Annotated in this window: 45 protein-coding genes, 1 rRNA gene and 1 other annotated feature; of the genes, 7 read left to right on the top strand and 39 right to left on the bottom strand. The window is 45.9% G+C overall.

All coding sequences use genetic code 11. The features are described 5' to 3' along the window. Positions 1-210: 210 nt before the first annotated feature. From spoVG to ACSNJE_RS13815, 6 genes are all read right to left on the bottom strand, one after another. Positions 211-468: a septation regulator SpoVG gene (spoVG, locus tag ACSNJE_RS13790; RefSeq protein ID WP_013119051.1), complete on the bottom strand. Its 258-nt coding sequence runs from the start codon at positions 466-468 to the stop codon at positions 211-213. 277 nt (positions 469-745) lie between these two features. Further along, on the bottom strand, positions 746-1,504 hold the full coding sequence (locus ACSNJE_RS13795) for an NTP transferase domain-containing protein (protein WP_495252885.1): 759 nt from the start codon (positions 1,502-1,504) through the stop codon (positions 746-748). 24 nt (positions 1,505-1,528) lie between these two features. Further along, positions 1,529-2,233, bottom strand: a complete 705-nt coding sequence (locus ACSNJE_RS13800) for a GntR family transcriptional regulator (protein WP_052218363.1) — start codon at positions 2,231-2,233, stop codon at positions 1,529-1,531. Between the two features lie 30 nt (positions 2,234-2,263). Then, the gene (gene ispE, locus ACSNJE_RS13805; protein WP_495252886.1) at positions 2,264-3,184 is read right to left on the bottom strand and encodes a 4-(cytidine 5'-diphospho)-2-C-methyl-D-erythritol kinase; all 921 of its coding nucleotides are present in this window, start codon (positions 3,182-3,184) and stop codon (positions 2,264-2,266) included. 70 nt (positions 3,185-3,254) lie between these two features. After that, the gene (cphA, locus tag ACSNJE_RS13810) at positions 3,255-5,927 is read right to left on the bottom strand and encodes a cyanophycin synthetase (protein ID WP_495252887.1); all 2,673 of its coding nucleotides are present in this window, start codon (positions 5,925-5,927) and stop codon (positions 3,255-3,257) included. A 72-nt stretch (positions 5,928-5,999) separates the two neighbouring features. Further along, on the bottom strand, positions 6,000-6,803 hold the full coding sequence (locus tag ACSNJE_RS13815; RefSeq protein WP_052218329.1) for a cyanophycinase: 804 nt from the start codon (positions 6,801-6,803) through the stop codon (positions 6,000-6,002). A gap of 136 nt (positions 6,804-6,939) precedes the next feature. Between ACSNJE_RS13815 and ACSNJE_RS13820 the strand changes: the two genes are divergently transcribed. Beyond that, entirely contained in the window at positions 6,940-7,320 is a 381-nt protein-coding gene (locus tag ACSNJE_RS13820; RefSeq protein WP_013119045.1) for a L,D-transpeptidase, read from the top strand. Between the two features lie 96 nt (positions 7,321-7,416). On the opposite strand, the gene ACSNJE_RS13825 is transcribed toward ACSNJE_RS13820, so the two are convergent. After that, a complete protein-coding gene (locus tag ACSNJE_RS13825; RefSeq protein ID WP_495252888.1) occupies positions 7,417-9,471 on the bottom strand; it encodes a methyl-accepting chemotaxis protein in 2,055 nt (684 codons plus the stop codon). Positions 9,472-9,906: 435 nt separating this feature from the next. Beyond that, positions 9,907-11,193 carry a cytochrome c3 family protein gene (locus tag ACSNJE_RS13830; protein WP_495252889.1) on the bottom strand — a complete coding sequence of 429 codons (1,287 nt, stop codon included), beginning with the start codon at positions 11,191-11,193 and terminating at the stop codon, positions 9,907-9,909. 265 nt (positions 11,194-11,458) lie between these two features. On the opposite strand from ACSNJE_RS13830, the gene ACSNJE_RS13835 reads away from it, so the two are divergent. Next, positions 11,459-11,971: a hypothetical protein gene (locus tag ACSNJE_RS13835; protein WP_495252890.1), complete on the top strand. Its 513-nt coding sequence runs from the start codon at positions 11,459-11,461 to the stop codon at positions 11,969-11,971. A gap of 66 nt (positions 11,972-12,037) precedes the next feature. On the opposite strand, the gene ACSNJE_RS13840 is transcribed toward ACSNJE_RS13835, so the two are convergent. From ACSNJE_RS13840 to ACSNJE_RS13890, 11 genes are all read right to left on the bottom strand, one after another. Further along, positions 12,038-13,228 carry a cytochrome c3 family protein gene (locus ACSNJE_RS13840; RefSeq protein ID WP_495252891.1) on the bottom strand — a complete coding sequence of 397 codons (1,191 nt, stop codon included), beginning with the start codon at positions 13,226-13,228 and terminating at the stop codon, positions 12,038-12,040. 55 nt (positions 13,229-13,283) lie between these two features. Continuing rightward, a complete protein-coding gene (locus ACSNJE_RS13845) occupies positions 13,284-14,351 on the bottom strand; it encodes a hypothetical protein (RefSeq protein ID WP_495252892.1) in 1,068 nt (355 codons plus the stop codon). 20 nt (positions 14,352-14,371) lie between these two features. Further along, positions 14,372-15,001 carry a tetratricopeptide repeat protein gene (locus ACSNJE_RS13850; RefSeq protein WP_495252900.1) on the bottom strand — a complete coding sequence of 210 codons (630 nt, stop codon included), beginning with the start codon at positions 14,999-15,001 and terminating at the stop codon, positions 14,372-14,374. 275 nt (positions 15,002-15,276) lie between these two features. Then, a complete protein-coding gene (locus tag ACSNJE_RS13855; RefSeq protein ID WP_495252893.1) occupies positions 15,277-16,623 on the bottom strand; it encodes a cytochrome c3 family protein in 1,347 nt (448 codons plus the stop codon). Positions 16,624-16,818: 195 nt separating this feature from the next. Continuing rightward, a complete protein-coding gene (locus ACSNJE_RS13860) occupies positions 16,819-18,777 on the bottom strand; it encodes a methyl-accepting chemotaxis protein (RefSeq protein WP_474773793.1) in 1,959 nt (652 codons plus the stop codon). Between the two features lie 63 nt (positions 18,778-18,840). Then, positions 18,841-19,332 (bottom strand): chemotaxis protein CheX, encoded by a 492-nt coding sequence (locus ACSNJE_RS13865; RefSeq protein WP_052218320.1) that lies wholly within the window; start codon positions 19,330-19,332, stop codon positions 18,841-18,843. 23 nt (positions 19,333-19,355) lie between these two features. Beyond that, positions 19,356-19,829 (bottom strand): chemotaxis protein CheX, encoded by a 474-nt coding sequence (locus tag ACSNJE_RS13870; protein ID WP_013119035.1) that lies wholly within the window; start codon positions 19,827-19,829, stop codon positions 19,356-19,358. A gap of 39 nt (positions 19,830-19,868) precedes the next feature. Next, on the bottom strand, positions 19,869-20,921 hold the full coding sequence (locus ACSNJE_RS13875) for a protein-glutamate methylesterase/protein-glutamine glutaminase (RefSeq protein WP_052218319.1): 1,053 nt from the start codon (positions 20,919-20,921) through the stop codon (positions 19,869-19,871). 32 nt (positions 20,922-20,953) lie between these two features. After that, entirely contained in the window at positions 20,954-21,310 is a 357-nt protein-coding gene (locus ACSNJE_RS13880; protein ID WP_013119033.1) for a response regulator, read from the bottom strand. Positions 21,311-21,350: 40 nt separating this feature from the next. Continuing rightward, entirely contained in the window at positions 21,351-23,441 is a 2,091-nt protein-coding gene (locus tag ACSNJE_RS13885; protein WP_052218318.1) for a chemotaxis protein CheA, read from the bottom strand. A 28-nt stretch (positions 23,442-23,469) separates the two neighbouring features. After that, entirely contained in the window at positions 23,470-23,940 is a 471-nt protein-coding gene (locus ACSNJE_RS13890; protein WP_052218317.1) for a chemotaxis protein CheW, read from the bottom strand. Between the two features lie 214 nt (positions 23,941-24,154). Here ACSNJE_RS13890 and ACSNJE_RS13895 point away from each other — a divergent pair, with 214 nt between their 5' ends. Further along, positions 24,155-24,892 carry a ZIP family metal transporter gene (locus ACSNJE_RS13895; RefSeq protein ID WP_495252894.1) on the top strand — a complete coding sequence of 246 codons (738 nt, stop codon included), beginning with the start codon at positions 24,155-24,157 and terminating at the stop codon, positions 24,890-24,892. Positions 24,893-24,975: 83 nt separating this feature from the next. On the opposite strand, the gene ACSNJE_RS13900 is transcribed toward ACSNJE_RS13895, so the two are convergent. The 5 genes from ACSNJE_RS13900 to yabG form a co-directional block, all read right to left on the bottom strand. Then, a complete protein-coding gene (locus ACSNJE_RS13900) occupies positions 24,976-26,049 on the bottom strand; it encodes a CoA protein activase (protein WP_495252895.1) in 1,074 nt (357 codons plus the stop codon). Between the two features lie 156 nt (positions 26,050-26,205). After that, on the bottom strand, positions 26,206-26,379 hold the full coding sequence (locus ACSNJE_RS13905; RefSeq protein WP_052218314.1) for a ferredoxin family protein: 174 nt from the start codon (positions 26,377-26,379) through the stop codon (positions 26,206-26,208). Between the two features lie 139 nt (positions 26,380-26,518). After that, positions 26,519-27,190, bottom strand: a complete 672-nt coding sequence (locus tag ACSNJE_RS13910; protein ID WP_474773798.1) for a LysM peptidoglycan-binding domain-containing protein — start codon at positions 27,188-27,190, stop codon at positions 26,519-26,521. A 78-nt stretch (positions 27,191-27,268) separates the two neighbouring features. Further along, positions 27,269-28,237, bottom strand: a complete 969-nt coding sequence (locus ACSNJE_RS13915; RefSeq protein ID WP_474773799.1) for an NAD-dependent epimerase/dehydratase family protein — start codon at positions 28,235-28,237, stop codon at positions 27,269-27,271. Between the two features lie 60 nt (positions 28,238-28,297). After that, positions 28,298-29,164 carry a sporulation peptidase YabG gene (gene yabG / locus ACSNJE_RS13920; protein WP_052218311.1) on the bottom strand — a complete coding sequence of 289 codons (867 nt, stop codon included), beginning with the start codon at positions 29,162-29,164 and terminating at the stop codon, positions 28,298-28,300. Between the two features lie 142 nt (positions 29,165-29,306). Here yabG and ACSNJE_RS13925 point away from each other — a divergent pair, with 142 nt between their 5' ends. Next, complete coding sequence (locus ACSNJE_RS13925; RefSeq protein ID WP_474773800.1) at positions 29,307-30,098, top strand: glycosyltransferase family 2 protein; 792 nt, start codon at positions 29,307-29,309, stop codon at positions 30,096-30,098. 54 nt (positions 30,099-30,152) lie between these two features. Here ACSNJE_RS13925 and rsmA read toward each other — a convergent pair whose 3' ends face one another. The 5 genes from rsmA to metG form a co-directional block, all read right to left on the bottom strand. Next, entirely contained in the window at positions 30,153-31,028 is an 876-nt protein-coding gene (gene rsmA, locus ACSNJE_RS13930; RefSeq protein WP_495252896.1) for a 16S rRNA (adenine(1518)-N(6)/adenine(1519)-N(6))-dimethyltransferase RsmA, read from the bottom strand. 137 nt (positions 31,029-31,165) lie between these two features. Next, entirely contained in the window at positions 31,166-32,161 is a 996-nt protein-coding gene (locus ACSNJE_RS13935) for a resuscitation-promoting factor (RefSeq protein WP_495252897.1), read from the bottom strand. Positions 32,162-32,374: 213 nt separating this feature from the next. Continuing rightward, a complete protein-coding gene (locus ACSNJE_RS13940) occupies positions 32,375-33,334 on the bottom strand; it encodes a G5 and 3D domain-containing protein (protein ID WP_474773803.1) in 960 nt (319 codons plus the stop codon). 261 nt (positions 33,335-33,595) lie between these two features. Further along, positions 33,596-34,372, bottom strand: coding sequence for a TatD family hydrolase (locus tag ACSNJE_RS13945; RefSeq protein WP_495252898.1), 777 nt, complete (start codon positions 34,370-34,372; stop codon positions 33,596-33,598). Positions 34,373-34,414: 42 nt separating this feature from the next. Beyond that, entirely contained in the window at positions 34,415-36,361 is a 1,947-nt protein-coding gene (gene metG, locus ACSNJE_RS13950) for a methionine--tRNA ligase (protein ID WP_495252901.1), read from the bottom strand. 49 nt (positions 36,362-36,410) lie between these two features. After that, positions 36,411-36,660, bottom strand: a binding site (T-box leader). 309 nt (positions 36,661-36,969) lie between these two features. Here metG and ACSNJE_RS13955 point away from each other — a divergent pair. Continuing rightward, complete coding sequence (locus ACSNJE_RS13955) at positions 36,970-37,224, top strand: AbrB/MazE/SpoVT family DNA-binding domain-containing protein (protein WP_052218304.1); 255 nt, start codon at positions 36,970-36,972, stop codon at positions 37,222-37,224. An 82-nt stretch (positions 37,225-37,306) separates the two neighbouring features. Here the strand turns inward: ACSNJE_RS13955 and rsmI are convergent, their stop codons facing one another. The 9 genes from rsmI to ACSNJE_RS14000 all read right to left on the bottom strand — a co-directional run bounded on the left by rsmI (position 37,307) and on the right by ACSNJE_RS14000 (position 44,196). Then, a complete protein-coding gene (gene rsmI / locus ACSNJE_RS13960; protein ID WP_474773807.1) occupies positions 37,307-38,197 on the bottom strand; it encodes a 16S rRNA (cytidine(1402)-2'-O)-methyltransferase in 891 nt (296 codons plus the stop codon). Between the two features lie 35 nt (positions 38,198-38,232). Continuing rightward, positions 38,233-38,994, bottom strand: a complete 762-nt coding sequence (locus tag ACSNJE_RS13965) for a tRNA1(Val) (adenine(37)-N6)-methyltransferase (protein ID WP_052218303.1) — start codon at positions 38,992-38,994, stop codon at positions 38,233-38,235. Further along, positions 38,966-39,319 (bottom strand): initiation-control protein YabA, encoded by a 354-nt coding sequence (locus ACSNJE_RS13970; RefSeq protein ID WP_013119014.1) that lies wholly within the window; start codon positions 39,317-39,319, stop codon positions 38,966-38,968. The genes ACSNJE_RS13965 and ACSNJE_RS13970 overlap by 29 nt, the downstream gene beginning before the upstream one ends. Before the next feature lie 42 nt (positions 39,320-39,361). Beyond that, on the bottom strand, positions 39,362-40,276 hold the full coding sequence (locus tag ACSNJE_RS13975; RefSeq protein WP_052218302.1) for a PSP1 domain-containing protein: 915 nt from the start codon (positions 40,274-40,276) through the stop codon (positions 39,362-39,364). A gap of 28 nt (positions 40,277-40,304) precedes the next feature. Continuing rightward, positions 40,305-41,279, bottom strand: a complete 975-nt coding sequence (gene holB, locus ACSNJE_RS13980; RefSeq protein ID WP_495252899.1) for a DNA polymerase III subunit delta' — start codon at positions 41,277-41,279, stop codon at positions 40,305-40,307. Between the two features lie 52 nt (positions 41,280-41,331). Further along, on the bottom strand, positions 41,332-41,784 hold the full coding sequence (locus ACSNJE_RS13985; protein ID WP_052218300.1) for a YaaR family protein: 453 nt from the start codon (positions 41,782-41,784) through the stop codon (positions 41,332-41,334). Continuing rightward, entirely contained in the window at positions 41,781-42,416 is a 636-nt protein-coding gene (tmk, locus tag ACSNJE_RS13990; protein WP_052218299.1) for a dTMP kinase, read from the bottom strand. Before tmk ends, ACSNJE_RS13985 begins: the two co-directional genes overlap by 4 nt. Then, complete coding sequence (locus ACSNJE_RS13995) at positions 42,413-43,879, bottom strand: aminotransferase class I/II-fold pyridoxal phosphate-dependent enzyme (RefSeq protein WP_474773809.1); 1,467 nt, start codon at positions 43,877-43,879, stop codon at positions 42,413-42,415. Before ACSNJE_RS13995 ends, tmk begins: the two co-directional genes overlap by 4 nt. A gap of 131 nt (positions 43,880-44,010) precedes the next feature. Then, positions 44,011-44,196 (bottom strand): sigma factor G inhibitor Gin, encoded by a 186-nt coding sequence (locus ACSNJE_RS14000; protein WP_052218297.1) that lies wholly within the window; start codon positions 44,194-44,196, stop codon positions 44,011-44,013. Positions 44,197-44,369: 173 nt separating this feature from the next. Here ACSNJE_RS14000 and ACSNJE_RS14005 point away from each other — a divergent pair, with 173 nt between their 5' ends. After that, positions 44,370-44,912, top strand: coding sequence for a lytic transglycosylase domain-containing protein (locus tag ACSNJE_RS14005; protein WP_052218296.1), 543 nt, complete (start codon positions 44,370-44,372; stop codon positions 44,910-44,912). A 214-nt stretch (positions 44,913-45,126) separates the two neighbouring features. Then, positions 45,127-46,269 (top strand): C45 family autoproteolytic acyltransferase/hydrolase, encoded by a 1,143-nt coding sequence (locus ACSNJE_RS14010; protein WP_474773810.1) that lies wholly within the window; start codon positions 45,127-45,129, stop codon positions 46,267-46,269. An 89-nt stretch (positions 46,270-46,358) separates the two neighbouring features. On the opposite strand, the gene rrf is transcribed toward ACSNJE_RS14010, so the two are convergent. Further along, a 5S ribosomal RNA gene (gene rrf, locus ACSNJE_RS14015) occupies positions 46,359-46,475 on the bottom strand. Between the last annotated feature and the right edge of the window lie 277 nt (positions 46,476-46,752).

Here is a 46,752-nt window from a genome sequence, read left to right on the forward strand (position 1 = left end):
CTCACCATCATATCTACCTTTTTTGACATAAGTTATCCACAACCCTGCTAAACGGTAATTTCCTTAACAACAAAAAAGGCTCCGCTAATGCGAAGCCTTAGTTGTCCCTTTCAGTGCAGGAATCTATTGCACGTTTTTCGATATACCGGCTATTTACTACGAGGATAAAGTCAAAAGATAATTTTTTCCCTTCCAAACAACAGCGTACGATTAGGCTAGGGCCTCCTCATAGGCTTTCAGTACGGCAGTTTGAATTACTTCCCGGGCGCTGGAGGTAATGGGATGGGCAATATCCCGGAATTCCCCATCCGGCGTCTTCCGGCTTGGCATTGCTACAAAAAGCCCGTTCTGCCCTTCCACAACCTTTACATCGTGAATAACAAATTGATCATCCAAAGTTATTGATACGATGGCTTTCATTTTCCCGTCCAGATTGATCTTTCTAACCCGTACATCTGTAATATTCATTGTGTTCACCACCTTCCTGTTGCTCCACTTTCAATGCTAAAATTCGATATTCTTCATTTTGGAGCAAATTCCTGCTTTTGTCTGCGGAATTTTTTGAACTTTCAATCATATATTATTTGACATTATCTGTCATTATTTGTCGATAAATGTCGCCTGCAAAAGAAAATAACCGGGGCTACTGAGCTACCCCGGCTAGCTGTAAACTTCATTGACTGCCGCAAAATCATCTATATTTGTTAAAAAGCCTGAATAACATACCAAAAACGGGCAAAAGTACCTACGCGGTCTCTTCCAGCTTGGACATTACCAGTTCCAGGTCCGCCGGTTTATCCACATCAACCCCAATTTCCGGGTAATCAGAAATAACTGCGGCGCCGGTGATGCCAAGTAACTCATAAACTTTTTGCTCAATTTCACTAATCGAGAGTTTATGTAAAAAAAACTTTAACAACAGCTTCAACCCCAGCAACCGGCATAACTTAACAGGTTGTTTCCTCAATTTTACCACTTCTACAGCCACTTCAGCCAACCTATCCAGCACATGTGGTTTCAAAAGCATGATATTGCCGCCCGTAAAAACCCCTTCCACAAGACTGACATAAGTTCTCTGGGCCTGGGGATAACGGGCCTTTACTGTCTCCTGGCTGATGATGGGATAATAAAAATCAGCCTCCCTTTCACAACACCTGGTAATAAAATCCTCGATAGCGGCGGTAGTGAGCAGTGGAATATCAGAGCATACCACCAACACAGGCCCCGTCGATTTTAACAGCTCCAAACCCCTTTGCAGGGTTTCAATAACTGTTTCTCCTCCATCAACCAGACTGACCTGTGGTCCTATGATTTCCGCCAAATTGCCCTTAGGGCCGGCAACAACGATTCTGTTTACGTTTTCGGCAGCCAGCAACGCATCGATGACATATTCCACCATATACTTTCTGCCAATTTTAATCAGGGCTTCATCGGCAGCACTACTGCACCCCTGAAGGGCTCCACGGTTAGGGCTACCGGCCAAAACCACAGCATCGATTTTCATGGAATAATCCCCTTTTCAGAAAGATTACTCCGCAGACTTGAATCCTTTACCCTCCCGTTTTTCTCGCAAAACATTAAGCATAATATTTTCTGCGTTCTCTATATGTTCAGCAGCCAATTTCTGAGCCAATTCCACATTCCGCTCTGAAACGGCTTCCACTATTTTCTTGTGCTCTTCCAATGCATATTTCATACGGCCCGGCGAAGCAAGCGAAGTAGTCCGGAAACGCTGAATTTGCTCCCGCAGGTTGCTGATAATTTGCACCAACCGCTCATTCCTCGTCGCCTTGAACAGAACATCATGAAATTCAGTGTCAACCTCAATCAACTTATCAAGGTCATTAGCCTGTACGCACTCGCCTATTTTAACCAGAAGCCGCTCCAGATTTTCCAACTCTTCTTCGGTAATTCTTTCCGCCGCCAATCCGGCCGCCAGGCTTTCTAAAGCAGTTCTAATTTCAAATACATCGGCAATATCTTTCATAGATAAGCCGGCAACATAAGCCCCTTTACGGGGCACCATGACAACAAACCCTTCGAGCTCCAGTTTTCTTATAGCTTCCCTGACCGGCGTCCGGCTGACACCCATCTCTTCTGCCAATTGTATTTCCATCAACCGTTCCCCTGGCTCCAGGGTGCCGTTAATAATAGCTTCCCGCAGCGCCTCAAATACTATTTCCCTGAGGGGTTTGTAATTATCCAGTGATACGGGTATTAATCTCCTCTCCATGTTATCCATCCTTCCCGCTGATATGTACAATTAATATTCTGCCCGGGCTAAAATATTTCCTGCTTCTCCTACGCTTATAGTATTAGTTGTCAATATCCGGTAAGAAGCAGGAAAATTTCGCTGCGCTGTTGCACATAAATCTTTGGCCAGTTCCGGCGAGCGGGTAAAAGCACAAACAGTAGGACCGCTCCCCGACATCAAAACCGCCTCCGCACCCCAATCCACCAGCCTTCTCTTAATATCCTGCAGCACCGGATATAAACGCAAAGTAACCGATTCCAGAACATTTCCCATTCCCCGGTAAATATCCACAATTTCGCCCCGTTCAATACCGTTTAAAACCAGGTCCAGATCCGGACGGCAAAGCCTTTCATGAAACCTGAAGTTTTTGTAAACCAAAGCTGTTGAAACGCCAAAATCCGGTTTAACCAGGACCATCCACATGGTAGGCGGCGACGGCACACGGGTTAATATTTCCCCTATCCCGCGGGCCACCGCTGTTCCCCCGAAAATGCAGTAGGGTACATCAGCCCCGAGACGCAGCCCGATACGCATAAGCTCTTCTGTGGAAAGGTTCAGGTTTAACAGTCTATTCAGTCCCTTTAGAACAGCGGCAGCGTTAGCAGAACCTCCAGCCATCCCGCCTTCCACCGGAATACGTTTGGCAATAAAAATGTCTATGCCATAATTTAAACGGGTCAAATCAAGACCTGCAAAGCGTAACAATTCCTGAGCTGCCCTGTAAGCTATGTTAGCAGCATCCCGGGGTACAGATTCGTGATCAGATAATACGCTAATCTTTTTTTTCGGGGACAGCCGGATCCTTACATCATCATGTAGCTCCACCTGCTGCATTAGTGTTACCAGCTCGTGGTATCCATCTTCCCGTTTACCTGTTATGTCCAGGGTCAGGTTAATTTTTCCATAGGCAGGTACGGTAATTTGTTGCATACTCTATCTAACCTTTCCAACTTGGCATTTTTATAGTATGTTTGCCATTCGGACAAAAAATTCCTTCATTTTAAAAAGCCCTTTGACCTGTAACCCTGCTGCGGGCAGCATCAGCGGCCTTTTCTCTAATCTTTTTGACTTTGGCAAATTCACCAAAGGCGCTTAACAGGTTCACCACAGGTTCCAGTTTTTCGTAGAAAATCACCACCAAATCACCGCGTTCGGCAATTTCTACGGCCTTTAGAACCGCATTTATTTCTTTTAAAATAATGATTACATCCTTACCGGAACAACCGCCGGCCTGGACTCCCTTTTTGAGAAGGCTAGCTACCTCCCCCGGCTTACGTCCTCTTAGATCAGCGTCTTCCTTGATTATAATTTTATCAAAACCACGCCCGGCAATTTGGCCTACTTTAATAATAAAATCGTCCTGCCGGTCTCCCGGGACTCCAATAACCCCGATAAGTCTTTTATGCTTCATCTTCTTTGCAGTCGCCAGCACACTTTGGTACCCGGCGGGATTATGTCCGTAATCGACGAGGACTTTTACGCCGGCCACTTCAAAGAAGTTTAAGCGTCCCGGATTGCCTTTTAATCCAGGTTCGAAACTTAGCAACCCTTCTTTAATTTGGGCAACCGGTATGCCTAGACCCAGGCAGCCTGCCGACGCAGCCAGAACATTTTCCACATTATGAAGAGCCTGGCCTGATAAAGTACATGGAATACTTTTTACCGAGGCTATCTTTACCACGTGGTTGCCTTTGGCATAAACAACAAAGCCATTTTTCACAAAAACCGCCATCCCACCGGCCCCCAGGTGACGCCGTATGGTTATATTGTCCGATGCCCTGGAAAAATAAATAATATTTCCCCGGCAACGGGAAGCCACATAACTTGCCAGCCTGTCGTCAGCGTTTAATACAACATAGCCGTCCCTATCAGTGGCTTCGGCGACTACAGACTTCACAAAGGCGAGATCTTCCAGGGTTTCTATGCCGTCTATACCCAAATGGTCTTCGCTTATGTTCGTAATGATGCCAACATCGCAGCGGTCAAAACCCAAACCGGCCCTTATTATCCCTCCTCTGGCTGTTTCCAGGACAGCCACCTCAACGCTGTTATCCCTTAGAACGGTTCTGGCGCTGACCGGGCCGGTCATATCCCCTTTGGCTATAAGTTTCCCATTTACATAGATGCCATCTGATGTCGTCATCCCTACTACATTGCCCGCCGCATGCAAAATATGGGCTATCAACCTGGTGGTTGTCGTCTTTCCGTTGGTCCCTGTAACTGCTACAATAGGTATGCGCGATTTTGTCCCGGGCGGAAATAATTTGTCAACGATTGCCCTCGCCACATTACGCGGTTTCCCCTGTGAAGGGTAATGATGCATTCTTAGGCCGGGCGCCGCATTTACTTCAATTACCGCGCCATTGCAGGAGGTCAAGGGTATGGCTATATCCTCGGCTACCAGGTCAATGCCCGCTACATCAAGACCTATAATTTTCGCGGCGCGTACGGCCAATGCGGCATTTTCCGGATGTACATTATCAGTGACGTCAATAGCTGTACCCCCTGTACTCAGATTGGCGTTTTCCCTCAGCAATACGCGGGCGCCTTCAGGGGGTATGCTTTGCAAGACAAAATTTTGTTTAGCCAGAACCATGAGCACAACCGGGTCAATCTTGATCTTGGTCAGGGGTTTTTCATGCCCGTCTCCCCGCAGGGGATCCCTATTGACCTGCTCAATCAATTGTTCAATGGTGCTTTCCCCGTCTCCCGTCACTGAAGCAGGGATTCGTTCGGACGCTGCCACCACCCGGTCGTCAACAACAACCAGCCGGTAATGCCGGCCCGTAATAAACTTCTCTACTATCACCCGGTCACTGTAATTGGTGGCCACAGCATATGCCTTTTTAACCTCACCTTCACTGCGCAGGTTCAAGGCAACCCCTTTACCCTGGTTTCCGTTAAAGGGTTTGACTACGACAGCATTATTAATTCTTTTCATTATATCCAGAGCTTCTTTTTCCGTTCTGGCCACCCCACCGTTCGGTACAGGAATGCCCGCCTCGGAAAGTATCTGCTTGGTAAGGATTTTATCCCCTGCAATATCGACGCCTATACACCCGGTAGCATCGGTAATACTGGCTTCTATCCTGCGCTGATGACAACCGTAACCCAACTGGAGGATACTGCCTTCGCCAAGGCGCATCACGGGAATATTGCGTTTTCGGGCTTCCATGGCAATTGCTTTTGTTGTAGGCCCTAAATCAAACTTTAACGCCGTCTCTTTAATAATTTCAAGTTCTTTATCCAGGTCAATGCTACCACCCTGCAGTAAGGTCATAATCAGGTTTACCGCCGCTCTGGCCGCCTGAATCCCGGCTTCTTTTGATTCATACTCAAAAATTACTTCGTAGATGCCGGGGGCCTCGGCTTCACGGGTTTTGCCGTAAATTACATCGAAACCGGCTAAATGCTGTAATTCTAAAATAACGTGTTCCAAAAGGTGACCAAAAAAAGTGCCTTCGCGCATACGCTGGACAAACCCGCCCGGCCGACCCAGCGAACAGTAGTGTTCCTGTAGCGTTGGCATAAGCCGCAAAACCGCTTCAATTAACGTCGGATGCCGGTCAGTGGTTACTCCTGTTAAATTTTCCAGGTCTACAGTCAACTTGATTACCGGGCGGTGCGAATATATATTTATTCCCTCGTAAACCCGAAATTCTAAAATCTTCATTAAAAGCGAAAACCCCTTTCCCAAACATCGCAGATATTTATCAAATCAATACCTGGAAAAATCAAACTTTTATCAAATCAACGGCTGGCGGTTTCTCAGGTTAAACCCGTAACCCGCCGGAATTACATGCAATCGCACACCATGCAAGGCGAGATTTTGGTCCGGTTCCAATTCCGAAACATTGGTATAAGTTGCCTCTTTACCATCCACAATAGTTACTGTCCGGGACCCTATAACATCGAGACGGGCATCTGCCCCAACGACGACGGCTGTATCTTCATCAATACCTATCCCTAAAACATAGGGATTATGGGCTACGGCTGCCAGTAACCGCCCCAACCTGCCACGTTGGGCAAAATGCTGGTCAATGACCGTTTCTTCCAGTAAGCCCAAACCAGGCGCCATCCTTAACGAGTTTTTTCGAGGCGCACTGTCGCTGTCACCTTCAACAATCATCGTATCACTCATGGCGGATGCCCCCGCACTGGTCCCCGCAATGACCACCCCGTTTTTATAAGCTCTGGCCAGGGCCTCATTGACAGGAGTACCGCCCAGAATACTGGTTATCCTCAATTGGTCCCCGCCTGTAAAGAAAATGCCGGTCGCCTCAGAAATAATGTTTACGGCTTTTTCCCCTTTTGCCTCCGTTCTGCTGGGCAAATCCAGTATTTCAATCTGACCGCCTCCCAACCGGCCAAAAATCTGCAGGTACTCTTTTCCCACTGCCTCCGGTTCCTTGGTGGCAGTAGTCATGATGACCAATTTGCCGGCTTTGCCTCCTGACAATTCAACAAATCTTTTTAATATGGCACAATCCCCTTTTTTATCCTCCGCACCGCCGATAATTAAGAGATTACCGGCTACCTTTTTCCCCATTAATCCGACCTCCGCACGATAATTACACACCACTTATGTTTCCCTTTTTTGCCATTTTTATTCCAAAATCGCTTTTTTACGCAATTTAGCTCCCTAAATCATATGTTAATAAAAAAATATTTTCAGGTGATGAAAAATGCGTAAAAACACTTTGTATAATGACGAACCCTTGTATTCCAACATCCTCATCAGGGTTGACGTTACCAACCGCTTGCTTTACCTGGAAAGAGGGAACCGGACTACGCAAATTTATCCTGTTGCCGTTGGCAAACCATCCACCCCTACCCCCCCCGGCACTTATTCAATAATAGAAAAAACAGTCAACCCCGGAGGAATCCTGGGCACTCGCTGGATGGGGCTTGATATTCCCGACGGACCTTATGGGATTCATGGCACCTGGAACCGGGACTCCATCGGTAAGGCCGTTTCTAACGGCTGCATCAGAATGTACAACGAGGATGTGGAAGAAGTATTCAGGCAGGTCCATATAGGCACCACCGTCATTATCTACAGGTAAAAAAGGGGCTGTACTTTGGGAGCTGTTCACAAAGGTCATGCAAAAAATTTGGGAGGTTAAATGATTTCAAAATCATTTAACCTCCCCTTAATTACACTATATTTTATTCATCACCTTAAATGCTTCACAGTTCATACAGCGATGCCGCTTCGATTTGGCGTCTCCCTGCTGAACCCCGCCACACCAGGTTCCGGAAATTAACCAACAACGTTTTTCGTTGCTTTTATACGCCGGACATTTGCCCCTGACTTCCATGCTGCAGTTCATTATATCCCAGCAGTTTTCAGTAATCTCACGCATCTTGAACTTACCCGCCGTCTCACTCAGACGGTCCGCAGTCTCAGCCAGAATACCGGCGGCGTTAGCTATTGCCTCCGCCGCAGCCGTCATTTCCTCGGTAGATGCCGAAACTTCTTCCGCTGAGGCCGAGCTCTGTTGGGTAACTGCGGCAATGTTTTCCATAGCCAAAGCAACCTGTTTACTGGCTTCCCTCAATTGTTCTGTGGCGGCTGTATTCCCGTGGCTGATAGCGCTCACATTATCGATAGCCTTAACGACATCCTGGCTGCTGGCCGAAATTTCCTCTGCCGCTGCCGAGATATTCTGTACCTGTTGATAAGTCTCTTCAACTGTGGCCAGGATTTCTTTCAGGGCATTACCGGCATCAAGGGCCAGGTTACTGCCTTTTTCAACTTCACCGGTACCCGCTTCCATTGCTGCTACTGCCATGGCCGTTAATTTTTGAATGTTTGTAATCAGGTCGGCAATTTCCTTGGTGGCTTTGCTACTGCGCTCGGCCAGTTTCCTGACCTCATCGGCCACTACCGCAAATCCCTTACCGTGTTCCCCGGCGCGAGCCGCCTCAATGGCCGCATTTAGCGCCAACAGGTTGGTCTGTTCCGCAATATCATCAATTACCTGGATGATTTCGCCGATCTGCTGCGAATGTTCGCCCAGTTCTTTAATCTTATTGGCTGTTTCGAATACCTTCTCTTTTATTTCATTCATGCCTTCTATGGTTAATTTTACGGCTTTTTCACCCTTGTCGGCGGCCTGCCTGGTCTTGTCGGCAGATAAAGCGACGGTCTGGGCGTTGACAGCAACATCCTGTATAGAGATAGCCATTTGATTTACTATTTCCACTGTCGAAGCTACATTGTTTATCTGTTCTCCGGCTCCGTCGGCAATCTGGCGGATAGCTGTGTTGACCTGGTTCACAGTCTCCGATGTTTCGTTAATATAGGTAGTCTGATTAGCAATACCTTTGGCCACTTCCTGAATAGCGCCGGCCACCTGCTGGGTGGATTTGGCTGCTTCATCGGCATTGGTCAACAGGTGCTGGCTGGTAACAGCTACTTCGTTAGCGCCGTTTAATACTTCTCCCAACAGCTCGCGCACATTCTTAATCATCACGTTAAAGGACTCTGCCAGGTCCCTGATTTCATCCCTGGTATTTACATCAATATAGGAAACAGAAAAGTCGCCGGCAGCCATTTTTTGGCTGCGCTCTACCACAGCCTTAATGGGCGCGGTAATTTTGAAAGGCAGGTAAAGTCCCAAGCCCAAACCGACGACAATGGCAAGAATCAACAGAATTGCCGTAATGTATTGGGTTGTTTTTAAGCCCTCATGCATTTCAGTGTTGGATTTTTCTAAGTCCTCCTGGATTTGCTTTTCCAACTGAGCGAACAATGGGTCCAGGTTTTTTCTTTTTTCCCGCCCAACCTCCAGGGACAGTCTTTTTGCTTGCTCCATATTGCCGCTTTTATAAGCGTCTACCACTTGTTTCTGAATAGCGGTAAACTCTTTATGTACTTTTTCTATCTGCAGGAAAATTTCTTTCTCATTTTCCTCAAGAACTGGCAGTCTCTGTTCTATTATTTCATCTACCTTCGCCGCTCTTTCCTGCATTTCTTTTACAAACTTTTCTTCACCGGTTAAAAGAAACCCTCTTTCATCATTGGCCTGGCCGGCTATGCCTGATTTGATACTATCCACAATACCCAGGTTCGGTAGAACTTCTTCATGGATGCCATCAAACACTTGCAAAGTTTTTTGCGTATTGCGGAAGCTGAAAAAACCGATTACTACCAGGAAAAGGATCAGCACAATGTACCCAAAAAATATTTTCCCCTTCAGCCCCATTCTCATTTTAGTATCCCTCCGCCCATTAGATTTCGTTCAATATTCGACAAATTGTGGCATTTTCTTTTTCGTTTTCGTTTTAAACTCACTCCGGCCGGCCTCCTTTTTTTGGCAAAACTATTTATTCACGTTTTTCGACATTTTGCTCAATTGTCCTGCTTTATTCGATAAATACCAAAACCCTTACTTGTAATAAATGTAATTTCCACAAAAATTATACCGGTATAAAAATTTACTGTTAAAATTGCCGCAAATAGGCTCTGTATCTTGCAGCAAGCCATCCATAACCGGTAATTATAACATCTTGTTTTTTTGGAAAGGCAAATGTATAATAATTACATTGATATTAATTTTAAAAGGGGAGCTTCAGTTAGCGCTCCCCTGAAAAATCATATGGCAGGAATGCCGGTTGTCCCAGATGTATGGCGTCGATTAATCGCCTCAGCTATGGCAGTTGGTGCATAAGTCGTCGCCGTTTTCCTCAACCAGTAATGCTGGGTTGGTGCTTAAGTGTGGGAAAGTACCTCTGCTGGGATAACCGGCTCCTTTTGTATTAAAGTCCACCCAAAATGCCGCGTCAACATTTCGCGGACTGGCGTGACACTGCTGGCAGGAAGGCCCGGAATAGACTGCATAGGCCACGCTGCCGTCAGGGCGGGAAGTGCCGGTCATGGGGTCTATACCCAGCATAGCGTACCACTTGTTGCTCCGCGGGTCAAAGCTAAGGTCGGCGTCGCTGGCAGGAACAGGATTGCTGTCAATCAGCACATATCCCTGGTTCATAACCTTTGCTACGCTGGAACCATTAATCCAGCCGGCGCTGTTATTCATACCGGCGCCCAGCAGGTCATAACCGGGGCCCTCCGCGTTCACCGGGTGATTAAAGATTTCACTGTAGACCCTGTTGTAGACAACATCATCAACGGTCATATAATTCTCGTATCCCCGGTGGCATCCGGCACACCATTTGGCACCATAGGAACCGCCGGTGTCAATGCCGTTAACAACCCTTTTCAGTAAACGGTTGGTCAGGAATATCTTCCTCTGTCCGCTGCTTAAGCCCTCTTCCGTAACCTTAACCTGTGATTCACCCAGGTAAATACCAACAGTGTTGGCCGTAATTCCGTGCGGCGTGTGACAACTGTCACAGGTAAAGGCGTTGCCGGAAAGTTGCCCCTGGTCTCCCGTGTAGAGAGGGGCGTTACTACCGTCTGCGGCACCGGCAGGGATTAAAGTGGAACCGAAAGTAGAATTGTAAGTAAATCCGTTAACGGTGCCGAACACCCGGTGGGAAGATTTTACGCCGTATCCGTAACGCGGGTCCGGCAGGTCGCTGGCAAAATAAGGAGCATTACTGCTGCCGGTAATATCATGGCAGAACTGGCAAGCATCGGTAACCGTCTGGCCAGGTAGCAATATGGGGTTATCAGCATCATGCACTTTATGACATATCTGACATTTGTTAGTACTGGCGGTATATCCGCCATGGGGGCCGGTAGTACCTGTCGCGGCGCCGGCATGGCAGCCGTTGCACTGGTCTGCGGCATAACGTTCAGCCCAACCGGTGCGGTCACCCAGGTCTTCATGGGCGGCAAAAGCAACTCCGCCGGTAAGCATAAACACCAGGGTGCTCACTGTTACCGTGACCGCGAGCATTATCATGGTACTCAAGGTTGCCTGAATGTTGAGTGTTTTTTGTTTCCCTGGTAATTGAAACAACTTGTCCACTCCTCAAACTCCTCAATTAAATTTGATAGACCACTAAAGCAAACTATTCTTTAATTTGACACCTTTATGTAAGATTTGCGTATATTCGACATTCTAAGAAACAGTATGATTAAGTTTCAACATATTTCTTTAAATTCCTTTTGCAATGTAATTATTTTTCTTTGGACCAACGTATAATTGCGTTGTATTGATTTTCACTGGATTAATTTATATAATAAATAATGTGAATGACATCACAATATACTGTTCGGGGGGTGGCCATCACTTGTCAAGGCTCAAAATAATGTACCTGATAATTGGAGTAGCCCTGCTGTCTCTGGCAGCCGGGTGCGGCGGCGGTTCCCCGGGTGGAAAAGAACCAAAGGCCGCAGCGCAAAAACGGGTTATTAATACCTATCTGGAAGGCCTCAGGGACCTGGACTGCAACAAACTTAAACAATCGGTTACATACAGCGTCTACAGCTCCTGGCCAACAGACAGGACTAAATTTAAAGAAATGCTCGCCGAGCGGCAGAAACCGATGGGGACAATCAAAACCTGGGTGCTCGAAACAAACCCCTATGTCGACGAACTCAACAACCAGACGTTGGTCCGCGCGACAGTTACTACCGATAAATATAAGGTGATATTAAAATTTGACCTGCGCAAATATGGCAATCAATGGCGGGTTTATGGAGTGGAAACAGAGAAAACAATTTCCCTGCCTAAAAATTCGGCGCCCTCCGTCCTCCCGCCGACAGGTAAAGCTGATGATAGTTCCAAAGCCAAAACAAAATAAGTTTTTACCCCTACCAAGAAAAAACTGCAACCTTTCGGTTGCAGTTTTTTTGGCCTTTACGTCATATTACGGCAAGTTAGCGGTACCGTGGCAGTTGGTGCAGAAGTCATCACCCGATTCAGCGAGCAGAGCCTTATTGGTGCTTAAGTGTGGGAAAGTACCTCTGCTGGGATAACCAGGTCCTTCTGTGTTAAATCCTGCCCAGAATGCCGCATCAACGTCACGCGGGCTGGCGTGGCACTGCTGGCAGGACGGGCCGGTACCGGTTGCATAAGGAACGTTGCCGTCGGGACGCGGTGCATCGCTATTGAGCGGGTCATTGGCAAGCATGGCATACCACTTGTTGCTCCGCGGGTCACCGTTCAGGTGAGCGCCAGGATCAGGGGTACCCCTAGTATCAACATAGACATACCCCGCAGCGGTAACATCAGCCGCTGTTTTACTGTTAATAAAGCTGACACTGTTTGCCATACCGGTACCTAACAGGTCATAACCAAGGCCGCTTTCGTCAACAGGATGGTTGAACACATCGGAATGGTTATTATCACGTCCCTGGTGGCATCCTATACACCAGGCCGAACCGTAGGTGGTACCGACATCGACATTGTTAACGGTTCTCCTCAGGATCCGGTTGGTCAGGTAAATCTTCTCGGTGCCGGCAGGCATGCCGTAGCTGGTCGCCTTAACGTGGGACTCGCCCAGGTACTTGTCTACCACCTTGGCAGCGAGAGCGTGCGGGGTATGGCAACTGTCGCAGGTAAAAGCAGTTGCGGAAAGATCACCGGTACCTGTGGTATCTAATGTGGCATCACCGCCGGTAGCATCATCACCGCCCGGGATGGTGAGGGAACCATAAGTAGCAAAATATACGGTGCCGGCGACTGTGCCGAATACCTTGTGCGCGGACTTAATATTGGTAGTCGGTATGTCACTGGCAAAATAGGGAGCCACGTCTGTTCCGGTCAGGTCATGGCAGAAATTGCAGGCCTCCGTAACAGTGGCGCCCGGCAGTAATTTTGCATTGGCAGCCTTGTGCACCTTATGGCAGGCAATACACCTGGTGGTAGTGCTGGTATACCCGCCGTGCGGACCGGATGTGTGTTTGTCGGCCGTATCATGGCAGGCGGAACACCCTTTGGCGGACATTTCTGCCCAACCGGTACGGTCACCCACATCGGTATGTGCTGCAAAAGCGACACCTGCAGTCAGCATAACCAGGCATAGGGTCATGACAGCAATGATACCCAGTTTGCGCATCATTTTCACCTCCTTTCCCCGATAGTCCTTTGATACCGGGCTTAGCCCGGCAAAACTAATCTACCTGATTTTCAATAACAAAATCGGTCAGCCTGATGGCCTGCACCCTGTCGTTTGCCTTATCGGCCACATAAATGACCTTATCTTTTGTTATGGCTATGCCGTTGGGAAAATTGAAGGTCCCGTCATCAACGCCCCGCTGGCCCATCTCCGCCAGCAGTTTCCCCCGCGGGGAGAGAACCTTGATATTAAAGTCGAAAGAATCAATCACATAGATGTTGCCGTCAGGCCCAACGGCGATATTCCGCGGCAGCTCAAACTGCTGGGGTTTTTTGTTGAAATTGTCCCAGGCATCGACGGGCTGACCGTATACCCACTTAACTTTGCCGTTCTGGTCCAGGGCCTGGACACGCAGGTTATTAGAGTCGGACACATAAATGGTTCCGTCATCCCCCACGGCAATGCCGTTAGGCCGGTCAAACTGGCCCTCTTCTTTCCCCGGCATGCCGAAATCCTTGACAAACTTGCCCCTGGTGGTGAAAATAACCACCTGGAAAGGGTTGGCTATATAGACTTTCCCGTCTTTCACATCCAGGGCCAGCGGGAAAATATCGGTCGCCGTTCCTCCATAAGGGCCCTTGGGAAACCAGTCTATAAATTTACCCTTGTTGTCAAATACCTGTATTCGCTGATTCGCCAGGTCGGCCACAAAGATATTGCCCGTTTCTTCATCGATGTCAATTCCATAGGGGTAATTGAATTTCCCGGGGCTCCAGGTAGCCTTGTAACCGGGGGCGGGATGGGCCACCCCGCGTTCGCCGAACTCAAACATAAACTCGCCCCGGCGGTTAAACACCACCACCCGGTTATTCCCGCTGTCGGTCACATAAATGTTGCTGTCTTTATCCGTGGCCACCGACATGGGCTTGTTAAAGGCCGGCAGCAGGCCCTTCCCCGGTCCGTAGACGGCAAACAAAAATTCGATATTGCCGACCCTCTTTGGGTTAGCGGATACAACCCCGCCGCCGCCCAGGTCCGGTATATTAAAATAGATGTATGTTATCAGAGCCAGGGTAACAGTCAACACTGCAGCAGTAACATTGGCCAGACGTTTCTTCTTCATCCTAAACTCCTTTCAACCGGTTACTTTAGTTTTTCCAGTCCGGCAGTCGCATCCGGATCGTCAGGAACAAACTTCAGTACCTCCTGGTACTGTTCTTTGGCCCTGGCCTTATCGCCCATTTTTTCGTAGGCCCGCGCTTTCAGCAGGTGTAAATCGGCCTTGCCAGGCTCCAGCTTGAGTACCTTATCGGCCACTTCGATGACCTCACCGTACTTTCCCTGCGCCAGGTAGGTTTCCCCCAGGCCTATGGCCGCAATGACGTGATTGGCTTTCAGATCCAGAGCCTTCTTATAATATTTTTCTGCCTCCGCATATTTTTCTTCTTCCTGGGCAATCACCCCCAGGTTGTAGTTGGCAGCCAGGTTATTCTTTTCAATTTTAAGAACCTCCATGTACTGTTCCCGGGCCTTTTCGTACTCTTTCATGGTCTGCAGGGCATAGGCCAGTTGCAGCCTGGCATTGATGTCAGCCGGGTTTTTATTCACCTGTTCCATAAAGCTTTTCAACCGCGCCACCTCGGGCGCCACCGTCGGTTCCTTGGCCGTGTACTTCCTTACCGTCAGTACCCCCATCGCAATATTGGCCACTACCAGAACCAGGATCAGAACTATAACGGAAACCGGCACTTTCTCCTGTTGTTGCATCGACACTTCGGACAACTTGACCACTCCTGTTAAATCTTAATTAATTACGTATTTCACAAATTACCGGGGAGAATATCCCTGCCTTTCTTTTTGCTGACCGGCTATTCTCGGCATTTTTGCTAATAATCATTCTAGCATAAAGTTCCAATATTATTATCGATATTTTCTGTTTTGGACTTTAGCCCATTTTTATTACAAATTTATTAATTTTTTACGAAGCAGGCTATTAACTTTTCATTGGCGCAACCCTCCTGACAGAAGATAATTCATCTTAACAGGAATCATTCACCAAAATGGCACTCGTTGCAGTGAATAACTGCCGGGTGACAGATAAGGCACCTGTTCCGGTCATAACCGCCTAACTGATGTTGAATGTTAAACCCGGGTGGATGGGGTTTATTCTTCATATGGCAGTCCATACAGAAATTGGGACTTGTCCACGGCGCTCCCGGGTTGACAGGGTTGGCCGGCGAATGGCAAAGGTTGCACACTGCCTGCCCTTTAGCATAATATACATCCTTATGCCGGTATTTGAAACCGGGTGAATGAGGCATTTCCAGCCCGTGACAGTCAACACAGGCCACTGCCATATCTTTTTGTTGGGGAGAGGTCTGGTGGCAGTAATTACAGTTTTTGATCCCCTGTTCCCGGACCAATGTCGTATGCGTTTTTACAATGTCTTTTGTATGCGGCATCTTCCGCCCGTGGCAGACACTGCACGATGCCGTATCCGCCGGTTGCTTCGGGTCGGCGGGTCCCTGCGCCACCTTTGCCTCATGGCAGTTGAAACAGGTCCTCACCCCAACTTCTTCTATGGCCTGTATATGGCGCTCCTTGTAATTTTCAGGGTGTGGCATCTGTACTTTATGGCAATTCTGGCATAGAGGCTCTTGAACGCCCCGGACATGGCACAGGCGGCAGTTCTGTTTAGCCAGATAATCCCGGCCGTGACTTGTTTTAAAGTTATCGGCAGCATGGGAAGGAGGCTTTCCTATCTTTTTATCATGGCATTTCAGGCATTGCTGCCTGGTAATCTCTACTTTCCGCCTGTGTATCAAATCGCCGTGGCACTGTTTGCATGTAATTACACCGCTGCCAGCGTGCTGAAAATGCCCGTAGTAGTCTTTTCCCGTCTGTGAAAATATTAAATCCCCGTGGCAATTCAGGCAGCGGTCCCATACCCGGTCTCTGTTTGCCTGGTTAGAATGACCGGCGACCATAGTAAAAAGAAACGCCAGTTGTTTTCGCTTTGTGTCGATATAATTAGCAACAACATCGGTATACCTGGATACAAATTCAACAGTCTTGCCAAAAGCTTTTACTGCCCTGTCAGTTGTGAGCATATATCTGGGGATGATTTCCTCGTCCTTGGTCTGTTCACTTTTCATTTGGATTTCGGAATCCGCATGACAGCTATAACAATCAATCTTGCTGTGCCCCGATTTTCCCCATGAACTGTAATAGGGCTGCATGGCATGGCATATTCCACAGAACTCAGGTCGTTCAATATAATTAAGACTTTCCACAGTTAATATGGGTATGGCGATGAGAAGAAGCGCTGCAATCAACGCCAGTTTGGCCCGCCATTTTAACTTTGTTTTACGCTCCTCTACGGTAATCCCCGCCATTTCTCCACCACCCAGTAATTGCTAGTTATTTCGACACATCGCGATAAATATCCTGTTTTGGAATTGTGATTTATTTCTTAAATTTTTATAAATTCACCCCCTATTCAATAAACTCCTTGGTTTTTGTCAATTTAAAAAAAAGAAGCTGCCCCGGCATTTAACTTGGGCCAGCTTCTAACCCTTCAATGTATCTTGTTAAATCTTAAACTGATTTGTCATTTCCGCCAACCGACCGGCCAGCTCCTCCAACTCTTTTGACAACGTTGCCATTTCCTCTACCGTTGCCGACATCTGCTCCGTTGAAACAGATACCTCTTCGGCCGAAGCGGCTGATTCTTCAGCAATGGCAGATACGTTTTCGATAGCCGTCATAACCTGGTCGCTTCCTGCCGACATTTCCTGAGTGGCCGCAGAATTTTCCTCTGTTATTGCCGCGACAGCATTAACCGCCTGAACAACATTTTCACTGCGTTCGGAAATATCCTGGGCCAGCGCAAAGATTTTTTGAATCTGTTCAGTAGTTTCGCCTACGCTGTGCAGTATTTCACTGAGGGCCTGCCCGGCATCGGCGGCCAGCCGCGAACCTTCTTCCGCTTCTGCAGTTCCCTGGTTCATGGCCTCCACAGCATTGTCGGTTTCTTTTTGAATATTGGTTATCAAATCAGCAATTTCCTTGGTCGCTTTACTGCTTCTTTCCGCCAGCTTGCGCACCTCGTCAGCAACTACTGCAAAGCCTTTGCCGTGCTCACCGGCGCGCGCCGCTTCAATGGCTGCGTTCAGCGCCAAAAGATTGGTTTGTTCCGCGATATCATCGATAACCTGAATGATTTCGCCGATTTGCTGTGACCGTTCTCCCAATTGTTTAATACTGCCTGCTGACTGGAACACCGTTTGCCTTAGCTTCTCCATGCCGGCTATAGCCTCTTCCACAGCTTTTGCGCCTTTCTGGGCAGCGTTGGATGTATCCTCAGCGCTCCTGGACAGGATTTGTGTTCCATTGGCCACTTCCTGTATCAGACCGGCCATTTGCTCCATGGTGAGGGCAGTTTTTGTCACATTATTGGCCTGGTCGCTTGCACCCGCCGCTATCTGGCCGATAGCCTGCGTCAATTCCCTGATTATGTCAGCCGTTTCCTGGATGTGCCTGATTTGTGCCGTATTACCTTTGGCCACATCGTTTATGGCAGCGCCCACCTGTTGGGTGGCTAAAGCAGCTTCGTTACTCCCCTGGACCAGTTTGTGACTGGCGGCAGTCACCCGGTTAACGGCGTCGGCCATACTGCTAACCATAGCATGAATTTGCGCAAGGAACCTGTTGATAAACCGGGACACCCGTCCCAACTCGTCTTCTGATTCTTCCGGCAAACGCTGCGTCAAATCCCCTTGTCCCGAGGCCAGGTTTGCCGTGGCGACCATTATCCTCTTCAGGGGGCGGTTTATCTGATAGTAAGAGACCCCTGTTAAAACGGCTGTAATACCTATAAGCATAAGCAACATTTCTATGACGGTCCTGATAATGGCCGCAGTAACTGCTTTATCTATTTCCGTCAGGGAAAGTCCTACCCGGAATGCCCCCCAATGCTTTCCGTTGACCGTAATCGGATAGCTGATATCCCAGACCTTTTCACCGGTATCCCTCAGGTAATCCTGTTTTAAGGGAGTTTGTGTAGCTGCGGCTTTAGCTCCAACAGGGTCATTAAAAATCCTTTTTGCCCTGTCCGGATTATTATGAGTAGGTATGTAACCTGTTTTGGCTGGGTCATCGGCTTTGGCCGCCGGTACCGCAAAGAGAACATTTTTATCGGAATTTGCAATGCCCTTAATAATCGTCGACCAGTGGCTGTCGGTATATGCGTCAAAGGCTGAACGATATTTTCGGTCCTTTGCTTCCGCCGCATCTTGCAGCAGGGTATAATTCCTGTCAAATAAGGCTTCTTCAGTGATTACGCCGTTTCGAATATCATTTTCCATAACCTGTTCCAGGGCGGCAGCCCCCGCCCGGGCAAGGGCAAATCCTTGCGCTTCAACGGCTGCCTCCACCGTGTGGTGGACCTTGTTAACGGAATAGGCGGAATAAAATATCATAACCACCAGCAATGTAATAAATAAGGTTAGGCTTAATTTGAACGTCAGGCTTTTGGTCAGTTTAACCAAAAAAATTCCCCCCTTTGCGTGAACAATTCAGTATTTATGTATCAAAAAAGGCCTCTCCTGGCCTTAATTTTTCTCCTGGGTCCTTTTCTTTTCAGTTTTTTCCCGCAAACACACGCTCAGTTCCACAACGCCGACATCGGTTTCCAGTGGAATTTGTAGCTTTTTCCGGTCCAGGGTGGAAATACGCGCCGGAGCTCCATATAAGATACTCGGCGGACCGATATCACTGACATAACCGATTTGCTCCAGTCTGATCAGCGCCCGGCCGGCAATTATATTGGCCATTTCTCCAATCCCGCTCAGTACCCATTTGTCAAATTCCCGCATTTCTTCACCCAACATGCGGGAAGTAACTGCGATTGCCGTTTTTTCAGACATTCCTATCTGGAAGGTCCCTTCCACAGCGCCTGTTATGGAAATCATCACAGTTATTTCCCGGGTCGTCCAGCAGGCGTCGGCCAGGGACAAAGCGCCCCTTACCGGTTTTATTCCCGCCTCCATCTGCAATATTTCCATGGCCGAGGTTAAAAAAGGATTGATAATATCTGCTTTCACCCTTACACCTCTAACATACAGTCTTATTTCTTCTCACGCAGGGCCACACTCACCGTTATTTCTCCCAGTTCCGTCAGTAATGGGATCTGCAGCCTCTTTATATTTATCGTGGAAATGACCACGCCCCGGCCAACTATAACAGTAGGAGGAGCCAGCGTGCACGGGTAACCGGCTTTTTCCAGTTCCCTACTGGATATACCCGTTATTACGTTGCCTAATTCTGCAATGGCCGATTCCACCATGCTGTCAAATATGGGTACCGGCTGCCCCAGCATCTTGGAAACAATATTTTTGGCCGTTCTTTCAGACATGCCGTACATGACTATCCCTTGAACTTTTCCGATAACCCCGATCATTACAGTTACATCATTTGCCGTATAAGACGACTGTTCCAGAGCTAACTGTCCTTTTTCTATTTTGATATCCTTCCCCAGTTCAGCGCTTAGAACCTCATGTGTAGCTATCACAAAGGGGTTGATAAATTCCGCTTTCAGCAAGCTTTTCACCCTCTCCTGTTTCCGGTTATTGTTGTATCTTTACAGCATTTTGACAATCTCGTCGGCAATCTCAGTGATGGGCAGTACCTTATCAGCTTTACCCATTTCTACCACAACCCTGGGCATGCCATAAACCACGCAGGTATCTTCATTTTGTGCAATTACTTTGCCCCCTGCCCGCTTAATAGCGCTAGCCCCACCGGAGCCATCATACCCCATACCGGTTAGCACAACCCCAACAACATTGGGTCCGTAGTAATTTACCACCGATTCCATAGTGACATCCACCGCCGGACGAACGGAATGCACCGGAGGATTCTGATTAAGTCCGATAACGGTACTGGAAACCAAATTCATATGGTATCCACCTGGGGCCAATAGGGCGACACCCGTCTGTAAGGTATCCCCGGCGCTGGCCTCTTTTACGGTTATACCGGAAATATCATTTAGCCGGTCAGCAAGCGATTTGGTAAAACCGGGCGGCATGTGCTGCACAATTAAAACAGCAGCAGGCAAATCTGCAGGAAGCTTTGGCACAACCTGCTGCAAGGCATTCGGCCCACCCGTCGAACTGCCAATGACAACTACTTTGGACGGCGTTTTCCCGGCTAAAGGTTTGGCGGCAACAGCCGCTGCTTCCTTTTTCGGTATAGGAGCTATCATTTGCAAAGCCCGGATGTTTTTTAATGAAGCCTTGGCACAGACCTTTATTTTTCGGATAAGTTCTTCTTTAACTCTTGCAATGTCCAGCGATATGGCCCCCGACGGTTTGGGTACAAAATCAACGGCCCCTAAGGTAAGCGCCTTAATAGTAGTTTCACTGCCCTCCTGGGTCAAACTGCTTAACATAACTACAGGAGTAGGGCATTCCACCATGATTTTCTGCAGGGCCGTTAACCCGTCCATCCTTGGCATTTCTACGTCCAGAGTAACAACATCGGGTTTCCATTTTTTTATTTTTTCCAGAGCGTCCAAACCGTCCCGCGCTGTATCGACAACAAAAATCTCTTCATCCGATTGAAGCATATTCGAAACAACCTTGCGCATATAAGCTGAGTCATCAACCACCAAAACTTCAATTCGCTTGGCCATAAAGCTTCCTCCCCGGCGCCTTCTCAAAAAGCTTATCCCACAAAACGCTTAATGGTAGAAAGTATTTTCTCCGGTTGATATGGTTTAACAATAAAGTCTTTGGCCCCTGCTTTAATGGCAGCCATTACCGTATTCTGCTGCCCCAGCGCGCTGCACATAACTATATTTGCGTTGGGATCAATTTTTTTAATTTCTGCCACGGCAGTCAAGCCATCCATCACCGGCATCGTGATATCCATCAAAACCAGATCCGGTTTGATTTGCTGGTACTTCTCCACGGCTTCCTGGCCGTTTTCTGCCTCGTCAACGGAATACCCGTTTTCAGTAAGCAGCTTGGCACACCTCATGCGCATGAAGGCAGCATCATCAACCAATAACACCTTCGCCATAACCAAATACTCCTTTCCCGAATAATTCGTTGCATTCTTATTACGATGCGGCTTTTTTCAAAAGGTTTGGCACATCCACGATTAAAGCCACATTTCCGTCGCCTAATATTGCCGCTCCTGAAATTCCCGGCACATCTCCTATATATTTGCCAAGGCTCTTTATTACTATTTCCTGTTCGCCAACAAGCGAATCAACCACTATGCCCACCTGGGTGCCGGCCAGGTTGACCACAACGACAAATAACTTGTCCTTGTCCTTCGCCCCACCTTTTATATTAAAGACCTTTTCCAGCCTGATGAGGGGCAGAACCTTACCTCTTACAACAATAACTTCCCGATTGTTGACATATTCGACCTGGTTGCTGCGCATACGAATAGTTTCAATCACAGAAGAAAGAGGTATCGCATAGACATGCTTATTCAGGGACACTAAAAGAGCCCGAATAATGGCAAGGGTTAAAGGTAGCTTAATTTTAAACTCCGTTCCTTTGCCAACGGCCGTATTAATCTCGATAGCCCCATTAATACGTTCAATGTTGGTCCTTACTACGTCCATACCAACACCGCGACCTGATACATCGGTAACCTTTTGCGCTGTACTGAGCCCTGAAGCAAATATAAGGTTAATGGCTTCTTTGTCAGTTAAGCGCTTGGCTTGCTCTTCTGTAAGCAGGTTTTTCTTCACAGCGCTCTTTCTGACTACTTCCGGATCAATGCCGCGTCCATCATCTCTTATTGAGATGATAATATGGTTTTCTTCATGGGCGGCCTGCAGCCATAAATTACCCACAGGCGGTTTCCCTGCCGCGACCCGTTCGCCGGGCGGCTCTATGCCATGGTCCAGGGCGTTCCGCAGTAAATGAATCAGCGGGTCGCCTATTTCCTCAATAATAGAACGGTCCAACTCAGTCTCCTGTCCGGTCATAACGAAGTTTACTTCTTTTCCTGCCTTATGAGACAAGTCCCTGACCATACGCGGAAATTTGTTAAAAAGGCTTTCCACAGGCAGCATCCGGGCCTTCATAATCAATTCCTGCAGTTGCGTAGAAACACGACCTATATGCACAGATGTTCGGCCAAGCTCCTGTGATATTTCATCCATATCATAATTGTTTTCTAATTCACCGTAAATCTGGAACAACCTTGTCCGGTCTATGACCAGTTCTCCGACCAGGTTCATGAGGCTGTCCAAGAGGTCCACATCAACCCGGACAGTCCGGTTGCTGCTTTTCTTTAAACCGGCAGCCCGGTCAGCCACATCTTTGGATTGTCTGGATTTAGGCTTTTCCTGCTCCTGCTGCGCACCCGGTTTTTCTGCCCCTGACATATTAGTTGCTGCCATCTCGTCGCTTAAGTCAAGTTTTCTCACAGAAGGTTCGGTCAGGTTGGGCAGATCTTTGAGCAGTTTTTCTATATTCTCCGGTGTTTCTTTTGTTAACAGGACTACAGTAAGTTCACTGCCTACCTGTTCTTTCTCTATATCTTCTGCTGACGGAATTGATTTCACAACGTCTCCCCATTCGCGGATAGCCATTAAAGTTACGAAGCACCTTACGGCCAACATTTCGGGTTCTACATCAAACTTAGTCGAAATTACAAGCGCCGTTTGCCCTTCTTTTATTCCCTTATCCAGGTGCGTCTTCTCATCATAACTGAAATCAATTTCGGGTACGTTTTGCCGTGTCTCAACTGCCGGCGCTGTTGATACTGCTGTCTGGGCCGCAAGGGTTCCACCTTCAAAATTGCTTACATTGGCAAGCTTGTCCAAAATGCCCGTTAAATCTATATCACTTTCTTCGTCATTTACGATTTCTTCTTTTAACACCCGCAAATGGTCCAGGCACTCAAATAAAACATCGACTATGCTACTGTTTACCGTCAGTTGGTTTTTGCGGAGTTTGTCCAAAACATTTTCCATGGCATGGGTCAATTCCGCCATCCTTTTATGGCCAATAGTAGCAGAAGACCCTTTTAGGGTATGTGAAGCACGAAAAATTTCCTGCAGCAATTCCTCATTATCGGCTTCTTTTTCTAGCCTGACCAAGTCGTCTTCTAAAGTCTGCATATGTTCTTCTGCTTCTTCCAAAAACAATTTCAGTTCTTCCGGCGAAGCGTCCAAATTTAAACCCATTTAACATTCCCTCCATTCCAGGGGTTATTTAGCTGATATTTTCAAGCACCGGATGCTCATCTTTGCTTAAAACCTTATCAATATCAAGCAAAATTACCAGTTTATCGTTCAGCTTGGCTACCCCGGCCAAATATTCCGTATCAACGTCACAAACTATCTCTGACGGTCGTTCGACCATTTCGCTGGATATCCTCAGAACTTCGGAAACACCGTCTACAATCATGCCGATGGTGTTGCCTTCAACTTCAACGACGACAATTCTGGACGCTCTGGTGATTTCTTCCTCAGGCAAGCCAAATTTTCTCCTGATGTTATAGACAGGAATAACACGCCCTCTAAGGTTAATGACCCCTTCTATGTATTCAAGTGTCCTCGGCACCTCAGTGATATTCTGCATAGTAATAATTTCCCTTACACTTTCGATGTCCAGACCGTAAGTTTCTTTTCCCAGCCGGAATACCACGTACTGCTTTTCGAAATAATTATTTTCCTCACTCATTTTGTTTCCCCCTGCTCGAAAAAAGTTGCTATATATTGTCAGTATAGGGTTAGTTCGACAAAATACGCGGAATTCCTTCATTTTATTCTGTAAAGAGGTAATTTTTTGAAAGTACTTTAAAAGGGGGAACTTGAAAAGAGGGCACGATTTGACATGTAATAATCAAGCACTTTTAAGAATAAATATTAGCAGAATTCCTGCTGGAGGGGAGTTTATGTCCTATATTTTCCTGACCAGTATAGTTGCCGGGTTGGCCACGTGCTTGGGAAGTTTCATAGTAATATGTATGGGGCGCCCTGCCGAAAAAACCTTTTCACTCCTCTTCGGATTGGCCGGCGGAATCATGCTGGCCGTGGTGGTCATGGATCTGATTCCGTCTTCCCTTGCCTACGGTTCGATAAAACAAGCCCTCACTGGCTTTAGTTTTGGAATCATGTTGATGGTTTCACTGGACATTCTGCTGGATCAAATATACCGTCCGTTAACACCTCTAGCAGGTGCCGGTAAAAAGCGCCTGGTAAAAATGGGCTATTTAATTGCCATCGGCATAGCCCTACATGACCTCCCCGAAGGTTTCGCCATTGCTGCGGGATACTCGGCTAAAAATAAACTTGGTCTGGTCATTGCTACAGCTATTGGACTGCACAATATTCCGGAAGGAATGGCAACTGCCGTTCCCCTGCGTATGAGCGGCGTTTCCGGCAAAAAAATCCTGGCCATTAACTTACTGGTAAGTCTCTTCACTCCTCTGGGCACTTATATGGGACTTTTACTGGTAAACATTTCACCCGGTTTAATCGCCTCCCTGTTAAGCCTGGCAGCAGGCGCTATGACCTATATAGTTAAAAATGAAATCCTCCCTGAATCCAGGAAAAAGCACCCCAACTTTTCTACTCTGGGAGCCATGGCCGGTTTCCTATTAATCTTCGCCCTCGATTTTCTGCATGTGTAAAAAAACAGCAACTGCCTGTTTATTTGCAATATACCATATAGGGGTATATCAAAATTATACATCCGAGCGCAGCAGTTCGTCAATTAGATATACATTACTTTCCTTCTCAATAACATATCGGCAAAAGCCTCCAGTCTGCTGTATAAGCCGGCTGATGCACTGTGTTCGTCCAAAACCAGGGTCAGAACAGGAATGCCCGTTTCCTGCCGTAGCTTCGGAGTAACCGACTGAGCTACAATTTCCGGCATACAGGTCATGGGCAGGATGTGGATTATACCGTCAAACCCCTGGCGGTAATACCGAATAGTATTGGCCACTGTATCAACACCGTGCCCGCCTACAAAATCAGTCAAATATGGAAAAGCATCCTTTAGCAAACTCTGTTTATGTAGGTAGGCTTTTATTTTTCCCAGGTGGTTTTTAATCCAACCCGATATAAAAATTGACCTGCATACTTCTATCCCCATACCGTTCAGGAATTCTTCAACCCGGTAATTGGCATAGGGTTCAATTAACATATATATATCGCCCACCAAACCAATTTTTAAAACAGGTTTTCGCTTCGATTCAACTGCCTGCCTGATTGCTTGCAATGTGTTTTCTTCTTCCCGGACCAAGGTTTCCCTGTCCATGGCCTTGTCTATAGCTATTAAGCCTGACCCAAATATTTTTGTTACCTGTCCTGTTTTCCGCTCCAAAGGCCTGCACCTGTGAACCACGGATTCTATCCGGTCTGCCGCACAGATTTTGGCCCAACCTAGCTTCACGGCCTTATATACCTCGGCCCAGGTTGCATTGGCAGCTACCCGCAGAGCGTCAAGCTGTTGAACTGTTTCTTCACCTTCCAGGACGATGATGTGGCAACGGTAACCGGCATCCCTAAGTATTTCTCCCATCACATGCCCGAAATAGCCAAAGCGACATGGTCCTTCGCCACCAAGCATAATAACCGTATCAGCCCCTTGTTCTAAACCTTCAATTACATTCCCCAAAACCAGTTTAAAAGGATAACAGGCTCCTTCGGGCGCGAACCGGGCACCAATAGACGCTGTTGCCTTGGTCACAGGCGGAGGCGGTACAACTTCAAATCTTAACCCGGCCAATGCGCATTTTACTGCTATGCCCAAATTCCCCATGTTGGGATAGGTAATTTTCACTTTCTGACCCTCCAAAACTTCTTTCTGGTTTAAAAAAACTTTTCAGCAACTAAGTTTTTCCAATCAGAACTATTTTATTCCCCAATGGATTTTTAACCGCAAAATAACCTTGATAAAAAAAACCCTTCCTGTTCAGGAAGAGTCCTTCATTCAATCTTAGCGCTCGCATGAAGCGCCTACCGGGCAGTTTTCCGCACAGATCCCGCACATTGAACACTTGCTGGCATCAATAGTATAGCAAGCGCCATCCTTTTTAATGGCGCCGGCCGGACACTTCTCGGCGCAGGTTCCGCAGGCCGTGCAGATATCTTGGTTTATTGAAAAAGCCACTCTTTCACCCCCTTAACGGGATTTCATCTTCACCTAGTTTTGCCAATAAACAAAGAAATATACTAAAAATAAATTACGGATGCATATACATCCGTAATTACAAACCTTTTTCCCGGTATTCCGGCGCCTTTGTTTGAAACTAGCCCTTTGCCCCGGGGATTCCCAGCGGAATACAGATAGTCTGCCCAATCTGCAGGTTTAGCGGGTTCACATCGGGGTTGGCCGCTTCAATAGCCTCCACAGTAGTATTATACTTTCTGGCCAGTTTCCAATAGGTATCGCCACGTCGAATTATATGGATAACGCTGTTTTCCGGGCAAGGCCCAGGTTCTTCAGGAAATTCGGGGAATTCAGGGCATTCCGGTTCTTTTGGTAGTTCCGGACATTCAGGTTCTTCGGGTAATTCCGGGCACTCGGGTTCTTCAGGCCATTCCGGAAAATCAGGGAATCCCGGCCAGCCAGGAAAACCTGTTGCTTCACCTTCCGCATCAGGAGCCTCTGCACCGGAGTCTTCCTTTTTGGGTTCCTCTTCTTCAGCTATTTCTCCTGCAGAATTTTGATCCGGGAAAACTTCTGTTTTTGAAGCCTCTTCATCAGTGGGTAAATCAAGCGACTCATGCACCGGCGGCTCAAGCAATTCTTCTATGTTTGTCGGCTCGTTTAATTCAGGGTTCTGCTCTTGTAACTCCTCGTCATCTAAGGGGATTTTCTTTTCGACGAGGCTGTCAAGGGTATCCTTTTTTACAGGCTTGGTTTTTTTCTTTTGCGGAACGTATTTAAAAAAGATAAAGCGGTTTTTGTCCTGTGACATGGAAACTTCCCCTCCCTTCTTTAAAAATAATTCCTTATATATATATATAAAGAAGCCCTAAATATGTACTAACTTTTTTCATATTCCCAGATTCATAACCTGTCTGTGCCAGTTAATAGTCCTCTTCAACCCTACATCAAGAGGAGTTGAAGCCGACCAGTTTAATAATTCACAGGCTTTCGAAATATCTAGAAGATAACCGGGATAGTCTCCTTTTACCGGCGGAAGTTTAATGATTTCTGACTTTGCGCCACTCAAATCAATGATGTTCCTGGCTAGTTCTTCTATACTAATCACTTTCCCTGAGGCTATGTTTATTACCTGGCCGCATACTTTTTTGCGGGCCTTAATAATACCGGTTATAGCCTTGGCAACATCCCCGGCGTAAATGAAATCCCTCGTCTGCCCCCCACACCCATAGATAATCAGCGGGTCATCCCGGAGAGCTCTGCAGATAAAATTGCCTACAACGGATGTATAGCCCACAAGATTCTGGTTTTCACCATATACCTTGCTCAGCCTGATAACAGCTAAAGGGTAATTATACCAATTAAAAAAGACGGAGCAATAGTTCTCGCCTGCTAATTTAGTAGCCGCAAATATATTCATGGCAGTTGGAGCAGAGCTTTCGGAAACGGGTTCTTTTACAGGTTTACCGTATATTTCAGCGGCAGAAGCAAAAATGAAGAAGGGGTTTTTTTTGGTATGAAACAGCTTTTGCAGTAATTTCAAAGTACCGTAATCGTTATTCACAAAATATTCATCAGGCGTTTCCATCGCTTCCCGCGCGCTGTTATAAGCAGCCAAGTGCACAACTACATCAACATCGAGGTTGTTAATTTCTCTGACCGAAAGGTCCTGGTACTTCTTAACAATCAGTTCAAATTTACCTTGCCACTGTTCCCCAATCACAAATTCTTCTTTCCGGGGAAAACCGCGGGATAAATTGTCGATTCCATATACCTTAGATATCTCCTTGTCTCTTACTAATTCGTCTACCAGATGGGTACCACAAAGCCCCGCTGCTCCTGTCACCAAAACACGCATTAAAAACACCCCCGCAGGTATTTAAATAACATGATTACACCAACCTTCCCCACTTTTCTTTCAATAAGGTGATTTAGGGAACCCCCATCTGTGTTTCCCACGGGTTTCAATACCCCCCAGGCCATTTATCCCGGTTAAAGTATTATCTATAACGTCATTTATGGAAACAGTCTGTGATGCCGATGTAAAACATATTTTCTCAACAATAAAAACCGGGTCAAAAGCATGGATAAAAACCCGTTTGGGTGAACTGGCAAAGTTTGCTCCGGCCCTTAACAAAGCTTCGTAATGGGACTGGCAAGCTCCGGCCACAATGATCAGGTCGTCCTTATTAGGCCTGAATTTTCGGGCCAATTTCACAGCCTCGACAAAGTACTTGGAATTACGATAACTGTTTAAACTCCGAAAATCTTTTTTCTCCTTTATAAAACCGTCATGGCCCGTTAACACCAATACATCAGGTTGGTACTCCTGGAGCAGTCCGACTATTTTTTTCGGCTGTTCCTGCTCGGGGACATGTGCTCCTTTTGCTTCCAATCCCAGTTGGCTGTACATTGCTTCACAAAGTCTCAGGTAATCTTCATTCCCATCTACATGCAAGACCTTCCCGGGGATCTCAAAAAAATTGGCTTTGTCTGCTTCAGCGGTTCTTAATAAATGCGGACGTAAAGACGATCGTTTTTTATAAATGCGGCTTAATAGTTCATTATTACGAAGAATAAATTTTTTTCTGTACTCCTTTAACTGGGAACGCGTTACCTTTTGTAAATCTGTTACCGGGCAATCAGCGCAAAGCCGTACATCCAGACCTTTCAGCAATACCCGGTCATTTCCGTTTCTGCCGGGTAAAAAATCCACTATTTGAAAATAAAGGTCACAATTATAAGATTTTCTGGTGACAATATCCCCTTTTTTGAAATCAGGCACCTTCCTTCCCCTCCAGCCTTTTCCCGGTCTTTTACATAGTATGCATTGAGATGTTTTTGCGTGATTCCCCAAGTAGCACCAAATATTTTTGCTCATATAATAAATTAGCAGCAATGCGTTTATCATTTCAGGAGGGAGTAATTTGATAGCAGCCGTAGTACCCGTAAAAAACGAAGGAACCAGTTTGGCCAAAGTACTGGAAACCTTATCCTGTTCCAACGTAGATATAATAATTCCGGTCTTAAACGGTTGTAGTGACGAATCTATGGCCATAACAAAAAAAAATTACCAAAAAAAAATAACGCCCATAGTGTTCGGCCAGCCTTTAGGCATTGATATCCCCCGCGCCGTCGGGGCCAAACAGGCGCTGGATATGCATGCGTCGGTAGTAGTCTTTATGGACGGAGACATGCGGGGGCCCATCTTAAATCAAATAAACATGCTAATTGAAGGTATTCGTTCCAGGGGCCTGGATATGGCCTTGACGGACTGCTATCAAAACTATTTCAACTCTGACCCCTTGGCACAATTAGTACTTTATTTTAGGAAAGAGCTAAACATGGCTCTAGGGCTGTTCCCCGAAATAGGTGTCGCCTGTCCTTCACACGGTCCTCATGCTGTATCATGCAAACTTCTTCGGGAGATACCCTTAAAAGAACTGGCCATCCCTCCCGTTTCTCTTGCTTTAGCCGGTAAAGCGGAGTTGCATATTGGGGTTGCTGCTTCTATCCCCCATTGTCTTTTAGGTTCAAATTTACGCAGCCAGAAACATGTCACTAGAGTTGCGGAAACCATTATCGGCGATTGTATAGAAGCGCTGGAAGCATATAACGGGCAACCGAGAACCAGAACTTATAAAGGGCAGGTATTTTTGGGGTACCACCCAAACCGCGATTTTAAAGCATTGGCAAATTTTTTGGACCCCAAAAAATAAAACTGCTCTGACAGGATTAATGCTACTTGTCAGAGCGGCTTTGTTTTTGATTTACTAAGACATTTTGCTGAAACTGTTGCTCAGCACTGCAAATTCCTGTAAAGTCAGGGTTTCTCCCCGTCGTTCCGGGTTAATGCCCACTTGCGTCAGGGCTTTTTTTATGACCTCTTTGTCGCAGCCCAATCCCCCGCGTAACGAATTTAACAAGGTTTTTCGGCGCTGGCCGAATGCAGCCCTGATAATTCGAAACAGCAATTCTTCATCCTTCACTTCCACCGGCGGCCGGCTTAAGCGCTTTAATTTGATAACCGCAGAATCCACTTCCGGTTTCGGTATAAATACTGTACGCGGGATCCTCATCACCAGCGCCGGTTCCGTGTAATATCTTACGGCCAGACTGAGGGCGCCGTAATCTTTACTGCCTGGCTGAGCAGCAATCCGTTCCGCTACTTCTTTTTGAATCATTACGACAATCTCGGATATGTTAAATTTATTTTCCATCAGGTACATAAGAACAGGAGTGGTGATGTAATATGGCAAATTAGCCACTACCTTATATGGTCCTTCAGCCAGGTCATGTTCCTTTCTGAAATCCCCAACTACCTTATCCAAATTCACCTTCAGAATATCGTTTTGGATTATGGTGACATTAGCATAAGCTCTTAGATTTTCTTCCAGAATGCCGATTAAATCCTTGTCCAATTCAACAGCAATAACATGACCGGCGTAATGGGCAAGTTGTTCCGTCAAAGTCCCTATGCCGGGGCCGATTTCCACAACTAAATCCGATTTTTTCAGGTCAGCTATCTTACATATGTTAGTTACAACGTTCCGGTCAATTAAAAAATTCTGTCCAAGGGCTTTTTTGAAGCGAAAGCCATATTTCTCAATTATGTTTTTTACTACAACCGGAGATGCAAGAGATCCCAAATGCCCAGCGCCTCCTTCTATTATTTAACCCCGCCGGCGTAAAAGGCTGACGCGACCCGGTAACCGTAATTGTAAATAACAGGGCAACTTTTTGCAATGTTTAAGAAAAAAGGGATAGGGTTAACCCCTTTCCCCCTTCACTCCAATATATAAACCTTTGTGTTTCTGCGCCCCCATCTGTCAGCCTGGGCCTCAGTGGCAAAGAACAGGTCAATTTTATTTCCCTTTATGGCGCTTCCCACATCCAGAGCAGTAGCGTATCCGTAGCCTTCGATATAAAGTTTGGTTCCCAAAGGAATTACCTCCGGGTCAACGGCTGCTACCCCCGGGCGCGGCGGAATACCACTGGCTGTATTGTGCCCTGTATAAGTATAACCGGTTGCATTCATTACCATTACCCGGGAAAACCTGATCGAGCCTCCCCGCGAAACGGTTTTTTCCCTCAATGTTCCAAAAGCCACTATTTTATTAACCGGTTCTTTGACAACCTTTTCGCCGACAACCTCTCTCTTTACTTCCTTTCCGTTTTCCAGCGTAACTTTGACTGTTCGCTGGGCAACGCCGTTTTTACCCACTCTTACGACATGAGTAATGCCTCTATAAAGCCTGTTGTCGGGTTGCCGTTCCGTCTTAAAAGCAATAGTCCGATTCTCAAAAACAGTTTTTTCTGTCACACGGGTAATCCTGATGATGTCCCCGTTGGTTAATTCATCATCTAATTGCGGTTCAACTTTATCCAACGGGCTAATTTTGATTTCCGCATCCCTAAGAATTTCTTTTACTGTGCGCAGCGGTGTACGTACCTTGGTCGTTTGTCCGTCGGCAATCACGTTAACGTCAATTGCCCTGGTCACGGTAATTTTCATTCCCTCATGAAGCCTGGTTTTTAAGCCTGGCTCAACCAGGTCCCTGTCATAAAGTTTAATTCCTGCCTTAGCCAATGCATCATTAACAGTTCCGCCAAAAACTGTAACTTCATATGATTTCCTGTCATCAACTATTTTAATTTCCTTGTTTTGTTGTGCGATTACTCCCAATATCAGACCAGCCAATACAACGACCCCGAGCCCAATAATGACCAGCTTGCTGCGAAAAAAACCTGCAGTTTCTCTCGGGGGGGTGTATGCTTGCATCAGATCACTCCCTATTAGCTTTTTGAAACGATTTTTTTGTGGCGAAAGATATGTGCATCTATTTTAACCCATCTCAGGGAATATTGTCAACGCGAATTGATTTTTGAATTCTTTGTCTTAATTAAATGTTCAATACCGCCACTACAAATTCCTGCTGAAAAACAAAAGCAAATTGTCCAAAATTCCGACAAATACCAGAATATACGTTGAATTTTATCCTAAAATGGTCACTTTTACACATCTTCTGCCCCATTTCAGAGCTTCTGCCCTTGTTTCAAAAAATACATCCAGTTTTCTTCCTTTGATAGCACCCCCGGTATCAGCAGCCACAGCATAACCATAACCGGGAATAAACATCTTCGTTCCAAAAGGGATTACCCGCGGGTCGACAGCCACCACGCCTATCCGGGGCTTTATGCCGGTGGCAGTACGGAAACCGGTATGCGTATATGCAGTGGAAGAAAAAAGCTGAATACCCTTGGGCACCGACCGGTTAAAACCGATAAAAGTCACCCCTCTGGACAGCCGGACAAAAGGCATTCCTTCCTGGACAATCTCCTGTCTGGGAGCTACCGCTACTTCAGAAGCAGTTTTTTTGTTTTGAATTTTTTTACCATTCTGCCATACAATAAAGTAATAATCTTTCCTGACGCCTGTCCGGCCCTTCTGTACTAACCTCTTTTGACCCGGCAGTAAATAAGGAGTTTTTTTGACCAATACTCGGTAGGGTATCCTTATTTCCCGGCATTCCTCCGCTATTTTATAATATACCAGATTAATCCTTGTATCTTTATTTATTTTGCTGTCAAGTTTTCGGTCAACAAAAAGATATCTGCCCGGTTTTTTTAAGGCCGCCCTGTCGTCCGTCACCACCCAACCCGCTTTATTGGCCAATCTGTATATACCCAGGCAGCGCAAGACTTCTTTTGTCATCATATTATCTACTCGCGCGCCGGCCCGAAAATGCCATCCAATTATTGTAACCCTGTGCAGACTCTTTACAGCGGTAACAGTTACCAACACCACAGTAATAATCAGCAATAAATAAGCTACAAGTACCTGGTTCCTGTTAATCGCATGCCTCAACCCCAATTCCGCCCGGTCTTTTTTACTTGTCGTAATGTATTCGGGCAGAAGCGCCTCGGGATGAAAGTACCTGACATCTGCCGACAACGAGCGCACCCCCCATAATTTAATGGCCATGTTTAGTTAATTTTTATGACAAGCTGGGCCAAAAAATTACAGGAACTGCAAGAAAGGGGATCTGTTCCAAAAAGGCTTGTTGACAAAGCTGCATAATGAATAAAGGGGAGGTTAAAGACATCCAGATGTGCGCAATAAAAAACCCTAACAATTATTGATTACATCAAAAAAAAATTTGGTCCCAAGGTAATACCACCTATACGGACCAACGTAAAAATTTTCGATGCTCACTTAAACAGTCCCGTTCATCTTTCTAAATAACCGCAGGGTATTTTCCGCCGCCGCATGGGCCAGCTCTTCCACCGGTATATTGCGCAGCTGCGCGATTCTTTCGGCCACATAATAAACATAAGCTGATTCATTTCGCTTACCCCTATGCGGTTCCGGTGTCAGGTACGGAGCATCCGTTTCCACCAAGAGGCGGTGAAGAGGCACTTTTGCGGCCACTTCCCGCAGCTTATTGGCATTATTGAAGGTGACCGGGCCGGCAAAGGATATGTAATATCCCATATTAATACATTCCCTGGCCATATCCCAGCTCCCGGAAAAACAGTGCAGCACCCCGGCTACCCGGCCCTCATACTCCTTTAAAATAGCCACAGTATCCCCATGGGCCTCCCGATCGTGAACTATAATAGGCAACCCCACTTCAATAGCCAGTTCAATCTGTTCCCTGAACCTTTCCTGCTGCAGTTCCCTTGGCGACAAGTCACGGTAATAATCCAGCCCAATTTCGCCTATGGCCACAACCTTGGGATGGATAACCAAGTCCTTAAGCCGGTCAAGAATATCCTGCGGAGCTTCTTTTACATCATGGGGATGCACGCCAACGGCGGCAAAAATAAATTCGTATTCTTCCGCCAGTTGGATAGACCGTTTTGAGGAAGGCAGGTCATAGCCTACATTAACAATATGGGTGACTCCCCGTTCTTTCGCCCGCATCAACATCTCGTGGCGGTCCTGCTCATATTTGCTATCATCCAGGTGAGCATGTGCGTCAATAAGCATCCTGTTACCTCCAAAACTTATATAACCTTCATCCCACCGGGCTTATTTAACCTTCGCGCCACTGGGCACTTCTTTTCCCGGGTCAATGGTAAGCACACCAAGGTTCCCGTCATGGGATGCCGCCAGCAGCATACCTTCGGACAAAATTCCTCTCAATTTGGCAGGCTTGAGATTTGCCACCACCACTATCTTTTTGCCTATCAGTTCATTGGGGCTGTAATGTTGGGCTATACCGGCAACTATAGTACGGCGCTCCTCGCCCAAAGCCACCTCCAGCTTAATTAACTTGTCAGCCTTTTCCACTTTTTCTGCCTTAACTATTTCCGCCAGACGCAAATCAATTCTGGCAAACTCTTCAATGGTAATATACTGTTTTTCCCCGGCAGGCTCCTCCTTGGTTGCAGCCTGTATAGCAGTGTTATCCTTTTCCTCCACAGCTTCCCGCTCCTTTTTTACCTCAATTCTGGGGAACAGGGCTTCCCCCCGCTTCACATTAATATTAGCAGGGAACCGCCCCCAATTCTGGACAGATTCCCACGTGGTACATTCCTCTTTTCCGCTAAGCCCACATTGAACCCAAACCTTGTCCGGAAGCCTGGTCATAAAAGGGGATACGAGGACAGTGACTATCCGGATTACTTCCAACAGGTTATATAAAACCGTACCCAATCTGGGCCGCTTCGCCTCATCCTTGGCCAGAATCCAGGGAGCCGTTTCATCAATATACTTGTTGGCACGGCCAATTAATTTCCATATACTGGCCAGAGCATTGCTTAATTCTAATTTTTCCATTTGGTTACGGTAATCTTCTACAGTAACCATGGCCAATTGCCGTAAATCTTCGTCTATTTCTTCTTTTGCCGTGGGCGCCTGCACCATACCGCTAAAATACTTCTCCACCATGGCAATGGTCCTGGAAATCAAGTTCCCCAGGTCATTGGCCAAGTCGGAATTTATCCTTTGTATTAAAGCTTCTTCGGCATAGTACCCGTCCGAACCAAAAGGAAGTTCTCTCAGCAAATAATACCGGATAGCGTCAACCCCATATTTGTCTATGAGAACAAGAGGGTCGATAACATTCCCCTTTGACTTGGACATTTTGCCGCCTTCCAGGAGTAGCCAGCCATGGCCCATAACCTTTTTCGGCAAAGGCTCGCCGATAGCCATCAATAATATCGGCCATATAATCGTATGAAAACGTACAATATCCTTTCCTACCAAGTGGACATCGGCAGGCCAGTACTTTTTGTAAAGCTCGTCGTTTTCGGTGCCGTATCCAAGGGCGGAAATATAGTTAGTGAGAGCATCAACCCAAACATAAACCACATGTTTAGGGTCGAAGGGAACCTTAATGCCCCAGTCAAAAGTAGTCCTTGATACACAAAGGTCTTCCAGCCCCTGTTTGATAAAGTTAACCATTTCGTTGCGCCGCGAAACAGGCTGAATAAAATCAGGGTTTTCTTCAATATACCGGAGAAGTCGGTCAGCATATTTGGACATTCTGAAGAAATAACTTTCCTCCCTGACCCTTTCTACCGGGCGCCCACAATCAGGGCAGTTTCCTTCCTCAGCCTGCCGCTCCGTCCAAAATGTTTCACAGGGAGTGCAGTATAAACCCTCGTACTCTGATTTGTAAATATCTCCCTGTTCATAAAGGCGGGTAAATATTTTCTGTACCACTTCCTTGTGCCGCGGTTCTGTTGTCCTGATAAAATCATCATAATGAACATCCAAGTGGTGCCAGAGGTTTTTAAACCCGGCCACAATTCTGTCCACATAATCAATCGGCTCAACTCCGCGGGCTTTTGCGGTACGCTCAATTTTTTGGCCATGCTCGTCACTTCCGGTAAGAAAGCGCACGTCATAACCCGTCATCCGTTTATACCGGGCAATAGTATCGGCAGCCACCGTGGTATAGGCATGGCCAATATGCAAGTTATCACTGGGATAATAGATCGGCGTTGTGATATAAAAGGTCTTTTTCATCAACTCTACTCCTCTCCAAAAGATTTTCAAAAATAAAACCTCCCGCCCAACATAATGGGACGAGAGGAACACCTTCGTGGTACCACCCAATTTTACTTTTACTTAAAGTAAAAGCCTCTACCAGGTACAGTCATACCCGAAGCTGCATAACGGAGCTTACCCGTAACGGCCTACTTTTAAATAAATTTCAGCCTTCGGTTCTGGGACCATGTTCAAAATGGGTTCTTTGGCAGGGCTCGCACCTTCCCCCCACTCTCTGGGCAAATACTACCAAATCTACTCTTTCCCGTCATAACCTTTAGTCCATATTAGGTTTTTCTACCTGGTGATTGCCGAAAAATAATTATAAATAGATAATAATCAACAATGTACCTTTTGTCAAGTTTACCCTGAAAAACCAACCAATATTCCCTGTAATAATTTTTCGTTTTTACAGTTATGAGACTAATTTTTTTGCCAAACTTGCAGGATTTTAACAATTAGCACAGAATTCATTTTATTGGAACCTGTTTACAGTTATACTGAAATAAAAAAGGGTTGACTTTTAATGGCATGGTTGGTATCATTTAGTTATAAGAAATTTGTCGAATTATGCGGAAGGGGAGAAGATAGTGAAATCCACAGGAATTGTACGAAAAGTAGATGAGCTCGGTCGGGTTGTTATTCCTATTGAACTCCGGCGGACTTTAGGCATCGATGAAAAAGATGCTTTAGAAATTTACGTTGACAGCGAAAAAATTATCCTGAAAAAATACGAACCGGCCTGCATATTCTGTGGCAATGCCGACAACGTGCAGCATTTCAAAGGCAAAAACGTTTGCCGCGAATGTGTAATTTCCATGGCCAAAGCAGCAGATACATTTTAATATGCCACACCTCAAAAAGAAAGACTGTGTCTTTCTTTTTTAGTGCATAAAAAAATATCTCAGTCCACTACCAACTTTATTGCTATTCATGCTTTATTATTTCATTATAGACCTCCCGCTTAGGTTTACCCATTTTATTTGCTACCTCTTTTATTGCCTCTTTTTTAGATAAACCCTGCTTCATTAAAGCTTGAACCTGTTCAATCAGTGTTCGGCCTTCCCATACCGGAAGGTCATCTTTTTTTTGTTTGCGTTCAGCTCCTTCAATTACCAGGCAAAGTTCCCCTTTAATTTCCTTGTCGGCAAGCCGGGCTGTGATTTCGGAAATACTGCCGCGTAAAAACTCTTCATGAACTTTGGTCAGTTCCCTGGCCAGTACCATTTTCCTATTGCCCAAAAACCGGTTTAATTCCTCCAGGGTCGTTTGCAACCGGTGGGGCGCCTCGTACAAAATGATAGTGCGTTCTTCGTCAGCCAGTTGTTGTAAGATTTGCCTGCGCTTTTTCTTCTCTTTAGGTAAAAAGCCTTCAAATACATAACGACCGGTATCAAGTCCAGACGCCACTAATGCGGTAATACCCGCAGAAGCCCCCGGTACAGGAACCACTTTAATTCCTTTATCCAAAGCCATTTTTACAATAACCTGCCCGGGATCTGAAATACCCGGCATACCTGCGTCACTTACCAATGCAATATTTTTACCTGCCAATAATTCCTGAATCAACTTGGACCCTTTAGCCTTTTCGTTATGTTCGTGGTAACTGGTTAATGGAGTTTTTATGACATAATGGTTAAGCAACTTAATGGTCCTCCGCGTGTCTTCAGCCGCAATTAAATCACATTCCTTCAAAAGCCTTAAAACCCGCAGGGTTATATCTTCCAGGTTGCCTAGCGGGGTTGGGCAAAGATAAAGAACACCCGTATGCGGGGTTAACTTACTGTTTTTATTGTTTTCGGCCATGTTTTCACCCACGGAAATCTCCGCTCCTATCTATCTAAGCTTTTTTCCTACCGACCCGGGTAATATATTTCCATCAGCTCTTTTGTATAATTCCCCTGTTCATCATAAACTAATAAAGGTTCCAGCGCTTCCAAACCCGGCATGGCCCCCTTGATGGCCTCAATCAACAAAATATTAGGTTTTTTCCCCAGTGCCGGGTAAACAAGCTGCAGCCTTTTCGGTTCCAACCCATACCGCTTCATGGTAAATATGATATCGACCATCCTTTCGGGACGGTGAACCATGGCCAGCCGGCCATTGGAATTTAACAGCCGAGCCCCTTCCCTCAGTACGTCCTCCATGCTGCAGCATAATTCGTGGCGCGCCAGGGCAATTTCTTTGTTGAGATTGATTTTTCCTTGTCCGGCAGGCAAATAAGGGGGATTAGCAGTAACAAGGTCAAACTTGCCCAGGCCAAGCTCCGCCGAGGCATTTCTTATATCGCCTTCCCGTATGGTTATCAACCCCTGCAGCCCGTTGCCCGTAACACTGCGAACCGCTCTGTCCACCGCTTCTGCCTGGATGTCTATGCCAATAATATGGTCCACCTGCTGCCGGGTAGTAAGTAGAATAGGTATTACGCCACTGCCTGTCCCCAAATCAACTATTAAATCGCCTTTTTTCACAGAAGCAAAGTTAGCTAATAACACAGCATCAATTGAAAAACAAAAAGAACCTGGACGTTGAATAATTTTTAAATCATTGCGTACCAGGTCATCAAGCCGTTCTCCGGGTTTCAGATTAAAGCCGGTTTTCCTTAACTTGGACATCTCGCTGAATCCCCTTTTTCAGAAAGCCCATACAGAAAAGGCAGTCGCTGTTGTTTCTGGATTGTCCGAAATGCAGGTGGCAAATGTGAAAACCTTCATTATAAAGCCTGGCCAGGTTTTCCAACCCTTCTTTGGGCGCCTGAACGTTCCCTTTTCCACTACGCCCTTCTTTGGTATAAAACTGGTACACCTCCGATATTTCCTTCCGTAGCTTTTCGTTTTCATCTTCTAATGCATAGGCACGCATTTTAAGGTTTTGCAGCTCTTTAACCAACTCAGATATTTTTTCTTCAAATTCTATAATTAGATTGGTTAATTGCTTCAACAGCTTTCCCTCCACAAAATGTCGTTTCCGGTTATTCGGTATCTATTCAAGCTCGCTGAAAAGTTTCTCCCTTTCGTTGAAATCCACGTCCTCAATCCTGTCTTTTTCAGGTTCCGGATTTCTGTTTTTTCGACAGCACCTATCGGCACCTTTGGGACAAAGTACTTTAATCTGGTCCATGGTCAGGTCAATTTGCTGCTTACTTTCTTTTAATTCCACCGTTACAGCCTTTTTCAGGATGTTAATACCCACGATCTTGCCTTCGCCTACGGATGTTTCCACGATAGTCCCCACTTCAGGGTAGAGCTTTCTTTCTTCTTCATAAGCTTCATTTTCGTATTTAAGGCAGCACATTAACCGCCCGCATATCCCTGAAATCTTAGTAGGGTTCAAAGACAAGTTTTGGTCCTTGGCCATACGTATAGATACGGGCTGAAATTCACCCAAAAAAGTAGCACAACAAAGACCACGTCCACACGAACCCAACCCGCCTAACATTTTGGCTTCGTCACGCACACCGATTTGCCTGAGTTCAATCCGGGTTCTGAAAATAGCCGCCAGATCTTTAACCAGTTCCCTGAAATCAATGCGTCCGTCAGCAGTAAAATAAAAAATGATCTTGTTCGCGTCAAAAGTATATTCCACATCCACCAACTTCATCGGCAACCCGTGTTCCTTAATCTTTTCAAGACAAATTGCAAAGGCTTTTGTTTCCTTACTTTTGTTAATTTCAATCTGCTTCAAATCGACATCAGTGGCTTTCCTGATAACCTTTTTCAGGGGCGCCACAATTTCCGATTCTTCAACTTTTTTGTTGCTTATCACCACATAACCTGCTTCTATGCCTCTTGTCGTCTCGACAATGACTACATCGTCCTTTTCAAACTCCAGGCCACCGGGGTCAAAATAATATATTTTTCCCGCCGGCTTGAAGCGAATTCCTACTACGTCTATCATTCTTCGGCAACCTCCCATACTTCTATTATTACGCGCTTTTGGAAAGTTTAAGCAGCAATGTTTCCAGGCTGAGTTTTAAATTAACATTGGACTGAATGTTTCTTCTGGTTTTCATTATGTCGTTTAAATCCTTGCCGATCTTATTAATATCTAACCCCAGAGCCTGTTTTTTTATCTCATCCAAGAAATCCAAATTTATCAACAGACGTGTTTCTCTTGTTTTTGCCCATACCAGTAAGTCCCTATACCAGGTAGCCAGTAAATCCAAATCTTCCTTTACCGCATCTTTGTCCTTTTCCATGTCTTCTGCTATTCTGAGGGCTGTTATGACATCACCCCGTTGAATCTGAGCCGCTTTTGCAACAACGGTTTCCCGTCGGTCCGGCTCTTTCGGGGAAATCAGGTTCAGCGCCTTTCCAGGCGCTCCATCGCTTAAGGCACTTATTACCCGCGCCCGTTCGGAATCAAGCCCCTGTTTAATAAGCCAATCCGCAAGAACAGAGGGCGGAACAGGCCGGAGATTCAGCCTCTGGCACCTTGATAAAACGGTAGGCAGTAACATGTACGGATTCTCCGCTGTCAATAAAAAAACAGTGTTTTCGTTAGGTTCCTCCAATACTTTAAGCAAACAATTGGCCGACTCTACAGTCATAGCCTCCGCATTTTTAATCAGATAAACCCTGCCTATCCCCTCGTAAGGCTTATATTGGCAGGATTTTTGTATGTTTCTTATCTGCTCTATTTTTATTGCATTCCCTATAGGTTCTATGATGTGAAAATCAGGGTAATTTCCTTCCTGCAACCTTTTGCAATTACAGCATTGGTCACAAGGAATGCTCTCTTCCCGTTCACAAAAAAAGGCCTGCGCAAAAGTTCTGGCTATAGTTTCCTTCCCAAGCCCCCGCGGCCCTGTTAATAAATAAGCATGGGCAACTTTCTTGTTGTTTAAAGCATTGATTAATGTTTTGATAACTGTTTCATGGCCAACAATTTGCTGCCACATCGTATATTCACCCTACAAACAAAGATTTCCTCAGATACGGTATTTGGTGAGGTTAAGAGTATATGTCAAGAAGCAATCCTTTAATTTCGTCAAGTTTGTGCAATATGGCCATATTGTCCTTCTGTTCTTCCATAAACATACGGGTTAGTGCTTCCAATTCTTTGTCAACACTTTCTACAATAGAATAAATTTTGTGCCTCCCTCTCCGGTCCCACCCCATTTCTTCCCGTAACTTATACATTTTCTGCACAGCTTCCTGAAGAAATTTTTTCACCAAAGATTTATATTTAACCAACTCTTTAATATTATAACCATCCGTCAGTTTCTTGGCCTGTTCATTAATATCTTTCAGCAACGCATCAAGTCTTTCCTGGATTATATTTGCCTGGATGTGGCCCAATTCTTCCGCAAATTTTGGTCGGAAAGCGGAGTCGGCGATTCTCCCACCCTTTGACGCCTTACTTATGTCATTTATAGAAGGTTTGGGATATTCTCTTATCTTCATGAAAACACCCCGCTTATACAAGCCATAACTTTTTCAAAAACTTTGTCTTCATCCATGCCGGCAGCAATAATCTTGTACCGACCCGGGTCCTGCAGGGCAATACTTAAAAACCCTTCCCGCACCCGTTGGTGAAATTCCACTGTTTCCATTTCTATCCGGTCCTCTGTCTCGCCGGCCACCGCCAAACGTTTATTCCTGATTCTGTTTAAACCAACCTGCGGGTCAAGGTCTAAAATAATAGTTAAGTCAGGTTTTAAACTACCGATAGCCAAGGAATTCACTATGTTTAATAAATTAAGATTGATACCCCGGCCGTAACCCTGATAGGCCAGGGTAGAATCGGCAAAACGGTCACACAGAACCACTTTTCCGGCCTGTAATGCCGGTAAAATCAGTTCCTCTACGTGCTGGGCTCTGGCAGCAGCATATAATAACGCCTCGGTTCGGTGCGACATCCGGTTTTGCGGGTCCAGCAAAATACTTCTTATGCTTTCGCCTATCTCGGTGCCACCTGGTTCCCTTGTTAAAATTACTTCGTAACCCTTTTCCTGCAGGGCCTGCGCAGCTCTTTTCATCTGGCTGGTTTTCCCAGCCCCGTCAGGCCCTTCAAAGGTAATAAATTTCCCTGTCATAAGACTGTAATCCTCCTTAGGCTATCAACAACCTGTATATGTAAAAGTTTGGGGTCACGGGAACCCTGAACACCTATTTCCATCGCCCGAATCTCTTTTATCTGGTTAATTATTTCATCATTTATTTTTTCCCCCGGACATAACAACGGAATGCCTGGCGGATATGGAGCAACAATTTCCGCACTGATACATCCCCGCGCTTCCTCCACGGGAACTGCCCTTTTTACCGAAAACCATGCCTCTCTAGGGGTAAGTTCACATTCCGGCAGTGTAGACACCCTAAACAAAGCCGCAGCTCGCTTCGGGGCAGCTTGTCTTTTATCCATGCTTAAACCGGCAAGACTGTTCAAGCCATCTACAACCCTTTGGCAATCTTCCTTCGTATTCCCAAAGGTAATGAGCAGAAGTATATTGAACAGATCGGCCAATTCTACCTGAACATTAAAGTTTTCCCTTAAATACTCCGCAGCCGCAAAACCTGTAGCCCCCAATTCCTTTACGGATATTAGCAGCTTACAGGGGTCGTCTGTTGGAGCGCACCTTATTCCTCCTATAGTCTCTATCTTCTGTTTTAAGCTTAAAGCCATATCAATGGTTTCTTCCAGCAGTTTCTCCCCGTTAACCGCCATCTGCATTCTTGCGGTATCAAGGGAAGCCAGTATCAGATAAGAAGGACTGGTTGTCTGAAGTATGGTAAGCTGTTCAAAAACTGCCTCCGGTTTAATCAGGCTCTCCCTCCCCACGTGAAGCATGGACCCCTGGTTTAAGGCGGTAAGCATTTTATGGGTGCTTTGAATGGCAATATCAGCGCCAAGGTCCATCGCCGAAGCCGGAAGCATATTGTGAAAATGAAAATGCGGTCCATGGGCTTCGTCAATAATTACAGGCACGCCAAGCCGGTGGGCATTTTCAATTATGGGGCTTAATTCGGCAGAAAAACCATGATATGTAGGATTAATACAGAAAACCGCTTTGATATGCTTGCCTGTATCCAAAAGTTCCAGAAATTTGAGCGGCGCCGGATGCAGAGGAACACCAAAATTCCTTTCCAATTCTGCCGGAACCCATACTGGCCTGGCCCCACTAAGGATCAACCCTGCCAAAGCAGACCTGTGGGCATTTCGTGGTAAAACAATGGCGTCTCCCTCTTTACAGCAGGCCATTATGGCAGCCTGGATGCCGCAGGATGTACCATTGACAGAGAAAAATGTTTGTCCGGCGCCAAAGGCAGCCGCTGCTAATTCCTGGGCCTCTTTTATGCACTCCTGAGGAGCATGCAAATCATCCAGCCCAGGTAGTTCAGTGAGGTCTATTTTGTAAAACCCGCGACCGGTAATTGACGCCAGGCGCCTATCAATACCTTCTCCACTTTTATGTCCTGGCATATGAAATGAAGAATACCTGGCTTTCCGGTAAAATTCCAAAGCGCCGACAATAGGAACATCTTTTTGGTTTAAATCCAACGGCCATCCCCCATACAAACATAACTTGTCTATCATTTTATTTTAACACATTATAATGAAAACTACCATACGCACCTGAATATTGGCAAAAACAGAAAAACCGGGGCCTTCTTTTCCACCCGGTTTACTCGTTAGTTATAAATAATCCTTTTTATTCTCTCCTTAAAAAAATCATAGTTTCGGTTGGCCATTGTTAAATTAACAATGGCCTTTTCACATTCATAGCATATATGTTTACCCAGAATGGTCAAGGTTGCTGTTTCGGGTATGTCAATAACCTTTCCGCAAATAAAGCAGTTGTATCCAGGCCGATACACTCTTTCACCTCCTGCTCGGTTCCTTGACTTCTCCAGTCTGGACAGATTCATTATAAAATATGCATTCCATGGTTCGGTGGTGCTTTACAACATTTTAAAAAAATATTATTATTAAAATGTAGGTTTTGGCAATTTCGGTTTTAATTCCTAATATTCGTTGGGGAGGAATTTGTGTGTGGAATTTACTGGAACTGCTTTTTTTCCTTAGGTTTGGCGAAGTCCGTAGCCAGTTAAACGGCTGGTTTAATAATACCTTATATAGTAAAAATATTAATTCAGCAAATAACTACCAGGATACTTTTATACAGCAAAGTTCCCGCGCAACTCCAGCAGATTTTGAACAATTGATTCTGCAGGCAGCCGAAAAATATGGCGTTTCTCCAGGTTTAATCAAATCCGTAATTAAAACTGAATCTAATTTTAACCCCAATGCTCGCTCTGCTGCAGGAGCTCAGGGATTAATGCAGTTAATGCCTAAAACTGCCCAATCGCTCGGTGTCATAGACCCATATGATCCGAAACAAAATATTGACGGCGGGACAAAGTACCTAAGAAAGATGCTGGATATGTTTAACGGTGATGTTAAACTGGCCCTGGCGGCCTATAATGCCGGCCCGGGCAATGTCCGTAAATACGGTGGAATTCCTCCGTTTAAAGAAACTCAAAATTACGTGGAAAAGGTAATAAAAAACAGCAATCTGGACTATCTGGCTTGAAAAAAGGCCGCCACATGGCGGCCTTTTTTCGCTTCAAGGTGAATTATCGTTTCACCGCATGGTCCGTACAATCTCAATGGTCAAAACGCTAAAAGTAGTTGTTATTGAATTTTTGACACCAAAAAGAAGGATTTTGTCAAATATTGTGTAAATATAAAATTTAATATTAAATTCCAAAAGCTTCCGCAGTTTCTCAAAGGGGGACACCAGTTAAATGGCAGTTCGTTTTCTTGATTGTGTAGGCTCTCATTACATGATTGGTATTCAACAGGGACGCATAGCTAAACCTGCCATCCAGTCTGCCTGGGAAGCCTTTCAGAACTCCCAACAACTGGATATGATTCGCAAATCCAAACTTGCACCCAAAGCCTTATACATTATTCACTGCCAGCAAAAAGCTGAAAATATCCTTAAAAAAATTATGAAGGATATGCTTCCCGAACAGGCAGAAAGGATCAAGGGCTTAGCTGAAGGTGCAGATGTACCTGATAAAATCATATATCTACTGCAAGCTCTTGAAATGGAGTTAATGCCAAAAGTAAATATGTATGTTCTCGGTTCCGGTACATTGGTTGGTCTAAAACCGGAACACACTGACATAGACGAACCTGTTCTTCTGAAAAATCTCGATTATTCTCTCCCCTTTGAGGATATGCTTCTGGTCAGAAGGTGTAAGCCCCTTGCCGGCTGCCAAACAATCGAGGTTACTTCAGCTTTCCTCTCCGGCAGCCACGGCGGTCTGAACGAACATGGATTAGCTATTCTGCATACTAACGCCTATCCAACTGATAGTATCAGTTTAAAAAGCATTCCCATTACCTTATTAATTCAAGAAGCCCTGGAAACTTGCCATAGCACGGAAGAAGCCATAAGGCTCATAAGTAAATACAGCCTGGACAGCGGGGCCAACCTATTAATATGTGATGCTTCAGGTGATATGCGGGTTCTGGAAACCTCCCGGCAGCATACCGCTTCCCGGTTCCCCGAGAACGGTTATATTGTCGCCACAAACCACTATCTCACACCGGAAATGGCACAATATATGATTCCACTAGACGCAGTTTTTACGAATAAGTCTCTGCCCAGGCTACAAGGCGTACCTGTTTATGAATCAAGCAAGGCCAGGTACAACCGGGCAGTAGAACTGCTAAACAAAGGGCCAATTGACACGAGTAACCTTACAGAAATTTTAGCCAACCATAGTGGTGCCCCAAGCGACAACTCCATTTGCCGTCACGGACCCGTATTATCAACAATGGCCTCTGTGGCTATCTTCCCAAAACGAGGGATGGTAAAAGTTCTGGTAGGAAAGCCCTGTGAAAAAGAATTCGAGCAGTTTACCATGCGAAAAATATAAAATACCTCTTCGCAGTGCCGATGGTTTGTAAGTACTATCAAAGCAAAAGAAAAGCACTTGGTTTTAAGCCAAGTGCTTTTCATATAAAGATCCGGCAACGACCTACTCTCCCAGGCGGTCCCCCGCCAAGTACCATCGGCGCTGAGAGGCTTAACTGCCGTGTTCGGGATGGGAACGGGTGTGTCCCTCTCGCTATTGTCACCGGAAAATTATTTCAGTTATTAGTTTACAGTTATTAGTTCACAGTTATTAGTTGACTGTAAACTGTCAACTGTCAACTGTTAACTGTCAACTGTTAACTGTCAACTGTTAACTGCCAACTGTAAACTGTTAACTGTTAACTGCCAACTGTCAACTATCAACTGTTCTCTCAAAACTAGACAGAGTAGAGCAGAAACCTGAGGTCTTCACTACCTCCTGTTTCAGGCCTTAGGTCAAGTCCTCGACCTATTAGTACCGGTTAGCTCAATACATTACTGTACT

It is taken from the genome of Thermincola sp. GK-1 (assembly GCF_059412445.1).

Excerpts from the sequence above, each read along its gene's own strand:
- ACSNJE_RS13985 (WP_052218300.1), bottom strand. The coding sequence starts at position 41,784 with ATGAAGATAAGAGAATATCCCAAACCTTCTATAAATGACATAAGTAAG.
- holB (WP_495252899.1), bottom strand. The coding sequence starts at position 41,279 with ATGTGGCAGCAAATTGTTGGCCATGAAACAGTTATCAAAACATTAATC.
- cphA (WP_495252887.1), bottom strand. The coding sequence starts at position 5,927 with ATGAAGATTTTAGAATTTCGGGTTTACGAGGGAATAAATATATATTCG.
- spoVG (WP_013119051.1), bottom strand. The coding sequence starts at position 468 with ATGAATATTACAGATGTACGGGTTAGAAAGATCAATCTGGACGGGAAA.
- ispE (WP_495252886.1), bottom strand. The coding sequence starts at position 3,184 with ATGCAACAAATTACCGTACCTGCCTATGGAAAAATTAACCTGACCCTG.
- ACSNJE_RS13845 (WP_495252892.1), bottom strand. The coding sequence starts at position 14,351 with ATGAAGAAGAAACGTCTGGCCAATGTTACTGCTGCAGTGTTGACTGTT.
- ACSNJE_RS13795 (WP_495252885.1), bottom strand. The coding sequence starts at position 1,504 with ATGAAAATCGATGCTGTGGTTTTGGCCGGTAGCCCTAACCGTGGAGCC.
- ACSNJE_RS13875 (WP_052218319.1), bottom strand. The coding sequence starts at position 20,921 with ATGGCCAAGCGAATTGAAGTTTTGGTGGTTGATGACTCAGCTTATATG.
- ACSNJE_RS13895 (WP_495252894.1), top strand. The coding sequence starts at position 24,155 with ATGTCCTATATTTTCCTGACCAGTATAGTTGCCGGGTTGGCCACGTGC.
- ACSNJE_RS13890 (WP_052218317.1), bottom strand. The coding sequence starts at position 23,940 with ATGAGTGAGGAAAATAATTATTTCGAAAAGCAGTACGTGGTATTCCGG.
- ACSNJE_RS13975 (WP_052218302.1), bottom strand. The coding sequence starts at position 40,276 with ATGATAGACGTAGTAGGAATTCGCTTCAAGCCGGCGGGAAAAATATAT.
- ACSNJE_RS13820 (WP_013119045.1), top strand. The coding sequence starts at position 6,940 with ATGCGTAAAAACACTTTGTATAATGACGAACCCTTGTATTCCAACATC.
- ACSNJE_RS13915 (WP_474773799.1), bottom strand. The coding sequence starts at position 28,237 with ATGCGTGTTTTGGTGACAGGAGCAGCGGGGCTTTGTGGTACCCATCTG.
- ACSNJE_RS13880 (WP_013119033.1), bottom strand. The coding sequence starts at position 21,310 with ATGGCGAAGGTGTTATTGGTTGATGATGCTGCCTTCATGCGCATGAGG.
- ACSNJE_RS13800 (WP_052218363.1), bottom strand. The coding sequence starts at position 2,233 with ATGGAGAGGAGATTAATACCCGTATCACTGGATAATTACAAACCCCTC.
- ACSNJE_RS13965 (WP_052218303.1), bottom strand. The coding sequence starts at position 38,994 with ATGTCCAAGTTAAGGAAAACCGGCTTTAATCTGAAACCCGGAGAACGG.
- ACSNJE_RS13935 (WP_495252897.1), bottom strand. The coding sequence starts at position 32,161 with ATGCAAGCATACACCCCCCCGAGAGAAACTGCAGGTTTTTTTCGCAGC.
- ACSNJE_RS13815 (WP_052218329.1), bottom strand. The coding sequence starts at position 6,803 with ATGGGGAAAAAGGTAGCCGGTAATCTCTTAATTATCGGCGGTGCGGAG.
- ACSNJE_RS14010 (WP_474773810.1), top strand. The coding sequence starts at position 45,127 with ATGGCAGTTCGTTTTCTTGATTGTGTAGGCTCTCATTACATGATTGGT.
- ACSNJE_RS13840 (WP_495252891.1), bottom strand. The coding sequence starts at position 13,228 with ATGCGCAAACTGGGTATCATTGCTGTCATGACCCTATGCCTGGTTATG.
- ACSNJE_RS13945 (WP_495252898.1), bottom strand. The coding sequence starts at position 34,372 with ATGCTTATTGACGCACATGCTCACCTGGATGATAGCAAATATGAGCAG.
- tmk (WP_052218299.1), bottom strand. The coding sequence starts at position 42,416 with ATGACAGGGAAATTTATTACCTTTGAAGGGCCTGACGGGGCTGGGAAA.
- ACSNJE_RS13885 (WP_052218318.1), bottom strand. The coding sequence starts at position 23,441 with ATGGGTTTAAATTTGGACGCTTCGCCGGAAGAACTGAAATTGTTTTTG.
- ACSNJE_RS13825 (WP_495252888.1), bottom strand. The coding sequence starts at position 9,471 with ATGAGAATGGGGCTGAAGGGGAAAATATTTTTTGGGTACATTGTGCTG.
- ACSNJE_RS13910 (WP_474773798.1), bottom strand. The coding sequence starts at position 27,190 with ATGTCACAGGACAAAAACCGCTTTATCTTTTTTAAATACGTTCCGCAA.
- ACSNJE_RS13855 (WP_495252893.1), bottom strand. The coding sequence starts at position 16,623 with ATGGCGGGGATTACCGTAGAGGAGCGTAAAACAAAGTTAAAATGGCGG.